Below are 57671 nucleotides of genomic sequence, written 5' to 3' on the forward strand. Positions count from 1 at the left end.
GTAGAAGATTTAAAAGATTTAGAATTATGTTATGCACCACCATTTGCAACAGCAAAGGATGTTGTTAATTATGCTGGTTATGTTGGATCAAACCTTTTAAATAGCGACTTTAAACAAGTTAATGTTGATTTAGTCAGGGGCCTTGTAGAACACAATGCATATATAGTAGACGTGAGAGAAAGAGGAGAATTTTCAAATGGTCATATTAAAAATGCTGTGAATATTCCATTAAGTGAATTAAGACAAAGAACAAACGAAATACCAAAGGATAAACCGGTATATTTACATTGTAGAACTGGTCAAAGAAGCTACAATGCGACTTTAGCACTACAAAATTTAGGATTCAATAATGTTTATAATATAACAGGAAGCTTTTTGGCATTATCATTTTATGAATACTTTAATGATAAAACAAAGAATAGAGAAAGTATTGTTACTAAATATAATTTTAGATAAATTTTAATTCTCATCTCTATTGTAAAGAAAATTTGAAATATAGATAACCTAGTCTGCGTAAACTTCATGATAATATAATAAATTATCAAATGAAGTTTACACAGACTATGCTTTTATATTGAGATGAATGGATTGGAGCTATGTTAATACTTTGGATACCTAAATTCAAACTTTTTTAGGCTGTTGCTCTTTATAAAAAGAATACTGGTTCCTTTCGATCTTTATAGAGGTTGTTTAGTCGTATTGCAGCGTCTTTGACTAGACTGGTTTTAACCATTCTGGCGTTTTGTGGACAGTTCTTGATGCATGCACAACAAGTAATGCATTTTTCATTATCAATCAAATTGCAATTTTCTGAATCGATAGCACCAACAGGACACTCTTTTGCACAAATTCCACATTGCGTACAATCATTACTAACTGCTATGAAATCAACATTCCATAACTTTGTAATTCCTCCATAGGGATAGTTCCCAGGTACATTTATATCAGAAATTTGATCGACCAATGAAATAGATAGTAGCTTATCATATATTTTACGACCAAATAATTCTGCTTTATTTAAATCACTTGCATCAGGACGGGCCTCGGCGATTGGTGTTTCGGAACTAGAAAAGGAGTGTTCTCCAATAAATGCTGCACCAGCTATTGGTTTACATCCGCATTTTATTAAAATATCTTTAAGCTCAAGTAGTGCATCGTCATAAACACGATTACCGTAAACGACGATACATACAGCAGGCGTGTTACGAGCTTTAATTGAATACAGCCATTCATTTAAGAGTTCGGGCACTCTTCCCATATAAACTGGTACTGCAACAACAAGTAATTCATTTTCAGATGTTTGTATTTGTTGCTTTCTCGCATCTGGTTTGGTAATATCAATCAACTCCGTAGTACCTTGATTAATTCCATATGCAATACCTTGGATAATCTTTTTTGTTGTTCCAGTAGGTGAAAAACAAACTAGTTTCAATGATTGTAGTTTCATAAATATCCTCCTTTGAATCTGCAGAATTTCTACAGCTAAGTAAAAAATCTTGTTTATTCTGGCAAGTTTTTCTAGAAGTATAATAATACAGGTTTTATAATATTAATAGGAGTGAAATTATACTAGTATAAATTATAATAGACAGGATTGATGATGAATTTGAATAATGAGGAATATCGATATAAAGAGCTAGCCGATTTTTTAAAAACTCGAAGAAAAAAGGTCTTGCCATCGCAAGTAGGACTTTCATTAGGAACTCGTCGGCGTACTCAAGGATTAAGAAGAGAGGAAGTATGCCAATTAGCTGGTATTGGATTAACGTGGTATACATGGCTTGAACAAGGAAGAACTATTCAAGTTTCAACTCAAGTAATAGAAAGTTTATCTAGAGTTTTATTACTTAATAAACAAGAACGCATTCATCTTTATTCTTTGGCAAACCTTCCGATTCCAGTAGATATACCGGCATATCAAGAAACAGTAAGTCCAATACTTCAACATGTTCTGGATAATTTAGTATTCTCTCCATCTCTAATAATGGATCAGAGATGGAATGTTATTGCTTGGAACAAAGCAGCATGTTCAATACTTGGTAATTTTAATGAAATGAATGATCGTGAACGAAATATAGTTTGGGCGATGTTTACCGATAACAAATATAAACAGTTATATGTTCACTGGGATCTACATGCCAAAGGTTTACTGGGTAGATTTCGTTCAACATGTGGGCAGTATATTAATGATTCTTGGCTTGCCCAGTTTATTGATGATATTAAAATGGAAAGTATAGAATTTAATTTATGGTGGCCGTTACATGAAGTCCAAAGTGATAATGAAGTTTATAAGCAATTGAACCATCCTATTGCGGGAACCTTAAATTTTGAAGTCAGTAAATATAATGTTTTTGATAATTCTGGCTTAACATTGATTATACATACCCCTATAGCAGGAACTGATACTGAAACAAAAATGAAATCATTGTTGAATGAGTAAAATTTTGAGGTTTACATAAAAGTCTAAGTCTCGATAGGCTATAGAGGAATATAGAATAATACGGGAGTATTGCCACTGATTAAAATTTAATCATTTGGCGGTACTCCCAAAATGGTAATTTACATATAAAATAAAATATATGTTCCTGCCTCACCTGCATTCCTTTCAATATTAACTAATTAATAGCTTTTTATTTTGCACGTTACACTCTTAAGTTAATATTTTTTTTGATGTTAATGAAGGAATATCTAAAGAATCATTCCAAAAGTTTTTCGTGTGATAAAGTCACAGACAATATTAACTATATTAATTAAACTTAAATTAAGATATATTGCAATTCTGGAAACGAGATTAATGAATAATCTTAGGGATATTTAAAAGAATAGCAATTTTATTATTTTAGGATACTTATTAGTAAATTTAAAAGGAGAGATTCTTATGAATAAAAAGATTATTATTGTTGGTGGAGTTGCAGGTGGCGCATCCACAGCAGCTAGACTTAGAAGATTAGATGAAAATGCTGAAATAATTATGGTGGAAAAAGGTGAATACATATCTTTTGCTAATTGTGGACTTCCATATTATATAGGAGAAACTATTGATGAAAGAGGAAAATTAATAGTTCAAACAGTAGAAGAGATGAGTAGCAAGTTTAATTTAGATATAAGAAATTTAAATGAAGTTATGAGCATAGATAAAGAAAATAAGAAAGTTAAAATAAAAAATCACAAAACAGATGAGGAATATGAAGAAACCTATGATGTTTTAGTTTTATCTCCAGGCGCAGCTCCACTTAAACCACAGATACCAGGAATAAACGAATGTGATAATTTATTTACTTTAAGAAATATACCAGATACAGATAAAATTAAATATTATGTAGATAACTATAAACCTAAACATGCAACTGTAATAGGAGGAGGATTTATAGGCCTCGAAATGGCTGAAAATCTTCATGCCAGAGGAATAAATATTACACTTGTAGAAGCAAGTGAGCAAGTAATGGCTCCTCTTGATATAGAAATGGCAAGTATAATTCATGAACATCTAATAGATAAAAATGTAGAATTAATATTAAAAGATGGAGTAGCAGCATTTGATAATAAGGGTAAAAAGATAATACTAAGTAGCGGAAAAGAAATCACAACAGATATGATAATATTATCAATTGGTGTTAAACCAGAAACAACAATTGCAAGAGAAGCTAATCTTAACCTAAATGAAAGAGGCGCTATTGTAGTTGATAAATTTATGAAAACTTCTGACCCAAGCATTTATGCATTGGGAGACGCAGTTGAAATTATGGATTTTGTAAATAAAAAGCCAACAATGATTCCGCTTGCTTGGCCTGCTAATAGACAAGGAAGAATAGTAGCAGATAATATATGTGGAAAGAATACTGAATACAAAGGAACTCTTGGATCATCTGTTGCGAAGGTATTTGATTATACAGTAGCAACAACAGGTAATAACGAAAAGACACTAAAGAGATTAGAGATAAAATACGAAGCGATTCATATTCATCCAGGTTCTCATGCAGGATATTATCCGGGTTCTTTCCCTATAGCTTTTAAGATGCTATTTGATCCAAAGTCAGGAAAAATCTTTGGGGCTCAAGGTGTGGGACTTGATGGAGTTGAAAAAAGAATAGATGTGCTTGCTACTGCTATAAAAGGGAATTTAACTGTTTTTGACTTACAAGATGTAGAACCTTGTTATGCACCTCCATATAACTCAGCAAAAGATCCTGTTAATATGCTTGGATACTATGCGTCAAATATTATTGAAGGATTTACTAAAACAATTCAATGGAACGAAATAGATAAATTAGACAAAGAAAAATCATTGATAATTGATGTTAGAGAAGAGTTTGAATTAGTTACAGGTAGTCTTGATAATTCAATTCATATTCCACTTGGACAATTAAGAGAAAGATTAAATGAAATTCCTAAGGATAAAAACATATACGTAACTTGTCAAGTTGGACTTAGAGGATATGTTGCCAGCAGAATACTAGAACAAAATGGATTACAATGCATAAATATAGATGGTGGTGTAAAGACATATTTATATGCAAAAAGAGCAGAGGAAAGCATTAGAAACCAATATAAGAATAATGAAGAAATAAAAGATGAGGTGGCTGTAATGAAGTTAGAAGATTTAGATATAACGGAAATAAATGCAAACATTACTTTAAATGCATGTGGACTCCAATGCCCAGGTCCTATAAAGCGAGTATTTGAAGAAATTAAGAAGATGGAAAATGGCAATATATTAGAAGTTAAAGCAAGTGATCCTGGATTTACAAAAGACATAAAATCATGGTGTGATTCAACAGGAAATACTTTATTAAAATCAGAATTTAATAATAAAGAAAAAGCATTTATAGCATATATTCAAAAGGGTTCAGCATCAACTTCAAGAGAAAATACTGTTTCACCAAATGTCGTAGAAAAGAATGGAGCAACATTAGTTGTATTTAGTGGAGATTTAGATAAGGCAATAGCTTCGTTTATAATAGCTACTGGAGCTGCATCTATGGGGAAAGAAGTTACTATGTTCTTTACATTCTGGGGGCTTAACATATTAAAGCGTGCAGATAAGCCTAGTGTTTCTAAGGATATTATGGAAAAAATGTTTGACGTTATGTTACCAGCTCATCCAGGGAAATTACCATTATCACAAATGAACATGATGGGAATGGGTCCTGCAATGATAAAACAAATAATGAAAAAACATAATGTTGATGATTTAGAAACTCTTATTAAAAATGCAATAGATATGGGTGTTAAAGTAGTTGCATGTTCAATGAGCATGGACTTAATGGGAATAAAAAAAGAAGAATTTATTGATGGAGTTGAAATAGGCGGAGTTGCTTCTTATTTAGGATCAACAGAAGGTTCTGGATTAAACTTATTTATTTAAAGGATATATATATGTATAGTGAATTTGTATGTTTAGCAGGTAGTTTAACTAAAGTTAAATTACCTGCTTTTTACGATATTAAATAATCGGGTATATGAATAGCCTTATATGGATTTTTTGAAAATCTAATGTTAAAATTTAATATATTGAATAAAAGGAGGGCAACAAATGATTTTTTTTGGACATTTAGGGCTAACAACTGAAGCAATAAAGGCATATGAAATAATTTCTTATAAAGATAAAAATAAAAAGTTAAGTGATGAAGTTTTAATTGATTATAGAATTGTTTTGATTGGTTCAATACTACCTGATATTATAGATAAACCAATTGGTGCGGGTTTATTTCGTAGTATATTTCATAATAGCCGCATTTTTGGGCATACGTTATTATTTTCTTTTTTATTAATAGTGATTGGGTTATATGTGCTAAATAAACGTGGCAAGAATAATATTTTATTATTAGGAATTTGTAGTTCTATTCATTTAGTATTAGATAGCATGTGGTTATATCCCAATATATTATTATGGCCATACTTGGGATGGACGTTTCCTGTAAGGCCAGAAGGTAATTGGGTGAGTAGTGATATTGTTAGACTTATAACAGACCCTACTTATTATTTACCTGAATTAATAGGTTTTGCTATTATTGCATATTATTTTAGAAGGCTTATTATAAATAAAGAGATAAAGTATTTTACAAGTAAAGGAAAATTATAGATAAACTTATTATAAAGTTTTATTTACTCATACGATATCTTTTGTTATTCTACAGCCAATATCAATAGGTTTTGCATAATATAGAGAAGTTGTTACGATAGCGCTTGCTCCTGTTTTTGCATATTCTTCAATATTGTTTTCATTAATACCTCCAGAAGCTAAAATAACAATTGAAGGATTAATGTTTCTAAGAGTATCTACATATGATTTTAAATCATTATATGAAACTTTATCAAACTGAATACCATCAATACCGTTACTGCAAAGCTTTATAGCATCATCTATATTTTCTACTTCGGCTATTACCTTTTTCTCGCAGGCTTTAGATTTTACATTATCTATTATTTTTATAAGCTCATTAATTCCTCCTAAAAAGTTTAGGTGTTGCTTAAAAATTAGTATAGTTTCAGATAACCCTAATCTGTGAGGAAAACCTCCCCCTGCAATAATTGCTTTAATTGCCAACTCCTTTGTTCCTGGAACGACTTTACGGGTTGTAATAATATGTAGATTTGGATTTATTTTAGATACTATATCAACTAGTTTTTTTGTTTTTGTAGCGATTCCAGAACTATAATCAAGAATGTTTTGTGAGACTTTCCATGCCATATGTAGATCTTCAGCATTACCTTTTCCTTCAAGGAAAATTTCACCTTTTTTCATTAAAGTCCCTGATGATTGAGTTTTGATTAACTCTATATTTAACTTGTTAAATATTTTCACAACTTCTTCAGTGCCACAAAGAACAGCATCTTCTCTAGTGAAAAATTGAATTTTACCTTTTTGGCCACTAATTCCTAAAGCTAAAGTTGTTAGATCTATATAAGGTACATCCTCTTTTATAAATCTGTCTATAAGTTCATCAGAAATATACATCTATAAACCCTCCTTTAAATTTATATTCTAATATAAAAATGAGTTTTATTTACAATTAATAATAAGTTGATTGCTGTAGTAAGTCAATATATTTTTCTGGCATTTGACAATAAAATATATTGAAATGATTAGCAGAATGATTTATAATATAACAAAACATGGTATAACACGACGTTGTGAAAATAAAAAGTTGTGTTATGCCATGTTTTATTGTTTTACGCTATAAATGAGTAGGGGGAGTATAAATGAAATTTAAAAAAATTATATGGATAGGGGCAATTAATCTAATAATGATAGCACTAATTACAGGGTGCAGCGGAATACAAAAATCAGCGCAAGTAAGTTCAAATAGCTCTAAAAATGAGATATCCCAAACTGATTCATCTGAAAAGAAAAGATTTGAAGGGAAATCATTACTTGTATATTGTGCAGCTGGGATAAATAATCCAATGGAAGCCATTGGAGAAGAATTTAAAGAAAAATATGGTGCTGATGTTCAATTTACATATGCAAATTCTACCGAACTTATTAGTCAAATGGAAATTTCTAAAAAAGGTGATCTTTGCATTTTAGCATCAGTGGAAGATTATCAATCTGCAAAGGATAAGAATTTAATAAAAGATAAAAAAGAATTAGCTAAACATATACCAGCTATTGCTGTTCCTAAGGGAAATCCAGCTAATATTAAGTCTCTAAAAGATTTTGGAAATCCAGGTGTTAAAGTTATTTTGGGTGACCCACAAGTCACACCATTAGGCAAACTAGCGAATAAATTATTCGAAAAACAAGGAATATTAGATGCTGCAAAAAATAATATAGTATCTACTTTTAGTACTGTGAATGAAGTTGTCACTTTCCTTTCTCAAGGTAAAGGAGATTGTTCAATTGTATGGGAAGATAACATTTTAAATTCATCTAAGGATTTAGACTTAATAAGCATTCCAGAGAATGAAAATATGATTAAAACTATTCCTGTATGTACACTGCAAAGTTCAAGTGAAAATGAGTTGGCGCAGGAGTTTATGAATTTTACAGAATCTGATGAGTCAAAGGAAATCTTGAAAAAATTTAATTTAAAACCAATACAATAAAGGTAGCGATATATGTTTAAAGAAAAGTATAAAGACATTCTTTTTAAAACAATTATAAGTATATTCGTAATTATACTTACAGGATTTATATTACTTACTATATGCTCAGTATTAAAAAGAAGTTTTCCTTATCTTTTAGAAAGCCTTATGGATGCTGAAATTCAATTTTCAATAAAAATGACTTTATATACATCAACAATAGCAACTTTGATTTCATTAATATTTGCAATTCCTATAGCCTATGGACTAGCAAAATTCAAATTTTATGGGAAAGGAGTAATTAGTGGAATAATTCAAATTCCAAATTCGATTCCGCCAATTGCATCAGGAATTGCACTATTATTGCTATTTAGTAATGATGGAATTAGCGCCATACTCAATAAATTAAATCTGGATCCAGTATTTTCAATCAAGGGAATTATATTAGCTCATTTTTTTATTAATGCTCCATATATGATTAGGATTATAAGAACAACTTTTGAGGATATAAATCCTAAGCTTGAATTTATATCAAGAACTCTGGGTTACGGAAGTTTTGGAACATTCTTTAAAGTTAGTATTCCTTTAGCTAAAAATGGGTTGATTACAGCTATAATTATAACTTGGACAAATACTCTTGGAGAATTTGGAACTGCTTTAATGCTTGCAGGATCCATAAGAATGAAAACTGAAACATTACCAGTAGCAATCTTTCTAAATTTATCAGGTGGAAAGTTAGATAAAGCTTTAGCAGCAGCAACAATATTAATAATTATTTCAATTATAGGATTAATTACTTTTGAATTTGTATGTAAAAAAGAGAGACTGTATTCAAAAAAGTAGAAAGAAGTGAATTTATGCTTAAAGTTAATCACATTCATAAGGATTTTGGTGAATTTAAGCTCAAAGATATAGATTTTCGAGTAAATGATGGAGAGTATTTTGTTATATTAGGACCTACAGGAACAGGGAAAACCCTTATTCTTGAATCAATAGCTGGAATGTATAAATTAGATAAAGGTGATATATATATTGATGAGCTCAATATTACAAAAGTATCACCAGAAAACAGAAATATTGGTCTTGTATATCAGAGCTATTTATTGTTTCCTCATTTGTTAGTAAGAGAGAATATTTCTTTTGGACTTAAGGCAAGGAAGGTAAAAAAGAAAGATATTACGATAGCCTTAGATGAAATAACTGAAATGTTAAATATAGGACATTTGCTAAATAGAAAAGTTAATAATTTAAGTGGAGGAGAACAGCAAAGAGTAGCTTTTGCAAGGGCTATTGTAACAAAGCCTAAAATACTTTTATTGGATGAGGTAAGTAGTGCTTTAGACCCGAATACTAAAATGGAATTTCAAGTTAATTTAAAGAAAATACATAAGAAATTGCATACGACAACAATTCATGTTACTCATGATTTTAATGAAGCATTATATTTAGCAGATAGAATAGCAATTATTAATGAAGGAAAAATATGTGAAATAGGAACTCCGGAAGATATATTTAATAATCCTAAAACAGATTTTGCAGCTAAATTTGTTTTAGGAAATAATTCGAAGTGTGGAGATGTATAAAAAGTTTATTTGTAGATGATAAACCAATTAATCTAAATTTAAAATTGTTCCTGTTCTATTTATAAATGTATTTTTACAATTTTCATTAATTGCTTTAACAGCATTTTCACCAGTGCAGTGAGATAATCCTAATAAACCGGGGGTCAAATTGTTTATACATTTAATAGATTTTGCTATTCTATTAGTATCTGCTTCTATAAGATGTGTTCCGCCTATTATTCCAGCTATTTTTTCATTAGTTCTTTCTTTAATAGTTTCTACAATATTTAAAAATCCTGGATGAGCACAACCAAGTAATATAACAATTCCATTTTTAGTTTTGACGCCTAGAGATATTTCATCATTAAAAGTATCAACTTCATATTTATCACCAATTTTAAGCTGCATATCTTTGTTTAGCTTTTCAAATTCATAGTATTTATTAAAGTTAGAAAATACAAGGATTTCATCACTTATTTTTAATACATCATCATGCACAAAATTTATGGGAACATTTTTGCTTTGAAGGTATTTCTTATTAAAATCTATACCAACATATTTATAGCCGCTCTCCTTTGAAAAATCAGATTTAAGTTTGCCATCTGAATAATGATACCTTTCACTTTTTTCAAAAAAATGTTCACTTACTATAATTGTAGGAGTTATATTGTAAGTATCTAATAATTTTTTTACACCACCACAATGATCATAATGAGCATGACTCAATATTAAAACATCGACATCTTTAAGATTGATATTTAATTTTTCAGCATTATCGATAAAATCACCTGTTTTTCCTGTATCAAAAAGAACTTTACATTTGCTTGTTTCAATAAACATAGATAATCCGTGTTCATATTTTAATAATTTACTATCATCTTGAGAGTTTTCTATTAATGTTGTTAGTCTCATTTTAACACTCCATTCTTATTAAAGTCATATATGATTTTAATTTGAAAAATTAGGCAAAAGCATATTTAGATTATATCAGTTTGTCGTAATAATTAATAGCATTTGACAGTAACAAATTATGAGAGTAATATAATAATTGTCAAATGCCACTAATTTTGTGGTGATGGTTAAATTATGATAGCATTGCTATAACTTCGGGATTAGAAAATTCAATAAAGACTAATCCGAAGAAATTACAATTGAATAGAGAAATTTATAATTAGATTGGAGGAATAGCAGGAGTTATGAAAATATCAATACTTAGTGGCAAAGGTGGAGTCGGAAAAACTACTATAGCATCTTCTTTAGTTGAACTAGATAATGGTATAACTTTAGGTACAGAAATTGGTGTAGTAAAAGATCTTCCGGGAAAATTAATAAATCATTTAAGAGAAAATGGAAGAGAATTCAATTCTGATGAACAATTAATTATAAGTGATGAATCAACAGGAAGTGAATCAGCAATAATATCATCTATTATAGGAAGCGATGTTGTTTTAGTTGTTGCAGAACCTACAAAATCTGGTTTTGAACATTTAATGAGAGTAGTAGCTTTATGTGAACAATTTGGGGTATTTACAATGGTTTGTATTAATAAATTTGACATAAATGAAGAGATGAGTAATAAAATAGAGGAATTCGTTAAAAATGAAGGCTTAGTTTTAGTAGGCAAAATTCAACATAATGATGTTATTGAAGCTATAGATGATTTAAAACCAATTAAAGATTATGAAAATAGTAAAGCATTCAGTTCTATTAAAGATATGTGGCAGAACATAAGAAATTACATTTGTTAAGTTTAAGAATAAATTCTTTTAAACCATTAGATTTGGGGTGGAAAACTTTATTTTGAGTATTTCCACCTTTTTGAGATATCAAGAATAAGTAAATATATGGCTTAAAATAAAGTGAAATTAAGCTAGAACATATATAGTTGTGAAATCATACAAAACATTAGTTTTGTTAATAATATTTAAAAATAACACTATGGGCCAAGTTAAATTAATTAAAGTAAAATAAGGAGAATATAAATGAATAATATAAGGGAACGAGCTATGGATTTATTTAAACAAGGATATAATTGTTCTCAATCTGTGTTTGGTGCTCTTTGTGAAGAATGCAATATAGATTTTGAAACAGCACTTAAATTATCGTCTTCCTTTGGAGGAGGAATGGGTAGGTTACGTGAGGTTTGTGGAGCAGTAAGCGGTATGTTTATGGTAGCTGGTATGAAATATGGTTATAGTGATCCGAAGGATAGCTTATCTAAAGCTAAACATTATAAGAAAATTCAGGAGTTGGCTGAACAATTTGAGGAAAAGAATGGTTCAATAGTTTGTAGAGAGCTCTTAGGATTATCAAATAAAAAGGATAATTATATCCCAGAAGAAAGGACAACTGAATATTATAAGAAACGTCCATGTTCAGAAATTGTTGGTGACGCGGCTGAAATTATATATGAATTTATAAAATTAAATAAATGATGTTAAGATGAAATTTTAGACTATAAGATGTAGAAAATATATAGTGTTTTTTTGCTAGCAATATGTGGTTTTGTTACTGGACATACAAATTTGAAGCATTTTATTTAATCTAGTATAATTAAATATATAAATATTTATAACAGATTTAAGTATTATGTTAATATTGAATATATAGTAATCCAAGGAGGATAAAAAAGTGGCAAGACCAACTAAGTTTAGAAGAGTGGAATTTTTCCCAGAAGATGATTTTTTTGTACCATGTGGAAAACCAAAATGTCAAATAGAAGAAATAGTTTTAAAAGTAGAAGAACTTGAAGCAATGAGGCTTAAAGATATAGAAGAGCTAAATCAAGAGGAATGTGCTGAAAAAATGCAAGTATCCAGGCAAACTTTTCAAAATATAATAGACAGTGCAAGAAAAAAAGTAGCCACAGCATTAACAGAAGGCAAGGCAATAAGAATAAGTGGTGGTCACTATACTACGAAGCTTTGCAAATTTAAATGTGCAGAATGTGGAACAATTTATGAAATAAACTATGATCAAGATAGAGTTGTTTGTCCAAACTGTGGTTCAGATAAAGTTATGTGCAGTAAAAAAGCAGGATTTTGCAGAAATTGGTGTAAAGGTAATAATACAGAACAAAATATTTAATAGATTTAGCTAGAAAAAGTATTTCTAGCTTTTTTCTTTTTTGCCATTGTGATGAAGTATTTACCAGATTCAGATAGAGAAGTTGTAATATTTGAGCTTATATTAATCATAATTTTTTATTCAAAAATATACTAGCATATTATATCTATAAGGAAAAATTATTTATTTTTATATATTAATAAGAATATGTTATAGTATATTATAGAGGTGAAAATATGTTAGATTTTAGAATAGATACCTTTTTAACTGTATGTGAATATATGAATTTCACAAAAGCATCAGAAGTACTTTGTATTACACAACCTGCCGTATCACAACATATTAAATATTTAGAAAAAACTTATGAAATTAAGCTGTTTGAATACGAAGGGAAAAAAATAAGGCTCACAAAAGCAGGGGAGATCTTGTATCAAACTGCTATAACAATGAAACATGATGAAAAATTCTTAAAAGAAAAAATTTTTGAAGAAAAATCAGGAGTAAGGAATCTTAAATTTGGTGCAACCCTTACAATTGGGGAATTTATATTGCCTTTAAAACTTCACAACTATTTGAATAAAAATAGTAATATAAATATTACGATGATTGCAGGAAATACTAAGGAACTTCTTAATAAATTAGAACATGGTGAAATTGATTTTGCATTAGTAGAAGGATATTTTATTAAAAGCGAATATGATTATGTTGTATACTCAAAGGAAAACTATATTTGTGTAGCAGGAAAAGATTATAAATTTCAAAAGCAGCCTAAAGTATTAGAAGACCTACTTGGAGAAAGCTTGATTGTAAGAGAAAAGGGATCTGGAACAAGGGATATTTTTGAAAAAAATTTAGAAGAACAAAACTTGACTATAAAAGATTTTAATAAAGTTATAGAAATAGGAAATATTAATACAATAAAGTATTTAGTTAAAAATAGCAATGGAATTACAGCCATATATGAAGCGGCAGTAAAAGAAGAATTAGAAAATGGTAGTTTACAAAAAGTTGAAATTGAGGATTTGCAGAAAAAACATTGTTTTTATTTTATATGGAGGAAGAATAGTGCTTTTGAAGCTTTGTATAAAGAAATATTTAAGGATCTTCAATAATTAATACATAAAAAAGTTGTTCATAGTAATTCAAAAAATTACTATGAACAACTTTTTAATTGAGTTTATTCGTTATGGCATTCATGTTCATGACAGACGTCAGCAGAATCTACAAGAGAACCTTCAAGCCATTTTAAAGCTACAGTTTTGATATCTCCAGAGCAGCCGCGTAAAACATCTATACCAGCATTATTTAACACTCTTACAGCACCTTCACCCATATTTCCAGCAAGCAGAACTTTAACTCCCATGCCAGAAAGAGTAGTTGCAATATTTGATTTGCAGCCACAGCCAGCTGGTGATGAAATAGTTTCGGAATCTGTTATTTCTTTAGATTGTGTATTAACTGTAAAGATTGTGTAATATTCACAATGTCCAAAGTGATCATCGATATTATTGTTACGTGATGGTAATGCTATTTTCATAATATAAACCTCCAACAAAATATTAAAGGAGCATATATAACAAAAAGGTTATTGGCATATGCCCTTTATATATTATAATAAACTTATAAGTGGCATATGTCAATAATGTTAACAATAAAGATTGTAATACGATATCTCATATAAATTTTAGTATAAGCATAAACATCAAACACCATATTGAATCATTAGATATATTTATGGTTATATTATAAATTCTTATTTTACTTACCAATAATCCAATATTATACTTTAAGATATTAAAACTAATTAATTAGAATAAATTACATATTTGAGGGAGATGCATATCGTTTATGGTTAATGCTAAGAGACAAAAGGAAATGAAAGTTTTAGGATTTCTATTGCAAAATGATAAAGAACATTATTCAGTCAGGTTCTTAAGCAAAGCAGGAAATTATACAGTGGAAGAATTAAGAATGATTAATAAGATTGCAGAAAAATATGGACGAGGCTATGTTGGCCTCACTACTAGACTTCAAATTGAAGTACCATGGGTTAAAGATGAAGATGCAGATAAAGTAATCGATGAAGCTAAAAAATTAGGGTTACGTCATGGCGGGACAGGCCAAAAAGTAAGACCATTAGTTGCATGTAAAGGAACTGTGTGTCTTCACGGAAACATTGACACGCAAGGCATCTGTAGAGAATTGGAAGACAAATATTTTGGGACAGATACTCCTCATAAATGCAAAATAGGAATAGTTGGCTGTGCCAATAATTGTGCAAAAGCTAATATAAATGATATAGGAGTTATGGGAAGAACAATACCAGAATTTAATTTAGATAATTGCGTTGGATGTGGTCTTTGTGTACAGAGCTGCAGGCAAAAAGCCTTAGAAATAGTAGATAAGAAGATAGTTTATAATAATGGACTATGTGTTAGCTGTGGTGAATGTGTGAGAGTATGCAAAACTAATGCTGCTATTGTTAAAGAAAAAGGTGCTGAAATATTTGTTGGTGGAAGATTTGGAAGAGGTATAAGAATTGGAGATTCGCTAGGAAGAATATTTGATGAAGAAAAGATAATACCTACTATTGATAAAATAATGAAGTATTACAGGGAAGTTGGCCAAAAAGGAGAAAGAATTTCTACAGTTATGGACAGAATCGGTAAGAAAAAGTTTATATCTAATATATTAAGTGAGATTGAGTAATCTTTTAACATAAATTTAAGTACTTATATCTATTCATCTAGGCGTTAGTATTTGTGCTTAGATGGATGTTTTTATATATAAAATACTAAGAGATAATTCCAATTTAATATGTGATTTAATCACATGAAAAATATGTGAATTAGTTATAATGTATGATTGAAGAAGTATAGTACAAATTGCTAAAGAGTTTTGAAGTAATAATAATTATAATATGAATGTCTTATGTGATAAGGACAGCACTGTTGCAATGAATTATGATATTGAATCTATACAGAGAACTTTGTTTATAGGTAAAAATGGATATATTGTTGGAGATCATATGGAGGAAATAACCAAAGTCGAATTGGATAAAGAAATTAAATCTTTATTAAGTGATTAAGTTACAGATATAAAACAAGAACAAAACTATAATAAAGATATAGAAAGTTTGAAGATTATAATATTTAAATTGGAGGAATTAAGTATGGCAAAAATTATAAATAGTAATGAATTTATAGAAAATGTTGAAAATGCCGAGGGGGTAGTAGTTGTTGATTTTTTTGCAACTTGGTGTGGTCCATGTAAGATGTTAGGTCCAGTATTTGAAGGTGTTAGCAATGAAATGGGAGATAAAGCTAAGTTTTTTAAGTTAGATGTTGATGAAGGTGGGCAAATAGCTCAAAAATATGGAATATCTGCAGTTCCAACAATGATCATATTTAAAGATGGAACTCCAGTAGAAAATTTAGCTGGTTTTATGCCTAAGGATAATATAATAAATAAGGTAAGTGCTCATTTATAAAATGGCATAATGCAGTGTTAAACTTCACATTGTTAAGAAAAAATAAATCTAACATGTGGAGTTTAAATTATTTATATTAAAGGAGGTAATTATTGTTTTGGAATACAAAGTTATATTTCATATAGATGAACTTAATAAATGGAATTTAGTACTAAAGAATGTGAGTAATTTATTAGATGTCATAGGTAATAGTAAATTTTATATTGAAGTGCTAGGAAATGCAGAAGCAGTGAGAGCGTATAAAACTTCTAGTGAAGAAATTAGCTTAAATATTGAAAATTCTCTGAAAGAGTTGAATGCTAAAGGAATTAAGTTCGTAGCATGTAATAATGCACTAAAAGCTTTTGAATTGAAAAAGGAAGATATAAATTCTTTTATAGATATTGTTCCTGCTGGTGTTCTGGAATTAGTAGAAAAACAAATGGAAGGTTATAGTTATATAAAGCCTTAAGCGATTGATAGCTATTAATATGCGAACAATATATAGATTATAGATTAAATTACTTAAAAGTAAGAAATACCAAATGAAAGCGGATTTTTTATATGTGTTATTGAGTAGAAGATCGGCTTGTGCAAGGATTGAATAATTGCTAATGTAATAAAGAAGAATTGTTTAATAATGGAACTACAATAGTGATTTATAAGTATGATATAATACACTTGGCTAAATTGCACAAAATACTAGCCAATAGGGGTAGACTGGATAGAAATATTTAGCCTGCCTTTATTAATTTCTAAAAAAACTGAGTATTGAATTGAAATATATCTATAGATTTGAAGTTTACGACGCATACTAATGTGGATATTCATATAAGTAATGAATATCTATGAAATAAATAGTAACTTTGCATACTAGATATAATTAGGAGGTAATGTTTAAATGACAAACTTAGTAATTAATACAGTTATAAAGACAATTTTAGCGTATGTCTTTGCATTAATTTTAGCAAGGGGTATGGGTAGAAAACTTATATCCCAAATGACTTTTTTTGATTTTGTTGTAGGTGTAAGTATGGGAACATTAGTTGCAAATGTAATGGTAGATTCATCGAATCCAACATTTTCTTCTGTTGCAGCATTAATAATAGTAACAGTTTTAAGTATAGGAATTGCTTTTCTCAATATTAAAAGCTTTAAGATAAGAAAAATGACTGATTCTGAGCCTATTACTTTAGTAAAGGATGGAAATATTGTAGAAGAAAATATGAAAAATACCAGAATGACAGTTGGAGAATTAATGATGAAGATGAGAGAAAAGAATGCCTTTAGTTTAGCTGATGTAGAATTTGCAATAATGGAAACAGATGGAGAGCTATCAGTACTTACTAAAGCTGACAAAAAGCCAGTCACTCCCTTACAAATGAATATTAAAACTGAAAGTGAAGGGCTTATGAAAGATATAATAATTGACGGTGAGTTAATGGAAGAAAATTTAAAGACTGTAGGAGTGGATAAGAAATGGATTGAAAATGAGCTGAAAAAGCAAAATGTACAAGAGATTTCTGATGTATTTTATGCAGGTATAAACAGCAATAAAAAATTAAATGTATCAAGAAAATCTGAGAAGGATCATGAGAAACGCGGGCAATATGGAATAGAATGATTTAATAAAAGTTAGTTTTGTTTCCTATGGAGATTTCCTCATCTTTGTTTTTAAGAATTTTTTCAAGCAATGCTTTATAAATAGGTTTCAAACCTAGAATATCTGTGATTATATAAACAACTATAAAAACAATAGATGAAGAAAGTAAGAGATTAAAGGCGTAGGTCATAAATCGTAGCTACATAAAATAGATAGTTTTAAATCGGTAATAAATAATTTATAAAATGTTGGGAAAAATAAATTAATATTAGAGCTACATTAATACAATAAGAAAGAGGTAATATTATTTGCGCGATGTAAATGGAATCGGGGTAAGCATACCCAGAAAAGAAGCTTTTGATAAAGTTACAGGAACAGCAAAATATACTGATGATATCATTAGTCCGGGTATATTGCATGCTAAAATGCTTACAAGTCGTTATGCACATGCAAAAATTAAGTCAATAGATATATCTGAAGCAGAGAATTCATCGGGAGTAAAAGCAGTTATAACAGGAGACTATTTTCCTAGGCTTTGTGGAACAGTAATTGAAGATAGACCTCCAATAGCAAGAGATAAAGTACGTTATTATGGGGAGCCTGTTGCGGTTGTTGTAGCGAATACCGAGCAGGAAGCTATGAAAGCTGTAAAGTTAATAAAGGTAGAATATGAGCCTTTGCCTGTTATCAATTCAATAAGTGATGCTTTAAAAGCAAATGCAACTCTAGTACATGAAGATTTAAATAATTATACTCATGCAGTACATGATGTATATCCAGAGGAAAACTCTAATATCTCAGACAGAATTAAGATCAGAAAAGGTGATGCTACAAAAGGGTGGGAAGAAAGTGAAGTCGTAGTATATGGTAATTTTTCGCTTCCCCAGTCAGATCATATTGCTATGGAAACTCGAAATGCTAAGGCACAAATACTACCCGATGGCAGAGTGATAATTTATACTTCTTCGCAAGGTCCATATTCAGTTAAGAAGCTTTTAAGTAAATATTACAATATACCAGAAGGAAATATAATTGTTAAAGTACCCTTTGTAGGTGGAGGATTTGGTGGCAAGGCACCTATGCAATTAGAAATTATTGCATATCTAGCATCTAAAGCAGTTAATGGGAAAATGGTTAGAATAGCAAATTCAAGAGAAGAGGATATTAAAACTTCACCATGTAAAATAGGAGTTGAAGCAAATTTAAAAATAGGTGCGACAAAAGATGGAATTATAAAAGTGCTTGAAGCAAATTATTTGGTAGATGGAGGAGCTTATGCAGATATAGGACCGCGTATGGCTAAAGCAATGGCTGTAGATTGTTCTGGACCATATAACATTGAAAATATATGGTGTGATTCCATATGTGTTTATACCAATCACACTTATACGACATCCTATCGCGGATTTGGCCACACAGCGTATACCTTCTGCTTGGAGAGAATGTTAGATAAATTAGCAGATAAAATCGGTATTGACCCTTTAGAATTAAGGACTAGAAACGCTATAAAGCCAGGTCAATATACACCTACACAGGTAAAAACAACATTAAGTAATATAGGAAATTTTTCTGGCTGTATAACAAAACTAAAAGAATTAGCTAATTGGGATGAAGGGGTAGTAATAAAAAGTGAAAATGGCATGATAAGAGCAAAAGGAATAGGTTGTTTCTGGAAAACGTCCGATTCACCTACTAATGCTGTTTCTGGAGTTTTTCTAACTTTTAATAGTGATGGAAGTATAAATATAAATAGTGGTGCAGTTGAAATTGGGCCAGGAATGAAGACTACTCTAGCTCAAATACTTGCTGAAAAACTGAAGATGGATGTAGGCAGAATTCATGTAATGATGGGAGTAGATACTCAAGTTTCACCGGAACATTGGAAGACTGTTGCAAGTATGACAACCTTTATGGCAGGAAGAGCAGTTCTAAGGGCCGCTGAAGATTTAATAAAGCAATTAAAAAGCTTAGCTGCTGATATCATGAAATCTCCACCAGAAGATTTAGAGGTTGAAAATGAAAAAGTTTATCTAAAGCAAGACCCTGAAATGTATGTAGCATTTAAGGATTTAGCTAGAGGTCATAAAGAAGCAAATGGTCTTGCGATTGAAGGTCAAATACTTGGGCGTGGAAGTTATATAATGAATCATATTACTAATTTGGATAAGGATAGTGGGAAAGGAAAGCCAGGTCCAGCATGGACTGTAGGTGCGCAGGCTGTTGAGATTGAATATGATCCATCTATGTTTACTTATAGACTTTTAAAGGCGATTACAGTTATAGATGCAGGTAAAGTGATTAATCCCAAAACCTCAAGGGGCTTGGTAATGGGTGGAATAAATATGGGATTTGGCTTAGCTACAAGGGAGGCATTCACATATAGTAATGATGGTATACTTCAAACAACTACTCTGCGAACATATAAACCTATGAGATTTGGTGAAAATCCAGAGTACATAATTGATTTCATTGAAACTCCTCAAGTTGATGCACCTTTTGGAGCCCGTGGATTTGCCGAACATGGCATAATAGCAATTCCAGCTGCATTTGCCAATGCAATATCACATGCGGCTGAATATGAATTTAATAATCTGCCGATTACACCTGAGGTGATTTGGAAGGCCAAGACAGGAGGAAAATATGATACCCTTTGATTTTGAATATTATAAACCTGAAACAATTGAAGAAGCGGTTCAAATACATGCCGAGTTAAATAAAAATGGAAAGAAGCCTTTGTTCTATGGTGGTGGATCTGAAATAATAAGTATGTCAAGGGCTCATAATATATATACAGAAGGTGTAATTGATATAAAAGGAATTCCTGAATGTAATTTTCAAGAAATAAAGGACAATAAGCTAATTATTGGCTCGGCTGTTACACTTACACAAATTGCCGAAGCAAATTTATTTCCCTTATTAGGATTAACGGTACAAAGAATTGCTGATCATACAATGCAAGATAAAATAACTCTTGGAGGAAATATTGCAGGAACAATTATATATAGAGAAGCCGTACTTCCTCTTTTAATAGCTAATAGTGAGATAGTTATAGCAAATTTAGGTGGAAGAAAGCAAGTTCAATTTAAAGATGTATTTGATAAGAGAATAAGACTTAATTATGGAGAATTAATAGTAAAGGTAATTATAGATGAGAAATATCTTTCTTTGCCATATCTGCATGTTAAAAGAACAAAGAGTGATAAAATTGACTATCCATTAATTACTCTTACAGCACTTAAGGATAATGATAATATAAATATAGCTTTTAGTGGATTATGTAATTTTCCTTTTAGGTCGTCTGAAATTGAAGAACATTTAAATGATTCAAAGTTATCTAATAATGAAAAAGTTAATAGGGTAGTAGCTAGTATGCCAGACTTAATATTAAATGATTTATCTGGAGGTAGTGATTTTAGAAAATTTATGTTACAAAAAATGCTCATAGAAGTGTTAGAGAAAATGGAGGGGTGAATGAATGCTGAAGATTATTAACAAAACAATAATAACCCTAAATGTTAATGGAGAAAATAAAGAAGTTGCTGCAAAACCTTCAGATATTTTACTAAATACTCTTCGGAATGAATTAGGACTTACAGGTGCTAAACCAGGTTGTGAAAATGGAGATTGTGGTGCATGTACTGTTATTGTTGATGGATGGCCTATAAAGTCCTGCTTAATGCTTACTGTCGAAGCTATAGGAAAAAAAATAATTACTGTTGAAGGCTTGGAGAATGCACCAATACAAAAAGCCTTTGTGGAAAATTGGGGATTTCAATGTGGATATTGTACTTCAGGTTTTTTAATGGTTTGTCATGCATTATCTGGTATACATCCTGATGCAAATGATCACGTAATAGAACAATGGCTGCAAGCTAATCTTTGTAGATGTACCGGTTATGAGGAAATAAAGAATGCAATAAAATCTATTATGGATGGTAGCATCTAATAGTTAAAAAAGTAATTTATAACTTTAAAATTCAAATAATACAAGAAGGAAGTTTTCTCTCGATTAAACTTCCTTTATTTTAATATAATAAAATTTATGATTATACATTAAGGAAGAGAAGTGTACTTTTCTTCAAGCTTTATTTAATATCGTTAATTATATTATCCACTTTATTCATTTCATTAAAAAATATATCTTTATGTAGATTGATAACAATATTAAGATTATTTGTATCTAATTTAGTATTATAACTAGAATTCTTATATTCATTTGAATTAATATAATTTATTATTTTAATTTGTTCGAAAATAATAGAAAGAGTAGAAACCATATTATCTAATTTAGTTTTAGTACATGAGAATTTTGGATTAATATTAACTTCTTCAGTATATATTCTAAGCTTTTCTTTAATATTACTTATTTCAAGTTCAATCTTATCTAATTCGTTGTTACTTTCTAAAAAATCTTTAGACGTTGCAATAAATAGCAATTTTTCTTGTATATTCTTAGCTTGATTTTTTATTAGTTTTGTAATATCAGGATTAAAGACATAATTGTTTACAAGGGTAGTAATGGAAATGCCAATAAAAGTATCCAAAAGCCTATGAATACTATATGTAACAGCTGACTCTTTCACACCGGCTATGATTGCCACAAATACAAGACAAGCAATGGAAGTAGTGCTATCCCATTTGAGATAATTACACACATAAATAATTATTATAACTCCTATACCAACTAGAAATACATTCTGAGGCTGAATAGTAACAAGTATACTACCAATGATTGCTCCAATAGTAGTACCAATTACTCTATTTATTCCAAATTTAATCGTTTCTCCAAAGAAAGTAGATATTGGCATTACAGCAGGCAATAAAACAAAAAAAGGAAATTTTAGATTTAGTAGATTTGATACCAGCATACATAAAGCAGCGGCAATGCCTGCTCTAACTGCTTTTTTTATTAGATCCATCAATTCACCTTCTTAAATATATTAGGTATTTTATATTAAAAAGTTATTTCTCATAAAATGATGAAGAGATCTAACTTTTGCTAATAACCATATAATCTCCACAAGTAAGCTGAACAACCTCTGCTTTTAGTGCAAAAGCGATATCCTCTGTTAATTGCTTTTGCTCTACAGGACTATTCGCAACTAAAATAAGGGGATTACCATTTTGTGCTCTATCTTTACTTAAAGATATATATGCCACTATTTCGTAACCAGTATTATAAGAGTCTGCACCCATAGTATCAATCCTTTCTTTTGTTATTAGCTTTCATCAAATTCGAACTCTTTTTTATGCTCTCTAAAAGAGTAGTCTTTTTTATAGTTTCAAGGAAGGCTCCTTCATCATGAATAATTGGTACCATTACCACAGCAATTCTACCAGTTTCATAGTCACGTTTAGTATAGTGATATCTTTTAACTCCTAATGCCCTACAAACTTCAAATATTATAGCTTGAGTTTGTCCATGATGATCAAGTATTCAAGAATTTTCATTTAGCTAAAGCATATCAATATTGATAATATTCGTAATAAGGATAAAATTTATACATTTTATCTAGACTTTTATGATATTGAAGATAAGAAAACATATAAATATATTTATAGAAATATACTATATAGATATATGAGATGGAGGAGTTAAATGGTAAATAAACTAAGAACAACTTGTAAATCATCACATAAAATTCTAAGCAACTTAAGTACTATTGTATTTTGGGGATCTTTATGGGGGATAATTGAAGTGACATTAGGGTATCTGTTACATAAGATAAATTTTAGTTTTGGTTGGTGTATATGGTTCCCACTTGCTTTTTATTTTATGGATAAAATTTACAGAAAAACGGGGAAAGTCCAATATATTTTGTATGGTGCAATTGTTACGTCGGCTATTAAATTAACTAATTTATTTATTGAAGTAAGAATAGATAAAGTAATCAATCCAGCAATTTCTATACTTTTTGAAGCAATTGCATTGCTAGTTATTTATAAAGTAATTGAGAAAAAGAATAAGAAGATAGGAATTATTGAAATATTAATAGTAAATGTTTTTTGGAGATGCTTATATTCTATCTATATTTTTATTATGCCAAGCAGCTTTTTAGCCATTTCACCTTTGGCGGGATTAGATTCATTTTTGAGGTTTATATTATTGGAGAGTAGTGTAAATGCAATTTTTATTATGACATATATATTATTTAGAGATAAAACTATAAGAAAATTTTCAATAAGTAATAGAAAAGAGTTAAATGTAAGCCCAATTCAATCATTTTTAATGTGTTTATTTGCTATTTTGGTTCAAATAATTGTATGATAAGTATTATTACCGGAAGTGTTAATTCAGGAAAGACTAGTATGCTTATTGATATATTCAGAAAACTTGGAAAAGGTGATGGATTCTTTAATAGAAAGATATATATTGATGCGCATTATGTTGGACAAGAAGTTGTCAGAATGCAAAATGGAGAAAGTAAAATGTGGTCTACAAGAATATATCAAAATGATAATTGGAATGAAGTCTTCAAATATGAAAAATATAGTTTTTCAAGAAATGGGCTTGAATTTGCAGAAAGTATAATAGAATCCATTATTAACTCAAGTATAAATCCAATTTATATTGATGAAATTGGACCATTAGAACTTCAGGGAATGGGATTTGATAAATTATTTAAGAAATGTTTAGGGACAAAAAAAGAAATTTATGTAGTGATTAGAAATACTTGTGTCAATAGTGTTATTGAAAGATATAATATTAAGATGCACAAGATAATAGAAGCAAAACCTCCGAGTAAGATACAATAAAAATAAGATCATCCTTAATTGAATGGTCTTATTTTTATGGTATTATTTAAATTTCTCAAGTAGGCGTGCATATTTATTATTAATTTAGTCAAAACTAAACTGTTTAAGAATATTTCTCTTAAAAAATAAAATTTTGTAAGGCGGAATATGTATGTCTATTGATGGAATAGTACTTGCGGCAGGATTATCTAGTAGAATGGAAAAATATAAAATGTCTCTAAAAATAGGGGACAAAACTGTAATTGAGAGATGTATTGAATCAATGTATGATTTATGTTCTAACATTATAGTTGTTGGAGGATATAATTATAGTGCAATTGCAGAACTTTTAAGACCATATGAAAAGGTGAAATTAATATTTAATGAAAATTATATGGAAGGTATGTTTAGTTCTGTAAAGGCAGCATTAACACAAGTTAAAAACGAAAAATTTTTTTTGATACCGGGAGATTATCCAGTGATAAAAAAAGATACTTATAAACAAATGCTTAAAGCTGAAGGTAACATAATAATTCCTATATGTATGAGAAAAAAAGGCCACCCAATATTATGTAATAGTAATCTTATTCATAAAATTATAAATGATTTGAATTATAAGTCTTTAAGGGATTTTATAAATGATAATAGCTTCACATCCGTTGAGGTACACGATGAGGGAATACTTATGGATTTAGATACAATTGAGGATTATGAAAAGATACTTGAATATTATAAAAGAGTAAATAATTTATAATAAAGTAATAACATATGTTCTAAAGTAATCCAGTACAAGTCATGAATACTACTTTTACTAATATTTTTATAGATTATAATTAACAATAGTGGTTAAGATATTACTGCCAAGCAAAATAAATATTATTAAGGGAGGTAGATGCATATGTCATCAAATAACAGTGGAAGAAACAGAACTTTAATACCAGAGGCAAGACAAGGATTAAACAGATTAAAAACAGAAGTTGCTTCAGAAGTAGGTTTAAGTGATTATGAAAACATTGATAAAGGAAACCTTTCTTCAAGACAAAATGGATATGTTGGTGGAACTATGGTAAAACACATGATAGAAAGCTACGAACAAGGCTTAAAATAATTAGTTCAATGCGTAGCAAATAATTTATTATAATAATTAAATGCGTAAATGAAGACTAGTAGAATAATGTATTGCAGATACAAGTGTTTTACTAGTTTTTATCATGTTCTGTTATTTGAAGAATTTATAAACATGTGAAAAGTAAATTTCTTCACTAATTGTATAGAAATTAATCATATTTAACCATGTGGAACATTATATCAATTTAAAATGAACAATAATAAATAGTTCCTTCATTTAACAATGTAATAATTTATTAAATGAAGGAAAAACAGGCCATTTAGCATTTTAATATCTATTTGAAACAAGCTTCAATTTCTGAATCAAATTTATTCTAAACCATTGGAAGAATCAGCAGCGTTTGACATGCTGGATTGCCTTGAAGCATTAACTAGTTCATTATATGCCTTAGCTTTTTCAATATCGCCATCGTGACTGTGACCAGAAAAATTAGCGTATGTAGATGAATTTAACATATCAATTTGACCAGAAGTACCAACTTGTTGATTATACTGTCTAGCTTGCTCAATATCTGGATCAAAATTTTGAGAGTTTTCATTTTTTAAACTCATAATTATAGTCTCCTTTCATTATTGAAAATCATTATTTAAGTATTTGTGAGTAGTACCACTTACCTAACAAATTTAGTTTGTGATAATTTCACGATTTTATAACAGGAAATAAGTATATTTACACTATTGATTTTTATAATTCTCTTCACTAAGATCGTAGAAAGCTGGGCTTTTACTTAGAGAATTTTATTTGCAAATATCCAAAAAAGAAAAGAAAATAGAAAGTATCTAGGATTACTAAAGATAAGTTAGTTATGTTACTTTTGTTAATATTTTTGCAGATTATAATTCATGAAAGAGGTTAATATATTACTGCCAAACAAAATTTATTGAATTAAGGGAGGTAGATTATTATGTCATCAAATAATAATAGAGCTTTAGTACCAGAGGCAAAACAGGGATTAAACAAATTAAAAACTGAAGTTGCTTCAGAAATTGGATTAAAGGATTATGAACATATTGACAAAGGAAACCTTACCTCAAGACAAAATGGATATGTTGGCGGATTCATGGTGAAACACATGATAGAAGAATACGAACAAGGCCTTGAATAAGTAAAAGGCCAAAAAAGTAGAAATTTCTCCACAAGCCTGACTTCTACCCTCGGTTAAAAAAGGCTGGCAGAGCAACGTATTATTATGTTTGCTCTGCTGGCTTTTTTATATGGTTTTGTCTATCAGTGTAAATTCTATTATATTAAAAAATATTATGCTCTAGTTATAAGCGTATAAAAAAATAAAAACTCCAAAAAATAAAATTGGAGGTGTTTTATAATGCAAGTAAATTTAACGCAAAAAGAAAGAATGTTACTAGAAGACCAAAAAAGTCATGAACAAATCTGTATACAAAAATATTCAAATTATGCTAATCAGGCACAGGATACACAATTAAAAGAAATTTGTAAGAATAATGGGCAAATTGAAAAACAACATCTTGATACGATTAATCAATTGCTAAATGGTAATGTTCCGCAGATGAAACAACAAAATCAAAGTTCTGGACAGAATATGAATAACTCTCAATCAGTTACGAGTAATTTATCTGATAAAGAAATATGTTCAGATTTATTAATGACAGAAAAATATGTATCAGGAGCTTATGATACTGCTATTTTTGAATTTAAAGATACTGAAGTACGTGATGTATTAAATCATATACAAAAAGAAGAACAAAAACATGGCGAAGCTATATTTAAATATATGGAAAGTAAGGGCATGTATAATGTTCAATAATATTTATTTAGAATTCTTAAGAACTTAAGAATATAAGAATATAAGAATATAAGAATTTGCTTCTAAAATGCTGAATAAGAGGTTAAATTTTTAAAAGGATGCAATCATTAATGGATGCATCCCTTAATTTATTTAGTATAATCATTTCAGTGAGAAATTTATGTTTCATTGGAGTTATTTGATTTATAAACTAAAGTAGTAAACATACCGCCTGTACCTTTAGTAAAATTGTTGGAAATATGATGTGAAATATGGCAATGGAAAGGCCAAACGCCGGGATTATCTGCTTTAAATATCACGTCCCATGTCTCACCACTGGCTACTAAAATGGTATTTTTTAAAATCATATTATTTTTATCAAGTGGATTTCCATCAGCTTTTTCAACTTTAAATTGATGGCCATGAATGTGCATAGGATGATGATTGATTTGAATTGCTCCAAGTCTTAAACGGACTATATCACCATAATTAATAGGCATAGGTGTAGTAGCTGGAAAGCTCTTTCCGTTGATAGTAAACATATTAAAATCGTTAGTGAATGGATCGAGTTTATAAACACCAGGCTTTACTTCTTCTTCCTTTTTTAATCCAACAAGATGCCATTCTTGCATTAAAAGTAAATAGTCCTTATTAACTTTTGTTTTATTAGGGTTTAAAATAACAAAACCTCCAAGTAGGCCCATCATATCTTCTTTAGCAACATTAACGTGTGCGTGATACATATGGGTACCAGGCGGATTAATTATTTTAAATCTATAGTCAAAATAATCACTGGGTCTAATTTCTGGAGAAGGTTCTACTGCAGGAACACCATCCATGTCATTTGGTACATCAAGTCCATGCCAATGAATACTTGTAGATTCAGGTAAGTTATTAAAAACTCTTATGTTTACAAAATCACCAGGGCATACTTGAATGGTAGGTCCAGGTATGCTACCGTTGTATCCCCATCCTTTGATAAACACACCAGGCAATATTTCTTGCTCTACTTCTTCAGCAAATAACTCAAAATATTTTATGCCCTTAGACATTTTAAACTTAAGTGTTTGAATATCGGGTGTAATAACCATAGGGAAAACCTCTTTATTTTTATATTATACAAGCAATATAACTTCGTAATATAAGCTGTAAAACCTCGTCTGGTTCTTGTAAATATTCTTTTATATGTTAAAAGTTATTGTTATTTTACTTATACATTTTAAAATATGAGTTGAAATAAGTAACTGTTACAAAATATTAGTAAAATATAAAAAACTATCGTGAGTATTATAATGCCTGAGTTTAATATTTATTTTGATATACAATAGTGAAATAAATCATATATAGTTATATAAATAATTTAATGAAGGGATTCTTGAAAAATATTATGGATGAATTTCAAAATCAAATTACAGATATTAATATGCATTTATTAGACTTTCTTGATTCAATAGGAAAAATATTTTGTAGCACAGAAGAAGGAGAAGTATATATTAGACATTTTTATGATGAACACATTAAGCACGCATGTGAAGTAGAAAGTGATACATCAAAAAGTTTATCAGTTATATTAGGATATATATATTGCAGTATTTTGTATACTAAGGAAAGCTTGTTTAATTTATTGCCGGACATATGTTTAAATTCTGAGGAGAATGAATGGGGAATAAGAGTAGCAGAATCCAGCAAATCTAACTACCCTAATCTTAGTTTAAAATACGTTGTTAAAAAAATCAGAAATTCTTTTGCGTGCAGAAGCTTTAAAATTAATATTCATGAGAATATAACTAGAGATAAAGTTTTTAAGAATATTAAGATGGTTTTTTATGATATTAATCCTAATGATAGAAGTGATATGTTTGAAATTGAATTAAGTATTGATGAACTGGTGGATTTTGTTAAAAAATTCAATTCTGAAATTTGTAAAAATTATGAAATTAGTAGGAGATAATTGTCATAGATGCTAATGAGAATTAGAATAATATGGAGACCAACAATTAAATTAAGTTATAAATTTAATTTGAAATAAACAAAGTATTAGGCCAAATAATGTAATAAATAAAATTCAATTAATTGAAAAATAGCTAGTGTGAAACAATTATAGTGATTTTACTAATTTTTTGAGGGATTATTATTTATAAGAATTGTAAATATAATATTGAAAAAATTTATATTAATAGGGGAGGTTTGAAGAATATGTTTTCTTTCCTGCATACACCATGAATTATCCCCATCATGGTTATTAAAGGCTAGTAGAACATTTACATTTCATTGAAATTTTTGTTCTACTAGCTTTTTTTGATATAATCAAATAAGAAAACTTATACTAACTTAGAAAAGCCCCAATAAGGGGCGTAAAAATGTATAATAGAATAGATTATCATGAAGACTTTTTTAGTAAAAATAAATATTCATAATAATGTACTATTTATAGAAAGTAACTAATAGTTTGTATCATATCATTAACCTTTTGGCTTAAATACCATTGCAGAAATAAAGCCAAAGACTATTGCAGCAGAAACTCCTGTGCTTACTGTCTTTAAAACACCGGTAAAGATACCTATAAATCCTGTGTCCTGAGCATCGGTTAGAGCTGCAGTAACGAGAGTATTTCCAAAGCTGCTTATTGGTACAAATGCACCTGCACCTGCAAATTTTACTAAAGGATCATATAGGCCTAATCCACCAAGTATTGCACCAATTACAACCAGTGTGCAAGTTGTGTGTGCAGGCGTAACCTTTAAAGTATCTGTTATAAGCTGGCCAATAACACAAATCAAACCACCTATGATAAATGAAAAAATTAATTTTTCCATAATTTTATTCCACCTTCTTTTTTACATTTCTATAGAAACAGCATGAGCAATGCAAGGTATGCTTTCTTTTTGTTGAAAGGATATAGGAGACATCAATGCACCTGTTGCAACAACTAATATTTTCTTTAATTCCCCTCTTCGCATACGATTGAGCAAATGTCCATATGTTACACTAGCGGAACAGCCACAGCCACTGCCGCCAGAGAATGCTGGCTGATCATCTTTATAAATTAAAAGTCCACAATCTGTAAATATATCTCTTGGCATGTTTACTCTATGTTTTTCAAATAAAGCATTAGCAAGCTCGTGACCCACTTTTCCTAAATCACCAGTAGCGATAAGATCATAATGAGTTGCATCAATGTTTAAATCTCTAAAATGAGCTTCAATGGTATCTACAGCAGCTGGTGCCATAGCGGCTCCAACATTATAAGGATCTGAAACTCCCATGTCTACTACTCTTCCTATAGTAGCAGAAGTTACTTTAGGTCCATTTCCGCTTTGTGCAAGAACAGCAGCTCCAGCTCCAGTTACAGTCCATTGTGCAGTAGGAGGTCTTTGCACTCCGTAATCAGTAGGATATCTAAAGGTTTTTTCAGCAGCCGCATTATGACTGCAGGCAGCTGCTAGAACATATTTCGCAGCTTTACTGTCGATTAATTGAGCTGCTAAGGATAAGCCTTCCATAGAACTAGAGCAAGCACCAAATATTCCTAAATACGGCATTCCTAAAGTTCTTGCTGCAAAGCTACTTGAAATGATTTGATTCATTAAGTCCCCACTAAAGAAAAAATTAATATCCTCTTTTTGAATATTTGATTTTTGCATAGCCCTTTCACAAGCATGCTCAAGTAAGGTTTTTTCTGCTTTTTCATAACTATCTTGCCCTAGCCATAAATCTTCATGAATTATATCAAAGTCATTTACTAAAGCGCCATTGCCTTCAAAAGGACCGCCAACGGCAGCTGAAGCTATTATTGTAGGCTTAGAATTAAAAATCCAGGATTGATGTCCTTTAAGCATTTACATCGCCCCCAACCATGTTATCGTCATTTTTATGGTAGCAACTACAACAGCAGCAAAAACTCCATAAACAATAATTGCACCAGCAAGTTGAAACATGTTTCCAGCTACTCCAAGCACAAAACCTTCACTTTTGTGTTCAATTGAAGCAGAAGCTATAGAATTAGCAAATCCTGTAATAGGAACAGCAGTGCCAGATCCAGCCCACTGACTTAAGTGATCATAAACTCCAAGTCCAGTAAATAAAACTGCAAAAAAGATTAAAACTAAGGAAGTAGGACCTACTGAGGTTTTTTCATCAAAATTATAATAGTTAATAAAAAACCATTGTAATAGCTGACCAATCGAACATATTGCTCCGCCTACGAGAAAAGCTCTAATACAATTTTTAAATATTGGTCTCTTAGGTTCAATATTACTTACTAAAGCATCATATTGCTGCTGAGCTGTGGTCATTTTTTTCTTTTTCATATTTGACATTTTTTCACCCTCTAACGTAATAAATATGGTTCTAATTTTTTCATGATTTTTTCTAACTTTTCAGCATTTTGTGAATACATAGTTTTTGCAGCTTCATTGTCACTATCTAAAGAAAATGACACAAGATCAGCTTGGGTTTTTTTTATACTTACATATAACATTTCTTTGACTTCTGTTTTGGGAACTTGTATTAAATCATCAAAAAGATCAATATATAGGTCTCCAGAAGAATCTACTTGACCAAGAAAAACATTTTCAAGTGAGACGCCTTTGATTTCTAATTGGGTTGTAAGCCATCCTTGATTTAATCCAGCATTAGTAAGTCCTTCATTTAATATATTTCCATCTAAAATAACTGTTTGTGGTTCGGTCTTTGATCCAACCTGCTTTCCTAAATCAGAAGCGGTAACAGGTTTCTTATCAGCCTTTAAGCTTACATTTATATCACCTGTAGTCTCCATTACAGCAAATTCGACATCAGCTAAATTAAATGCTTTTTTAGAACGTAGTTCCTGCAAAAATTCTTGTCCTGTAATTCTTTCTTTAGATAAGTTATCTTCCATTACCTTGCCGTTTTTAATCAGGACTCTTTCTTTACCATGTAACACATTATATACCCACTTACTTCTCATGGAAGCATAATCTAATATAATAGGCATCAAAGCCCAGACTGCCAGTGTAGTTAATCCAAAATAAATATTATTAATAAGATTTAAAGAAATTAAAGTAATAATAATAGCAATGACAGCATAAGAAATTAAGTCGAAAGGAGTTGCTCTAGTGAGGGTCTTTTTCTTCATATATTTTGATACAACTAATGCTAAAAAAAACAAAATTACTGAATTAAATAATATTATTAACCAAGTATTCATATTCCACCTCACTTAATTGCCTTTATATTGTGGTTCCTCAAACTCCATAGTTCCTACTCTCTTCTCCAAATCTACTTTAATTTTACTTATTTCTTCAAATGCTGTATTAAACGCATCCCTAGCTTCTTTATCACATTCTTGTAAGGAATACATTCTTAAAGTAGCCTCAGCTCCTTTTAAAGTAGCTAATGTTTGTTTTACTTTTGATATCGCTGTCATATAAAAGTCTCCTTTAATATTTATTAAAATTTTACTAAATTACTTTATCCAATAAGTTCGATTTTAATTCGTTTTTTGCCCAATGATTATGAAATTTTTAAAGTATGAAAGAACTACACAGTTTAGAAATTAACAAATGTATGGTAGAGAAATTAATGAAAAATCTTTAAAAAGAGTTTAACAAATCAAGTTAAATAAAGTATTTAGAAGTAAATTCGTATATTATAAAAAAATGAGAGTGTTGGGAATAATTTTGATATAAATAAATTGAATATTTAGATTCATTATGAACAAAATATAGTGGTCAATTAAAAAAATATAAAGGAGGAATTTTGTATGCCAACAGGAACAAAACTAGAAACGGCGCTAGCTAGTGCTAAAGGATTAGCAGCAGATATGAAGACATTTTCTTTAGATACAGATAATGAAGAGGCAAAACAAATGTTTAATCAACTTTCTTGTACAATGGAGAATGTAGCACAAACACTACAATCAAGATTTGATTTTGTAAAACAAGAAGAACCACAATATAATAAATAATTTATTAATACACTTTGATATTTATTTAAGTTTATATTAAATAGATATTAGAGTGTATTATTGTATACATATACATAATTTAAGAAATAGATATTTGATTGAGAATTTATAACTTGTTATCCTAAATGTAAACATATATAAGAAACAAAAAAGTTAAAAGAGTTCTTTAACTTTTTGATCAATACTCCTTTAACTTTAGAATGCTTTAATATTTATTTTCCTAGGTCATTCCAATGCTCATAAGCTTCATTTAAAGCAATAAGTGAACTAGATTTATCTCTTGCCATTATAGCTCCACGAAGATGTGAGATGCATATATCAAATTGATTTATTTCATCTCTTTCAGAACTAAATTGGACTCGTTTGACTATTTTTTTCCAAGAGTTAGATAAGTTATCTGTTTTAATATCAGCACTTTCCCAGTTTTCTGATTGTATATCATGTATAAGTAGTTGTATTGATTCTGAAATATTATCATCAATGCCGATAGGTTTCTTTAAAATATCGCCGCTAAGCATAATTAATATAAAGAAGACCAGTGATGCTATAGGTATAGATACGACTAAAAATTTTCTCATAATAGTTTCCTCCTCAATAAGGACCTTTATAATCACCGATATCTGTTATTTTCATCATATGGTCGTTATATTTGTCAATATATAATGACCCTGAAGGTGTTAATGTTGCAAGAAATACTTCTGAAATATCTTTAATTTCATGCATTTTTAGCTGTTCCGTAATCCATTTCTCAGTTTTATTAAGTTGTCTTAAATTTTCATGTATGAGAATTCCATCGTAAATAAGTTCTGTGCTTAGACCACTTGGTGCTTTGAGTATACTCATATCTTTTGGTGTTAAATTCTCGTACTCCGGTTTCTTTAATACCGATAACTGACCATTTGGTTCGATTATTGCAAAATCTACCTGAGATAAATCAAAAACATCTTTAATTCTAAGTAGTCCCATTATATCAGCAGCTGTGTATTTCAGTTTCCTTAATGCACTTTCCATTATCTTACCATTCATAATAACAATCGTAGGTTCACCCTCTATATATTTTGCAGCATATCTCCATTTCTCGGTGATAATTTGCATTAAATATCCCAGTAAAAACCAAGTAAAAAGTCCAACAAAATGTGGCCACGCTCTACTAGATAAGTCTGTAGTAAGAGTTGCAGCAATAGACCCAATTGTTATTCCAAGAGCATAATCAAAAAATGTCAATTGACTGATTTGCTGTTTTCCAAGTATCTTCGCAAAAATAAGTAAAGAAAAGAATGCAATGATAGCACGCACAAAAACTACTAGTCCTTCATTCAATTATATGTACCTCCAATCTTAACAAGATAAATTTATTATTCTACCTGAATCGTATTTTATACTGTTAAATTAGAACATTTTAGGCATAAATCTAAATAGGCCTAGTAAAATATAAGTTAATTAATTAATTTTTAAGGAAAAATCTATTTATGGAACAAAATAATAATTATTAATTAGTTAATAATCAACAACAGTAGTTAGAGGGGATAAGGCAAGCCATCCAAGGCGAAATAAATGATGGGCTATTTTATAATTACCTTATAAGCCAAGCATCTACTGACGAAGAAAAAGTAATATTGAGTGCCATCAATGAAGAAGAGCTTAGACATAGTAAACAATTTGAAGGAATTTACAGAGATTTCACAGGGATGGGAATTCAAACAGAGGGAGAAGAGAATTTTGAAATTCCAAATTCATATTCAGGTGGAATAAAAACTGCTTTATTTTATGAAGTGGAGATGTTGTAAAGTATAGATCTATAAGAAGACTTCCAGAAGGCGTATATAAAGACGTATTATTTGATATAATTATAGACGAATTAATGAACACATCAATACTCAATTATTTATTAACATTAAATGTAAATGTGAAAAAACTATCCATGGATGAAAGTTTTATGGGGCGCTATACAACTGGATATAATACAAGTAATTTTATTTTAGATGATTGGGCGAATTATATTATATCGTTGGTTAATCGTGTACAGTTAGAGTCTAAAGGAAATAGTAATTGGGAAAATTTATTTCGCAAATATATTATATTGGGTATACTTTTAGGACAAGGATTAAATCCTAAAGAAGCTGTTGAGCAAATTGAAGAGTGGAATAAAATAGAAGCTGATAATGCACGTAAGAACTTTGGATATTTATTTTAAATACTCACATAATAATAAAGACTTCATGACTAAACTTATTATTTTATTTTGCCTTCTTACTTATAGGTAGGTAGGCTTTTTTATTTTTGTTAATATAGGCGCTCATAAATTTGTATGTAAATAATAAAATAGAAGTAGAGTAATTATATTGAGGAGAAATAGTATTCGTGGAATACAATGATAACACAGAGGCAACTAATAGAAAATTTTTAGAAGCAATTGGTGATTTAAATGAAGCTTTTCAAGATGAAAGAAGTGATTTAGTCTATTATGAATATCTCGCTAGTATAGCACCTACAGCCAAAGATAGAGAAATAATATACTCTATCATACAGGAAGACCGTGTAAACGCAACACTATTTAGAAGAATGTATAAAGAGCTTTCAGGTATTGACGTTTCGCGTAATCCCAAAGAAAAGTTTGTAATGCCAGAATCATATATAGCAGGTATTAGCGAGGCTATAAATAGAGAAACAAGAGAGATGGACCGTTATAAAGCAATTAGAGAAGGTTTTCCTACTGGTTCATCATATATATATACGTTATCCAATATAATTGCAAATGAGTTAAAGCACATTCAACTATTTAACTCTATACTTTCTTTAAATAATACTGTAAATAGTAATACTATTAATTCATCTAGTGCTATGAATTATACTATGACTAATACATCAAGTAATACTCCTATAAATAATTCATCAAAAATTGAAAATTTAGTGGAACAACATACAGCTAATTTCTCTCTAGATGATTGGGCCAGATTTATTAGACCATTAGTTAGTCGTGTTTTATCAGAAGATGAAGATAGAAATACCGTACAATTTTTTAGAAAATTAATTTTGTCAGGAATACTTATTGGTTTAGGAAACAGACCTTTAGCGGCTATTGAATTAGTTGAAAGATGGCAGCAAAATAGGGCTTCTAATTTGCCAAGAATGAATAAAATGAGTACATGTAATATAAACGATATTTTATTTTGAATAGATAATTTAAATATTCATATAATAATAAAGAATTCACCCGAATTCAATCATAATATTCTCGCTCCCTTATTTACAGGGGGCGTTTTTATGTTCCTAATACAATTATAATGTAATTAATTATGAAAATTGAAAAGTAGGTGATATATAATTATCAATCCAACAATGGTGAATTGCCTAGCGGCATGATAGCTAGGCTTATCTATGAAAAATAAATTTTAAATTACTTGGTCTTCTATAATTACTGTCAAGTTAAAATAGATGTAGACCTAAAAGATGTAATTGTTGAATTATAAACTATATTTTTATACTGGTATCATTGAAGTATATAAAACATAAACTAAAAGAAAGTCATAAATACAAGTACCGCTCATTCTCTCAAAAAATAAACAGGTGGATTTACATTAAGAAATCTCACTTGTTTATTTTTCTTAGCAAGATAAAATAGATATCGGATACTACTTTAGCATTTCAGAACTTTCAGTCATTAACGTTAATGTGTCGGCTATTTTACAAACTCTATCTTCATTGGTAAGTACAATTAAATAATCACCAGGATAAATAACAGTATCTCCCTTTGGAATTATTTCTTCTTCACCTCGTTTAACAGCGACTAGCAAACAACGAGATGGCCATTTGATTTCTTTAATTTGTTTTCCGTCTAATTTTGAACCCATGCATACTGGAAATTCTAAAATGGATTTATTCTTTTTGTTTCCTATAGAAACTTCTTCACCTTTATTTTTAAGAATTTTCTCAAGTAGTGATTCATAAATAGGCTTTGAACCTAAAACATCTGCAATTATATAAGCAACTATAGAAACAATAGCTAAAGATAGCAAGTGATTAAAGGAACCTGTCATTTCTGTAATTAATATAGTTCCTGTTATAGGTGATTTAACTACGGAAGCAAAATATCCAGCCATACCGAGTATAACAAAATTACTGATATACATACTATCAAAGTGAACAAAGTGTATAAGTATTACGCCGTATGTATTTCCAATTAAAGCACCAATAGTTAGTAGTGGAAGAAATATTCCTCCAGGAGCTCCTGAACCAAAACTTGCCATAGTAAATAAAAATTTCATAACAAGAATAATTACTAAAAGTTTCAAAGAGAAATCTCCATATGTTAAGGATGTAATAAGTTCATGACCTCCGCCTAAAACTTGTGGCAGTAAGATTCCAAAAGCAATTGAGATTAATAAAGGAATTATAATTCGGAACTCTTTTTTTAGCCATATTTGTTTTGCATATAAATCTTGAGTTTTTAAAAGAGTTTTATTAAATAATACTCCTAGAACGCCTATAATAATACCTAATATAATTATATAAAAATAAAATTTAAGTGGTAGCAGGGCAAGATCGCCAAAATTAAAAACTGGCTTTAGTCCTAAAAAACTACTAGCTACAAAGTCTGCTGATAGAGCAGAAGATAAAGCCGATAATAAAATTAATGGTGAGAAATTTTTATGAACTTCTTCCAATGCAAACATTGTTCCAGCTAAGGGCGCATTAAAAGCAGCTGCAAGACCTGCGCTAGCACCACTTGTGATAAGGTATTTTTCTTCGATTTTTATCCTATTGAAAACTTTACTAAAGCCTTGTCCAATTGCAGCACCTAATTGAACGGATGGGCCTTCTCTTCCTAAGGAAAGACCAGCGCCTATTGAAAGAACTCCTCCTAAAAATTTACCCAGTATTACTCTCCACCAGGTCATATCAAGCTTTCTAAGTAAAACTCCTTCAACTTGAGGAATTCCACTTCCGCTAATCATTGGTTCACTTTTAACCATTAGTCCAACAATATATCCAATAATTATTAGAACTAGGATCCATGGAAGAATAAGTATAGGTTTAGTGCATATAGCTTTATAAATATCATCTAAGATAATTCCAGCTTTTTCAAGTGCTAAGCGATATAACACAATCAATAAACCAGAAGTAATGCCTATACCTATTCCTTCAAAGACAAGTTTCAATCTGAAATTATGCCAATGAAATAAGGTATTATACGTATTTTGTTTATTTTTTGTTTCCAATTTTATGCCTCCATTATTGCTGTATATAAAAATTAATCGATTTACATCTTCAATATGTGAAGATGCAACATATATATATTATAATATATATGTCAATATGTTAATATAAAAAACTAAATTATAATGAACAATTTATAAAATAGTTATTTTTCCTTCTTCATCTACACGTTGAATTGCCCCAGTTGTTCTTAATAAGGAGCCTATAACAGAATATATAAATCCAGTAGTTATATTTATATTAGGAGTAAGTGAAAAATTAGTGGTACCTGCCTGAATTTTATTATATATTTCATTTAATCTAATAATTGAAACCCTAGTATAAATAAGAGTTGTATATAAGCTAAGACAACTTGAAAAGGCTGCTATTTCACTTGGAGTTGGATGTTGAGTGTTTTGTTGTTGCTGTTGTTTAGTCTGATTGCTTTCTTGTTTTGGGTGCTGCTCTGAATCTTGTTGCTGGCTCGGGTTATTCTGCTGACTTTGCATAGCTCTTTGTAATATTAGACCTATAGCTTCTTTAGCTGAAGTAAGACCTAAAATCATTGAAAGTAAATCTATATATGCTGATGATATTTCTATTTGTATTAATTTCAAATCTAATTCGTCATTACCAGTAAATTGTGCAATAGGATTATGGATTTCATGCATAATCGAACCTCTGAAAATTTAATATACTATAATATATAAGAAAATGTATTATAGTTTGTGCAGTTTAAATTAAGATTTATAATATTAATAAATGAATTTGTATATTTAAGAATATTTTTAAGGTTCATGTGATTCTTTCAGATATTGACATTTTGTTTACTTCCGAACAAAGAATTCGTAATGCTTGATTCATTTACAAAAGGTGTTAATACTTCTTTATATAGAGAATAAAGAAAAATATAATAGCATAAAAATAAGACTCAATCAAACTAATGAGTCTTATTTTTATAGAATAAATATTATTTAGAGTGTATATTTTTCACCCAAATATTCATATCCTCAAAGGTACCACAAATATTACAATTATTTACCACTCTGCCGGTATAGTGGTAATTGTGTTTACTTAATATAAAATTTATACTTGGGTTAATAGCTCTTGATAAGCTATACAAAGTAAGAAATCCTTTTGCCTTAAGATTGCGTTCTAAAGAGAATATAATATTTGATAGAATCCCTTTTCCTCTGTATGCAGGATAGGTAGCACAATCTGTTATTTCAGCATTTAAGTTTTCTTTATCCATATCAGCTGAAGCCACACTAACAATACTGCCAGCATAGACAGCAACTTTATATAAAACTTTCTCTTTCATAGTTTGTTTTATATATTCCTTATTATAAATAGGAGATGGATATGTCAAAAAAACTGTGGAAAATAGTTTGGTTAATTCCTCAATATCATCTTCAGTAGCAGTTCTTATTGTATATATTGGATTATTTGGCTTATGCACATAAGTATTTTTTATTGCTTGACAGTCTTTTACTAATAAATCTTTTTGGGAAAGGTTGGTACATATTTTTCTATCGCTGCTAATAAAATATGACATGCAAAATGCATCCATGCTTTTGAAATATCCATCAATTTTCCCTTCTGGGATAAAACCTGCATTAATGAAAGTGTCAAATAAATCAATATTACAGTTACATATAATTTTGCCTAAATGCAATTTTGAGGCAAAATGAATTATTCTTTTAAGATTTTGTAGGGTAATATTATTTAAATCAACTATTTTTAGACGTTTATTTGTTAAATCTACAAATACTTTAGTGCGGTCTATTTTAGTATAGTAGTTATCATTTAATTCACATTTATCTGCTCGCATTAATCTCTGATCTCCTTTTCATCCTTACGTTACTTTTGGGGGCTAGACAAATTCGTTCATTTCTATAAAGTTTTTCTAATCCTTTTGTGATATTTCTGTTTCAAAAACTGTCGGAATAGCTTGTCTTCTGATTGGACAATTATAATAATTGGGATCAATTAGTGTTACATAGTAAGGCGTTATTGCCATTTCCAGCTATTCCATTCTTCTTTAGAAACATTTTTCCATAAGGAAATGTCTTTATAATTTTTCTTCAAATTAATCACTCCTTTAATCGTTGACATAAGTATATTAAGGTACTTATAAATTATTAAGCTTAGAATTAGCTTGAATGTCAGCTGCAATCATATCTTGGAAATTACTATTAGTTGCTGCATTGTTTGAAGTGCATAAATCATTAATAATCTTTGATAAACTTAGTACATCACTCATTTCATAAAATCCAATTTTATCTTTTATGAAATTTATAGCATGAATTGCACCAGCAGCAAAAACTTTTCTAGAAAAGGATTCATGAGAAATTGTTATTTTATCATTTTCACCAACAATTAACACTTCATGTTTTCCGATTACACCACCGGCTCGTACTGAATTAATAGGAATCTTTTCTTCAGAAATATTTTTCCCTAAGTATACTAAGCCGTCTTCTATCTCACTAACAATCTTTAATGCTGTTGCAGATGGAATATCCTTTTTGTACTTATGGTGCATTTCTGTAATTTGAAAATCATAATTATTTAGTAAAATAGATGCTAATTTTGTTAAAATCATTAACACATTCACTCCAAGGGTTATATTAGGTGCATAGACCATACCAGTTTTATTATAAGTAACAATATCTTTTATTTTCTTTAATTCAGATTCTGAAAAACCTGTAGTACCAACAACTAGATTTATCCCCATTTGACATATGATTTTTGAATTTTTTATAGTAGCTTCAGGTGTTGAAAAATCCACTACAACATCAGGTCTGTAGTTTAATAAGCATTCCTCCAATTTATTAGTACCTTCAATCTTAATTCCAATTTCTTGAATTCCGATTGCTTCACCTAAGTCCATATGTTTTTTAGTACTGCCAGGACTACACATAGCCGATACGATTTTAATACCACTTTGTTTAAAGATCATTTTAGCAATTTCCTTCCCTGTCTTTCCAAGACCAATCAAACATACTTTTACCATAGAAATCCTCCTTTAATTATTAATTTGAAAAACAATAAGCTGCAGAGAAGTCTCTGCAGCTTATTAGCCAATAATATTATGAGTATACTTAAGAAAGTATATTTAGCAGTATACAAAAAAACTTCTCTCCAACGCTTACGAGATTAGCTGACGGATTCGGGTCGAAGAAAATTAACCCTACTTATTAAATAATAAGATTCACCCCAAAAAATGGTTCTCCCGCTCAATATGATTCAGCGCTATAGTATTATTTTATTTTTATAATTTTTAGTATCTGTATATAACCATATCATTTTTACATATATATGTCAATGTATATATAATAAAATTATATATATTTGCATATATATATGTAAAGTGATGAATAAATTCCCTGCACAAAATAAAATTTAGTTCATACATATGAAGATTCATCGAAGTATTTATATTAATTACATGCGGAGGATTTAAATGAGAAAAAATATTGAATCAGAAAAAATATTTAATGATATAAATTATGATAATTATATTGTTCAATATCAAGGTGATATTGTATCAGAGATATCAAAGGCGCCAAACTATTATTTAACAATAATAAATGATAGGTTTGCAATCGTATCAGTACCTAAAAATGTGGAAATTAATATGGAGGGGGAACCATACATTCAGTCTATAGTATACGTTGTTCCAGCAGAATTTTATACACTGCAACAAATTTCACCAGTTGAGGCTTCACAAGCTGATTATATACAAGGAGGATCTTCTCTAGACTTAACTGGCAAAGGCGTTAATGTTGCAATAATTGATTCGGGAATTGATTATTTAAGTGAAGAGTTTATGGATAGGAATGGGCTGACAAGAATAGAAAGCATATGGGATCAGACAATTAAAACAACAGTACAAATACCAAATGATCCTGTACCATTTGGTATGGTATATGGTAGAAATCAAATAAATGATGCTATAAAAGCATTTAGAGAGGGGAAATCGCCATATGATATAGTTCCTAGCAGGGATGAAATAGGGCATGGAACTAATATGGCAGGAATAATAGGAGCAACTGGTAAAAATCCAAATTTGAGGGGAGTAGCTCCTGATTGTGATTTTGTAGTAGTAAAGCTCATAAGAGATTTTTCATATGAACGTCAGTTCCCAGAAACTACTGTACCAGTATACAATTTAACAGCTGTGCTTACAGCATTGCAATATTTATATGAATATAAAGAGGCTAGCAGAAAACCAATGGTTATATATTTCCCTCTTGGAACTACTTTAGGCAATCATAAAGGAGTAGGTACAATTGATGAATTTATGAATACTATTTTAATTAATCCAGGTATAGTTATAGTAGCTGGATCCGGTAATCAACGAGATGTAGGAGGCCATGCATCTGGTACATTAGTACCAATTAGTGGTGTTCAGGCTATGGGTACAGGCGTTATGGAACTAGACGTTTCTCCAGAACAGAAAAATTTATGGGGAGTTCAAATTTGGGTGGATTTGCCTAATATAGCATCTTTAGAGGTAGTATCGCCTTCTGGGGAAAGCACAGGACGAATACCAGTAATAATTAATTATACTACTAATCATACCTTTATATTTGAAAAAACAAATATGAAGGTTAATTACTATTTTCCAGAAGAAATAACTGGAGATGAGTTAATACGTGTTAGATTTTATAATTTACAGCCAGGAATATGGCGACTTAGACTATATTCAGATTATATTTTAAACGGAAGGTATAATGCGTGGCTTCCACAGCGAGGGCTTACGGTTGGAGCTACTAGGTTTAGTAATCCAGATCCATTTGGAACAATAACAAAGCCTGGTAATGCAATTTATGTTGTAACTGTAGCTGCATATAATCAAAACAATAATAATATTGTGGAATATTCTGGAATGGCATTTTTAGAATCCTATGTAGATATAATTGATGTTGCAGCAGGAGGAGTAAATGCATTAACAGTTGCACCTAATAATAGAACAGCTATTGTTAATGGAACTAGTGTATCAGCAGCTGTTGTATCTGGAGTTTGTGCCATGTTATTTCAATGGGGGGTAATTGATGGTCATGACCCTAACATGTTTGCTCAAACTATTAAAGCCTATCTTGCTAAAGGAGCAATCTCAAGAAGTGGTGATATTATACCTAATCCGTATTGGGGATATGGAATATTAAATGTGCCTAAGATATTTAAAAATATGACATAAGAATATAAAAATTTTATTTAAAGTATGGAAATACTTATTTTTACATCAATATTCAATATTCTATATATTGACGCATATATATGTAGATGTTAGTATAATTAAGTTATAGTATATTTTGTTAAGAAATTATTTGCATGATTAATTGTTTATATATATGGAGGTTATTTATGGATAGCACGCTTAGATTAAAAGAAGAACTAATAAAAAAAATGGAAGAATTGATTTCAAATAACGAGGGGCCTTTTAGTATAGTATCTGCTGATATTGATGATTTCAAAAATTTAAATAATATATATGGTAACTCTACTGGAGATGAAGTTATAAAAAAAATGATGTCAATTTTTAATAATAATTTATCTTCCACAGATATGGTTTGCAGATGTGGTGATGAATTTAATATATTGCTCGTAAAAAAGGGTGCTGAAAGAAGTTTTATGGAATTGGAAGAAATAAGACGATACTTATCAGATAATACATTTAAATTAAAGGAAAATTCTGAAGAGAGTATCTACTTTACCTTGAGTTTTGGAGTAGCAAGTTATCCAAGAGATGCTAAGAATGTTATAGAACTTTTCAGAGTAGCTGATAGTGCTCTATTTAGAGCAAAAGAGTTAGGAAAGAATAGAATATGCCTTTCAGAGGCTGAAAGTATGGTTTTAAAATCTAATTATTTTACTAAAACTCAACTTGACAGACTTTCTAGGCTTTCAAAAGCAACTGACAGAACTGAAGCCTTTCTGCTTAGAGAAGCTCTAGATGATTTGTTTAAGAAATATAGTAAGTAGTTAATAAATATCAAATGAATATTAAACATTACTTTTAATGCCAGTTAAACTTTTAAAGTATTATTATAAGTTTAACTGGCATTAAAATTTATACATTTATTTAGATTTCAACTCATCAATATGAATAGTCGTGTACTGATCAGATTTAAGTGTTTTAACTATTTTTTGCAGAGGTGAATTTTCGTCATAAATTATATTAAGCTTGTTGTTGGAAGTATTAAAATTTATATATTGTAATTCAACATATGGATGATAATAAAAACTATGAAGTTTATCAGGGTCTTCATCATTAAGTCCATCAATTATAGATGTTGGATCTGAATTGTGTACATATCCTAATGGGGTAGGGACAAATAAGTGATAATCATCTAAGTTATATATGTTGTTTGTTGTACTGTTGAAAGGTTCGTATATAAATTGAAAATATTGTTCAATAACGCTCTTTTGAAGTTCGGTTTCCCCATAATGAGGACTTTCAAAATAGGAAATAGGAATATTTAAAGCACTTGCTGTATCAATTCCATTTTCCACTATGGCTCTTACATCAGATTCGGTATTATTTACATCTTTCGTCAATTCATTACCAGGCCCGCTTTTTTCATCACCATGCTGATGAGTATAGCCATGAAGACCTATTTCGGCGCCTTTATTAATTAAATAATCTAAAAGATTAACAAAGCCTACATTTGCTATACTATTGTTTGTTAATAAATCATTATCGATATTATCTGTAGGAGACTTAAATCTCGGAATCCAGCTAACATGAAATTTCATGTCTTGAGAATAAAGAAGATTAGCCATAAGTTTTACTTTTGTTTGATTTTGATCCACAGCATAATTGCCGCCACTACCGAAATCCTCTAATCTAATTAGGGCAACCTTATCATTATAAAGCACTGGAGAATCTTTAGGAGCTTTAATATTATCATTAAGTAAACTAATATTCTTGATTTTAAAGTTAAAAACAGCAATTAAATCGAAAATTTCTTCTATGTCCGAAATTGAAATATAATTACTATTTTCGATATTTACTAAATTACCACGAAGAGAGCCTGTCTTAGAATTTTTTGTATAGGAATTTTTAGTTAAAGATATCGTATTATCGCTGTTAGATATTGAAATTTTATTGTCTAAAATATCAAGTTTATAATTAAGTTTTGAACAGATGAAATCAAGTGGTAAGTAATATCTTTGGGATTTAAGTAACATAGGAACATTAGTAATGTTAGATTCATCTAGAATATTTAAACTTACACCGCTAACCTTTGTTATTGGCCTATCTTCAAAACTAATTTTTGGAGTATATGAACTTTTAAAATTATCATCTGGAAGTGAACTGGCATAAACAACATTATTTATAACAGTAATGTCTTTATCAAAAAATTTATAATAAAAAAGTGGATGAGAGAATATGAATATAGATAATAATATTGGCAATATAAAGATAATTAATAAATTTTTTTTCTTTCGCATAATTTTTCCCCCTAATTGTGTAGAAAATATTTTCCTAAAATATTTTAGTACAAGTTTGTGACAAATAGTTGTCATAACATAAGGGGGGTGTATTTTATTACCATATTATAAAAAGAATACATTATAATAATATATTAGTTTTTATGCCTTATTGAATTAGAATTTAGATAATATATTTTTTATTTTTGTAAAAGCACCTTGACTTGAAGGGCCTATATATCTTTTCTTTGGATATTTATCTTCGACAGCTTTAATATATTTATCAATTATGGAATTGATATTCGTGGATTCAGTTAATTTAAAGAATGCATATTGTTTCTTCTCTAATAATTTTAAATTTTTTTTAAAATAAGAATCAATTCTCATCCAGTTAAATTGTTTGGATATATTTTTTTGATTAAAACCAGTAGCATAACTGCCAGGTTCAATGAGAATTACAGGGATATTAACATCCTTAAGTTCTTTTAATTCTTCATTTAAAGATGGTCCTATAGCTTCCAGTGAGAATTTAGTTGCACAGTATGGAGATAGAAATGGTATAGGAGAACGCCCAGCCAGGGATGATAAGAAAATTATTCTCCCTTCTTTTCTTTTAATCATTTGTTTTAAAACTAACTGAGTTAATTCAATCGGAGCAAACACATTGGTTTCGAATGTATTTCTATAACTATTAACGTCTATCTCAGCTACTGAGCCAGAATCACCAATGGCAGCATTATTTATTAAAACATCAATGTGAATAGACATTACTTTTAACCGGTCATTGTCACATAAAATGTCTAATTTAAAGCTTTCAAGAGGAAGATTATATTTCTTATTTAGTGCATTTAACTTATCTGCTTGTTCTTTTGTATGCGTTGTTGCATACACATAGTGGCCTCTATTTGCTAATGTAATTGCTGCTTCACGTCCAAGGCCTGAACCACAGCCAGTAATTAGAATTTTTTTCATTATTATCACCTTAATTCATTTCAGATTTAATTAAAAATGTTACATATAAATTAATTTTAGAAAAAAATTAATAAATATGCATTTGTAAAAGTAAATAAAATTATATAGTTCAATTTAAATATACAGGCGTAAATTTACTGTTTTTTATATTTAATAAAAGTGTTTAAAATTAACAGAAATAAAAGCATTTAATAAAGTAAACAATAAGAAATAAAGAAATTATATCATTAAGATAAATGTTACTAAGGAGGAAAAAATGAAAAATAAGTTTAAATATGTTTTAGTAAGTTTTATAAGTTTATTTTTTATTATCTCTATATTTGATGAAAATATAAGCAGTGCTATGACATCCTCTATTCTATTGAATAATGAGCAATGTCTGGAAAGCAAGGCAATTGCTGAAGAGGATAAAAAAATAATTTATTTAACTTTTGATGATGGACCTAGTTATAAAGTAACTAGCAAGGTTCTAGATATATTAAAAGAAAATGAAGTAAAAGCGACTTTTTTTCTGATAGGCAGTCAAATAAAAGATAAAGAAGATGTGGTAAAGAGAATATACAACGAAGGGCACAGTATTGGTCTTCATACATATACTCATAATTTTAGAAAGATTTATTGTAACGAAGATAGGTTCATACAGGAAATGATGTTTTGTCGAAGCGAAATTCAAGAAGTTATTGGAGTTGCACCAAATATAATACGATTCCCGGGTGGTAGTTACAAGCATTTAAGTAAAAATTATTTAAAAAAATTACATGATAATAATTTCAGAGTATATGATTGGAATGTGGATAACTGCGATGGCTTAAATCCAAAGATTCAACCGTATAATTTATATGTAAAAGCTATAAAAGGAAGCGATAAACTTGATAATATTATATTGCTTTTGCATTGTACTGATATGAATAAAAATACATGCAAAGCACTTCCTAAAATAATAGATTACTATAAGTCCCAAGGATATGAGTTTAGGATTATTACAGATGAAACAGCAGAATTATATTTTCCAATAAAAAAATAAGTATTAGTAAGCATTTACTAGAAATTGAGTACCGCAACATTTACATAATTTTATTGTATATTAGTTTTGCTATGTTTTTAGCGGTTGATTTGCAAGCTCCTTTTATTTCAAATAAGTTAAAATAATGAATACAATTTTTAATGAATGTCATACTACTTATATAAGGCGCACTGCTCTATATGAAACTCGACTTTTTTAGTTAATTTATTAGGCCTATTATTTGGTTAAAGAAAGAAGGTTAAATACTTTGAATGTCTCATCTAATTATCAAGAAAATATTCAGTTAATTCATTCACATTTAGCAATAGATAAAAGTTTTGATATTGTTGAAAGACCATTTGTAGTAGGGGGGAGAAATTCTGTTCTGTATTTTTTAAATGGATTTATTAAAGATAATATTATGGAGGAGATATTAAAATCATTTTTTAAGATAACTCCTGAGACTATGAATTCATATGCAACAATAAATGATTTCATAAATAATGAAGTTAGCCATGTGTCTGTTAAAGGTGAAACTGATTTAGATAAAATTGTTTTAGCATTATTAACAGGTCAAACAATAATGTTTATTGAAGGTTATCCTGCATTTGTAATTTTGGATTTACGTACTTACCCAGGGGCAGATTCATCAAAACCCGAAAAAGAAAAAACCTTAAGAGGTGGAAGAGACGGCTTTATTGAAAAATTAGTATTTAACTGTGATTTTATCAGGAGGAGAATACGAGATCCTAGATTAGTTATGGAAATACATCAAATAGGAGATGTATCAAAGACAGATGTTTGCCTTGCATTTATAGATGGAGTTGCAGATAAGAAAGTACACGATTTAATAGTTGAAAGTTTATCAAAAGTAGATATAAAGGCTTTGACTCTTGGCGATCGAAGTTTACTTGATACTATGTGTACAAATAATAGGTTTAATCCGTTACCAAAAGTAAGGTATACTGAAAGACCTGATATAGCGGCTGCACACATAGTTGAAGGAAAAATAATCGTCATTGTTGATAATTCACCAAATGTTATGATTCTTCCAACTGGAGTTTTTGATTTTTTACAAAACGTAAATGATTATTATTTTCCGGTTTTTACTGGAAATTATTTAAGAATTATTAGAAATTTAGTAATGATCTCAACAATTTTATTTACCCCAATATACTTACTGTTTATAAATGGAAATATTTTTTTTTCAAGTTTTTTCAATTTTTTAAAACCTCAGGATTATTTTCCTATTCCAATGCTATACCAATTCATACTTTTAGAATTTGCTATGGATTTATTAAAGCTAGCAGGCTTAAATACCCCAAGCCCACTTGGAAGTACTATGTCTTTAATTGGAGGTTTAATTCTTGGTGAATATACAATAAAAACAGGTTGGTTTACCAATCAAGCTGTTTTATACATGGCTGTAGTAACCATGGGGGATTTCATTCAGCCTAGTATAGAAATGAATTTTGCTGTAAAATTTGCAAGAATGATTTTATTGGTACTTTCTGGATTCTTTGGTTTCTGGGGATTTATAGGCGGTATTATATTTATATTTATAATAATGGCAAGTACTAAAACAATAGCTGGAGATAAATATTTTTATCCATTAGTACCATTTAATTGGCAAAAACTTAAAGGGGTACTGTTTAGAACAAGAATATCAAATGACGTTCAATAAGTGCATTGAGTGCAAAGCCATTTAGAAGCTATAATACGGTGAGATTTTATGAATACTTGATTATTATCATAATATATACTATAATTAATGCGATAATAAAAAGTAAATATAACTAGATACGGTTGGACAAATTTATATTTGTTTTCAAGCAATTAGTTTCTGGGGTGGGAAACTCTTTTTTGAGTATTCCCACTTTTTTTGTTTAATTTTTTTCAGTGAGGATTTAAATAATAATTAATTAAAAGAAAGGATATGAGATATGAAGGATAAGATTAAAAACAAAGTTTTAAGTCCATTTTTATATTTTTTTAGAAGTGAATCTTCAAGTGGAATAATACTTTTAATATGTGCTATTGCTGCAGTTATAATTGCGAACTCAAGTTTTGCAGAAATATACGAACATATACTTCATACATATGTAACTGTTGGATATGAAAAATTCTCTTTATCAATGTCAATTCTTCATTGGATTAATGATGGATTAATGGCTATATTTTTCTTAGTAGTTGGTATGGAAATAAAGAGAGAAGTAGTATTTGGAGAGCTTAAATCATTTAAGAAAACAATACTTCCGATCTCAGCAGCTATAGGAGGAATGGTAGTACCTGCAATTATTTATGCATTATTTAATTATAACGACCCAACTATCACAGGATGGGGAATACCAATGGCAACTGATATAGCATTTGCTATTGGAATGCTTTCCTTAGTTGCAAAAAATGCACCTAAAGGTATAATTGTTTTTCTTACAGCCTTAGCTATAGTTGATGATTTGGGAGCTATTATAGTAATAGCAGTATTTTATAATAGTCAGATTTCATTGTTAGCTCTTGGTATAGGATTAATAGTTTTTATTGCACTGTTATTAGCTAATAAATTCAAAGTTAAATATACATCTGTTTATATTATTTTGGGTTTAATTTTATGGGTTTGCCTTCTAAAATCGGGCATACATTCAACAATTGCCGGAGTTTTACTTGGAATGACATTGCCAATTGGAGAAAATATTCACAAATTTAAAAATTCCATATTATATAAGCTTGAACACACTTTAACACCTTGGTCTAGCTTTGTAATTATGCCAATATTTGCTTTCGCAAATGCAGGTATAACAATCAACGCTGATAGTTTTTCAAGTAATATATTTTCGCCAGCATGTTTGGGAATTATATTTGGTCTCTTTATAGGCAAACAAATAGGTATATTTGGAACTTCATATATTTTAGTAAAATTAAAAATTGCTAAGTTTCCATCGAGTGTAACAAAAAGACATTTATATGGTGCAAGTGTCCTTGGCGGTATTGGATTCACTATGTCAATATTTGTTTCATCGTTATCATTTACAGATACAACTATATTATCTATGGCAAAAATGAGCATTATGATTGCTTCAATTTTAGCAGCAATATATGGAACCATAGTTTTTAAAGTTATAAAGACAAAAAGTAGAAAAATAAGTACATTTTAAATAACTGCAATCAGGAACTTTTAAAAAGAGTTTCGAAATAATTTTATAAAATTAAATTTATCTTTTAAAGAACTGCTAACAAGTTGATAAGTTTATGTTATTATTTCAAATATTTATAGAGAGGAATGTTGATGAATTCTAAATTAAGACAATAATATCTATAATAAAGCTTTTCTATTAAGTTAATTTATAGCTCGCTTTCGCTCAAACAAAGGAAGAAAAACACAAGCTAGGTGAAGAAAGTGGTATTTCTATTTATAAATGCTAGTCATAAAGTACATGCTAATATCAGGATAGGTGTATAGCTTACATTTTTCATTGATTTTATTGCCTGCGGCAGCAAGGAAATTGTCCTAGCCCTAAAGGGCTGTGACAATTAAAAATATATTTGTTAGAGCTACAGCTCTAACCTATTAGTATTTTCATTTAATTATTAGAATGTTATTAATGTAATCCATATTATATTTTGTTTATAAGTATGTAGTTAATTTGTTTACTCTATAAATAGATAGATTTGTTATAGTTACATACGTACTTACTGTAATATGAGACTCTAATAAGAGAAATTATTTGGGCGCTTAATCCATCACCCAAAAAAGGACAAGTCATACAGCAAGAACTTCTAGACTTAGATGAATTTTCCGGCAAGCTTCAACTTCATCTAAGTCAAGAATTTCTAGGCATTAGACTAGTCCTTTATTTGGGTACCCGATGGGCGCAGAAGGCATGCACACTTCGCTAGAATAAGTCGTTGTCCCGTAAATGTCCAAGCTAAAATATTAAAGGCCATGAACTTTTTATGGTCTTTTTGTGTTTATAAAGATTTTGAAAATTGAAGGTTTTTCCTTAATTTCAGCTGGGACACTTCGGGAAACGTTATTTAGCTAAATGTACATGCCTTCTTTGCTGTATTAGAGTTTCTTGATGAAGATGATGGAGAAGGTGTTACTATAGTTTTTGGTGTATTGTAATACTGGAGATAATGCTGCATGCGCAGATAAGAGTTTTTATTAAAATGTAAGAATGTGAAGAGAAAGTTAATGTTTTTATTTTCCTATGACGATTCTTTAAATTTACTTCTAAATTTTAACTTCAGAAAGAGTCAATACGTAATTCCAAGGAGCTTTGCTCCAGTGGAATTACATTGACACTTTCTTCATAGATTAATTTAGATGCAGTGATAGGATTAAAGGCTGCGCCTTAAATCCTATGAACCATAGAAAGCATATGGAATATAGATTGCTCTAAAGATTATGGAGAGGTACTATTGGTTTATTACACGATTTATGGAGAAGTGATGCATATGCATAAGAAAAGGGCGCCTTGGACTTGCCCTCACAAGATAGAGATAAGATTTATTGGAAAGTGAAGGCAGGTCCACAATGTACATACTTACCTGCTACTCCTTACTAGTAATGGCGTTCTTTCCGCTTAAGAAATCCAATCACTAAAAATAATATAAATAGATATAAGAGGTAATTATTTTTAATGATTCGGTTTCTTTCGCTTCAATAACACTCATTACTAATAAGGACAGGCAGAAAAGCAAGTACATTGACGGCGCCCTGTGAAATAAAAGTATTGGAAATAGAAATTATGATGATGCGCAGTCTGTATATATTGTGTAGATATATTATTGTAAGGTTATATAAAAAGATATTTAAATTTTTTAATAATAATATCAAAAGAAGTTTATAAAAGAGGTTACAAATAAGAATAGAAAGGATAAAGAATAAAATAAAAAGATACTATCTATCTTAGTATCTTTTTAGAAAAAATCACCTCTCCATTACCGAGTATAAGAATAGTGTATCCATCTTTAAGAGTGGCTAAATCATATTTTCTTGATTGGGCTGTTAAGCGAAAGAATTGAATTAAACTAGGCTTAGAATCAAAAATTGCTACGAAAGCACGTTCGTTAAAAGAATTATTTTGAACAGTATAATCAATATCAGGGGATAAATTTAAATCATATATTGTATACATACCTTGTTTAATAATGTTGTTTATACCGATACAATATGTTGCGTTATTAGTAAACGAAAAACATAAAAAAAGTGAAAGTACAAAAATAAACTTTTTCATAATATTAACACCTACTTTATAGAATTAAAAAGGTAAACTATATTATAAGTAATATAGTTTAGGATATAATAACTTTACCTTTACCAACAATGCTCAATATATAGTCATCACGCAGAGGTTCTAAATTATATTTTTTTGATAATGGCTCTAACTCAATAGATTGATGTACAATTTCATTAGAGTCGGAAATTAGTAAATAAATATATTCATTAGGCGAAATATTCTGTACAGTATAAGCAGTATTTGGATATAAGTTTATATCTTTTAATGTATAAATACCTTTACTTAAAGTTTGAGGTTGAGTTAAGGAATGGGCAATAACTATATTAAGTGACAGAAATAAAAAAATAAAGAATGCAATAAAAAATCTTTTCATTTGGGATAAACACCTCATCATAGTTTTGTTATAAATAATTATAACTTGTTTAATTATTATGCGTAGTTTTGAATAATATATTCAAAACGTAAATTAATTAGAATGAATTTACAACTCATTCTAATTTATCATTGATTATTTTTTATATTCATGATAAGGCATTTGAATTGTAACTCCTGTTTCATCAAATTTATAATTTGTATTTTCAAGAGGAGCTTGATTATGAACTAAATTCATTCCTACAGCATAAAGAGCTTCAGCTGTTTCAGTGGGATCTTGAAAAACTGTACCAGTCATGAATCCTTTATTAATAAAATCTATAGCCTCAGGGATTCCATCAATTCCGAAAACACGAATATATTTTGATTTATCACCTTTATTATATCCATATTTTTGTAGTGCTTTTATAGCACCTATTGCCATAGCATCATTGTTGGATATTATTGCTCCAATTTTGCCATTATATCTTAAAAACAATAATTCCATAGAACTTTCAGCACATTTTTCATCCCAATAGCAAGATTTTGATAACATTTCTAGTGTTTTTATTCCAGCGGTATTAATTGTTGAAATAGAATATAAGCTTCTATCAACTGTTACAGTTATATTTTCAGGACCTTTTAGAAGGATATATTCCAATGTACCATTATCATTAATATCCATAGCTTGTTTGTTTGAATTCCATTCTTTAACAACAAGGTCTCCTTGTAGAATACCAGATTGTTTAGCGTCTGTTGATATAACCAGAGCTTTACTATACGATTTAATGGGTTGGGTATCAAATGGTACTGTATTAAATAGAATTATTGGAACATTTTTCTCTTTCGCTTTATTTACGACTGAAGCTACTGTATCTCGATCTAAATTAACTAAGTTTACCAATAAAAGATCATAATTATTGCTTTGTAGAACTGAATCTATAATTGTATTTTGTATGTTTTGATTTCTTTTGCCATCATAAAAAGTAAAGTTGACATTGTCTTTACTTTTAATTTTTTCCAGATCTTTACGAACCAATGAAATATATGGATCATCAAAGCTAAATAATATTACAGCTGTTCTAGTTGGATTTTCTGCAATTGTTTGTGATTTAGCATATATGTTATTTTGAACATTATTCATTGATACTACAGTTAATATAATTATAATTAATATTCTTCTTAATATTTTCATTTTAATCCTCCAGATATCTTTACTGAATCATAAATGTTTAATATTAGATTTATCGTTTTATTTCAAATTTATTCTTATTATAAAATATTTTATTCTAACGAATTTATCTCCCCTCCGTATTTGGAGTTTATTTAAAATTGATAGGCTGACACCACACAGCCCCTAATAAGATACGTTTTTTTCCCTAAATGAAATTTTAAGAAAACATTGTTTATAGAATATGACATACTTGATACATAATGGTAAATCAGGGTGTAGATCGAGAAAATTATATTATGTCATATTATTGATATAATTAGTTAGAACATTATTTATCTCTATTAAATATAAATATCCAGTATTTAGAATGGTCTATTCACCCTAGTAGATCATTCTTTTTCATATATAGAGCTGGATGATTATGGCATACGGAAGTACCAAAAAGGAAATTTTAAACAAGCTCCATTCATAAAATTAATTTAAATACTAGACTTGTGCAGCGATTTGCACATATATGCCAAAAAACTAATATTTTATTATTTTCAAGCATAAATTTTAGAATTATATAGGTTTAAACTTGTTATATTTTAGAAAACAAATCAAATGTATACAAAAACATTGAGTACAGTATATCTAAAATTTATTCTTTGATATTTGATAAACCTTGATTTTAAGCCATTTGGTAAAATTACTCGATTTAGTGCACAAGTCAAGTTAAATATATAGATATAGTGTTGAATAAATAAAAGTTTGATTTTAAGGTCATAGTAACAAAGCTTTTTTAAAATAAAGTTTTTTGGAAGAGCAATTATACCAATAGAAAATAAATATTGTAAAGGGGATTGCGAGCACTCACCCCTGTACAATATTTATTTTCTATGGAGCTTAAGTATTTGCCCAAAAAACAACAGTGGCTTGTCCTATAATTTTAGTAGTTGATTCTGCAGTTTGTGGAGATATCAAAGGAAATGAAACAATCCTGGAGAGGACCTCTCCAGGATTATTTTATTTCAAGTTTAAGCTGCATTGGCCTTGTATCAAGGTAGTATTCATATTCCATTTTATAGTATAGAATTAATTTTCTTCGTCACCCATAAGGTAATGTATTTACAAGTGATTCAAATTGAGCTTTTGATGCAAAGCCTTTTTCTTTTATAAGCCATGTTGTAAATGTCATTTGATCAAATCCTTTCATGTATGTATTTTCATATAGGAGATAGGAAAAGCATATGCTGCTAATCCCACTCAGTCTGTAGGTAATTTAAAAAATACTGGTATTTCTCGTGATAGTATAAATCAGTTTTTTTAGATTCTTCTTTTGATAAAAATGACAGCCATTCTTTATAATGACCAAATGAATTAAATGCTTCTTTAGTAGTAAGCCATTTTGTAAATGAAAAGTATCTCATATATATAATCCTTTCTTAAGTTGATATTATAATTATTGCCTAAATTACGAACAAATATTCGTAATTACTTGTACTTATTTGTATATTTTTTAAAGAAATTTAAGTATAAGAATTATGATTATTGGCTAGACTATTTGAAAGGAAGGGAGTGGAAACATAATGGAAAATAAAAAGATAATTAGAAAAGCAAAACCACCAACTAAGCAGCTTCATGTGGAATGTGAAATCAAGTTATATGAAGACTTTGAAGCATATTGCCATAGGAACGGAAAAGACGTTAGTAAGGCAATAAGAGGATATATGAAATTATGTATTGGAGAATAAATTATAAATAGTAAAAGTGCCTAAAAAGGTGCTTTTTTTGTACATAAATATTGTCTAAGATTTTTAAAAGTGGGAATAATAAAAATAGGGGAAAAGGAAGAGAAAAAAATGAGAAAAGGTGGTCATAAACGTGGAAAAGAGAAAATATGAATCAAAAATATTAATAGCAGAGTACATATATTTAAGAGAAGATGAAAGGTTTAGGTTTTCTGAAACAGCTTATAGGCTAAAGGATGGCTCAATAATTATTGAGTATGATGGTGCCCCTTTAAGTCTTTACGGCTTGAAATTAAGCTATAACAAGAATATAGGAAGAAAAGGAATCTTTAGTGTTACAAATGATGATTATGAATTTTGGAAGTCATTTAGAGCTAGAATTGATGGAGGAAGTTTTATAGATTATGAAGCTGAAAGAAATGAGGATATAGAAAAAATCAGGGAAGAATATTATAAGCAAGTAAATGTAGAACATGAAAATATATTAGAAAGCCTGTCATGTGATGATTTGCCATACTAAATACATAGGGGGAGAAATCCCCTATAAATAAAGGAATAATTAGGACAAGCATTTGGCACCAGAAACCAATTAATGAAAGAAAATAGTTAAATCCATATTCCGAAAGGTCCAACCAATGCTTTAAAAACAGCATGTCCAGCTGAGTAGCATAATATCACATAGATTTTCATATCAACTTTACCCATTTATTTAAAATTAAAGTCAAGATCAAAAGCGCAGCGTATCTTTACTTTAATTTTAAATAAATGTACCCTAAGGAATGAAAAAACTACATAAGAGGAAAATCCATAATTTATCAAGTGGGGGCGATCTTGGACAGGCTTTTTAATACCTCTACATAATTAAAAGTAGATAACAGCTCTGAAAATCGTATCACTAAAAATAATTTCATTGTAATATAATTTATTATTTTTAGTGATTGGATTTTTAGAGCGTAAAAACTACAGAATCAAGCATTATAGTAATAAAACTAAGCCTGTACAAGATAGGCATGCCGTCACATTACTAAAACTTTCTTATATAATTGTGAGGGCATGTCTAAGCCCCCAAAAAATCATTGCCAGCTTGTCTGACCAATTAAACCTTATCTTTATATTTCTCTGCACCAAGTACAATAATTTTATAATAAACTAAAAAGAACCATAAACAAAAGTTCCAGCCAGAGGGATGGAATACTAATATTATGCTAATTAAAAAAAGAATATAACTGCATATTTATACATTTTAATTTAATCATAAAAA

At 29.4% G+C, this 57671-nt stretch carries 63 protein-coding genes, 1 riboswitch and 1 other annotated feature; of the genes, 37 read left to right on the forward strand and 26 right to left on the reverse strand.

Going from position 1 to position 57671, the window contains the following annotated elements; translation table 11 throughout:
* Nucleotides 1–456: rhodanese-like domain-containing protein (locus tag COL3_RS19815; RefSeq protein ID WP_278286694.1), on the forward strand; the 456-nt coding region annotated here is incomplete at its 5' end.
* A 190-nt stretch (nucleotides 457–646) separates the two neighbouring features.
* Here COL3_RS19815 and COL3_RS19820 read toward each other — a convergent pair.
* The gene (locus tag COL3_RS19820) at nucleotides 647–1447 is read right to left on the reverse strand and encodes an EFR1 family ferrodoxin (RefSeq protein WP_008425913.1); all 801 of its coding nucleotides are present in this window, start codon (nucleotides 1445–1447) and stop codon (nucleotides 647–649) included.
* A gap of 150 nt (nucleotides 1448–1597) precedes the next feature.
* Here COL3_RS19820 and COL3_RS19825 point away from each other — a divergent pair, with 150 nt between their 5' ends.
* The 3 genes from COL3_RS19825 to COL3_RS19835 all read left to right on the forward strand — a co-directional run bounded on the left by COL3_RS19825 (nucleotide 1598) and on the right by COL3_RS19835 (nucleotide 6082).
* Nucleotides 1598–2440: a helix-turn-helix transcriptional regulator gene (locus COL3_RS19825; RefSeq protein WP_242982158.1), complete on the forward strand. Its 843-nt coding sequence runs from the start codon at nucleotides 1598–1600 to the stop codon at nucleotides 2438–2440.
* A 438-nt stretch (nucleotides 2441–2878) separates the two neighbouring features.
* The gene (locus COL3_RS19830; protein ID WP_008425916.1) at nucleotides 2879–5365 is read left to right on the forward strand and encodes a CoA-disulfide reductase; all 2487 of its coding nucleotides are present in this window, start codon (nucleotides 2879–2881) and stop codon (nucleotides 5363–5365) included.
* A 168-nt stretch (nucleotides 5366–5533) separates the two neighbouring features.
* Nucleotides 5534–6082 carry a metal-dependent hydrolase gene (locus COL3_RS19835; protein WP_008425917.1) on the forward strand — a complete coding sequence of 183 codons (549 nt, stop codon included), beginning with the start codon at nucleotides 5534–5536 and terminating at the stop codon, nucleotides 6080–6082.
* 27 nt (nucleotides 6083–6109) lie between these two features.
* Here the strand turns inward: COL3_RS19835 and modD are convergent, their stop codons facing one another.
* The gene (gene modD / locus COL3_RS19840; protein ID WP_008425918.1) at nucleotides 6110–6958 is read right to left on the reverse strand and encodes a ModD protein; all 849 of its coding nucleotides are present in this window, start codon (nucleotides 6956–6958) and stop codon (nucleotides 6110–6112) included.
* A gap of 245 nt (nucleotides 6959–7203) precedes the next feature.
* Between modD and modA the strand changes: the two genes are divergently transcribed.
* The 3 genes from modA to COL3_RS19855 are packed head-to-tail and all read left to right on the forward strand — an operon-like array spanning nucleotide 7204 to nucleotide 9611.
* Complete coding sequence (modA, locus tag COL3_RS19845; protein ID WP_008425919.1) at nucleotides 7204–8049, forward strand: molybdate ABC transporter substrate-binding protein; 846 nt, start codon at nucleotides 7204–7206, stop codon at nucleotides 8047–8049.
* Nucleotides 8050–8061: 12 nt separating this feature from the next.
* Nucleotides 8062–8871: an ABC transporter permease subunit gene (locus tag COL3_RS19850; protein ID WP_008425920.1), complete on the forward strand. Its 810-nt coding sequence runs from the start codon at nucleotides 8062–8064 to the stop codon at nucleotides 8869–8871.
* 14 nt (nucleotides 8872–8885) lie between these two features.
* The gene (locus COL3_RS19855; RefSeq protein ID WP_008425921.1) at nucleotides 8886–9611 is read left to right on the forward strand and encodes an ATP-binding cassette domain-containing protein; all 726 of its coding nucleotides are present in this window, start codon (nucleotides 8886–8888) and stop codon (nucleotides 9609–9611) included.
* Nucleotides 9612–9638: 27 nt separating this feature from the next.
* Here COL3_RS19855 and COL3_RS19860 read toward each other — a convergent pair whose 3' ends face one another.
* Entirely contained in the window at nucleotides 9639–10502 is an 864-nt protein-coding gene (locus COL3_RS19860; RefSeq protein WP_008425922.1) for an MBL fold metallo-hydrolase, read from the reverse strand.
* A 284-nt stretch (nucleotides 10503–10786) separates the two neighbouring features.
* Between COL3_RS19860 and COL3_RS19865 the strand changes: the two genes are divergently transcribed.
* The 4 genes from COL3_RS19865 (at nucleotide 10787) to COL3_RS19880 (ending at nucleotide 13768) form a co-directional block, all read left to right on the forward strand.
* A complete protein-coding gene (locus COL3_RS19865) occupies nucleotides 10787–11338 on the forward strand; it encodes a CobQ/CobB/MinD/ParA nucleotide binding domain-containing protein (protein ID WP_008425923.1) in 552 nt (183 codons plus the stop codon).
* A gap of 234 nt (nucleotides 11339–11572) precedes the next feature.
* On the forward strand, nucleotides 11573–12025 hold the full coding sequence (locus COL3_RS19870) for a C-GCAxxG-C-C family protein (protein ID WP_008425925.1): 453 nt from the start codon (nucleotides 11573–11575) through the stop codon (nucleotides 12023–12025).
* A gap of 196 nt (nucleotides 12026–12221) precedes the next feature.
* Nucleotides 12222–12677 carry a DUF134 domain-containing protein gene (locus COL3_RS19875; RefSeq protein WP_008425926.1) on the forward strand — a complete coding sequence of 152 codons (456 nt, stop codon included), beginning with the start codon at nucleotides 12222–12224 and terminating at the stop codon, nucleotides 12675–12677.
* A 215-nt stretch (nucleotides 12678–12892) separates the two neighbouring features.
* Nucleotides 12893–13768 (forward strand): LysR family transcriptional regulator, encoded by an 876-nt coding sequence (locus COL3_RS19880; protein WP_008425927.1) that lies wholly within the window; start codon nucleotides 12893–12895, stop codon nucleotides 13766–13768.
* 65 nt (nucleotides 13769–13833) lie between these two features.
* On the opposite strand, the gene COL3_RS19885 is transcribed toward COL3_RS19880, so the two are convergent.
* Nucleotides 13834–14193, reverse strand: a complete 360-nt coding sequence (locus tag COL3_RS19885; protein ID WP_008425928.1) for a NifB/NifX family molybdenum-iron cluster-binding protein — start codon at nucleotides 14191–14193, stop codon at nucleotides 13834–13836.
* A 311-nt stretch (nucleotides 14194–14504) separates the two neighbouring features.
* On the opposite strand from COL3_RS19885, the gene COL3_RS19890 reads away from it, so the two are divergent.
* From COL3_RS19890 to COL3_RS19925, 8 genes are all read left to right on the forward strand, one after another.
* Nucleotides 14505–15365, forward strand: coding sequence for a 4Fe-4S binding protein (locus COL3_RS19890; RefSeq protein ID WP_008425929.1), 861 nt, complete (start codon nucleotides 14505–14507; stop codon nucleotides 15363–15365).
* A gap of 211 nt (nucleotides 15366–15576) precedes the next feature.
* The gene (locus tag COL3_RS28915; protein WP_008425930.1) at nucleotides 15577–15744 is read left to right on the forward strand and encodes a hypothetical protein; all 168 of its coding nucleotides are present in this window, start codon (nucleotides 15577–15579) and stop codon (nucleotides 15742–15744) included.
* Between the two features lie 84 nt (nucleotides 15745–15828).
* Nucleotides 15829–16146 (forward strand): thioredoxin, encoded by a 318-nt coding sequence (gene trxA, locus COL3_RS19895; RefSeq protein ID WP_008425931.1) that lies wholly within the window; start codon nucleotides 15829–15831, stop codon nucleotides 16144–16146.
* Between the two features lie 97 nt (nucleotides 16147–16243).
* Entirely contained in the window at nucleotides 16244–16597 is a 354-nt protein-coding gene (locus COL3_RS19900; RefSeq protein WP_008425932.1) for a DsrE family protein, read from the forward strand.
* Between the two features lie 429 nt (nucleotides 16598–17026).
* Complete coding sequence (locus COL3_RS19905) at nucleotides 17027–17749, forward strand: DUF421 domain-containing protein (RefSeq protein ID WP_008425935.1); 723 nt, start codon at nucleotides 17027–17029, stop codon at nucleotides 17747–17749.
* 287 nt (nucleotides 17750–18036) lie between these two features.
* Nucleotides 18037–20382, forward strand: a complete 2346-nt coding sequence (locus tag COL3_RS19915) for a xanthine dehydrogenase family protein molybdopterin-binding subunit (RefSeq protein WP_008425937.1) — start codon at nucleotides 18037–18039, stop codon at nucleotides 20380–20382.
* Nucleotides 20369–21199: an FAD binding domain-containing protein gene (locus tag COL3_RS19920; RefSeq protein WP_008425939.1), complete on the forward strand. Its 831-nt coding sequence runs from the start codon at nucleotides 20369–20371 to the stop codon at nucleotides 21197–21199. The genes COL3_RS19915 and COL3_RS19920 overlap by 14 nt, the downstream gene beginning before the upstream one ends.
* A gap of 4 nt (nucleotides 21200–21203) precedes the next feature.
* On the forward strand, nucleotides 21204–21674 hold the full coding sequence (locus COL3_RS19925) for a (2Fe-2S)-binding protein (protein ID WP_008425940.1): 471 nt from the start codon (nucleotides 21204–21206) through the stop codon (nucleotides 21672–21674).
* A 139-nt stretch (nucleotides 21675–21813) separates the two neighbouring features.
* Here COL3_RS19925 and COL3_RS19930 read toward each other — a convergent pair whose 3' ends face one another.
* The 3 genes from COL3_RS19930 to COL3_RS19940 all read right to left on the reverse strand — a co-directional run bounded on the left by COL3_RS19930 (nucleotide 21814) and on the right by COL3_RS19940 (nucleotide 23165).
* Nucleotides 21814–22647 (reverse strand): aromatic acid exporter family protein, encoded by an 834-nt coding sequence (locus COL3_RS19930; RefSeq protein ID WP_008425942.1) that lies wholly within the window; start codon nucleotides 22645–22647, stop codon nucleotides 21814–21816.
* Nucleotides 22648–22717: 70 nt separating this feature from the next.
* Complete coding sequence (locus tag COL3_RS19935) at nucleotides 22718–22924, reverse strand: hypothetical protein (RefSeq protein ID WP_008425943.1); 207 nt, start codon at nucleotides 22922–22924, stop codon at nucleotides 22718–22720.
* Between the two features lie 4 nt (nucleotides 22925–22928).
* Nucleotides 22929–23165, reverse strand: coding sequence for a YIEGIA domain-containing protein (locus COL3_RS19940; protein WP_180277967.1), 237 nt, complete (start codon nucleotides 23163–23165; stop codon nucleotides 22929–22931).
* A gap of 162 nt (nucleotides 23166–23327) precedes the next feature.
* Here COL3_RS19940 and COL3_RS19945 point away from each other — a divergent pair, with 162 nt between their 5' ends.
* The 4 genes from COL3_RS19945 to COL3_RS19960 all read left to right on the forward strand — a co-directional run bounded on the left by COL3_RS19945 (nucleotide 23328) and on the right by COL3_RS19960 (nucleotide 25571).
* Nucleotides 23328–23996 (forward strand): hypothetical protein, encoded by a 669-nt coding sequence (locus tag COL3_RS19945; protein ID WP_008425945.1) that lies wholly within the window; start codon nucleotides 23328–23330, stop codon nucleotides 23994–23996.
* Entirely contained in the window at nucleotides 23993–24484 is a 492-nt protein-coding gene (locus COL3_RS19950) for a nucleoside-triphosphatase (RefSeq protein WP_008425947.1), read from the forward strand. Before COL3_RS19945 ends, COL3_RS19950 begins: the two co-directional genes overlap by 4 nt.
* A gap of 151 nt (nucleotides 24485–24635) precedes the next feature.
* A complete protein-coding gene (locus tag COL3_RS19955) occupies nucleotides 24636–25217 on the forward strand; it encodes a nucleotidyltransferase family protein (protein WP_008425950.1) in 582 nt (193 codons plus the stop codon).
* A gap of 144 nt (nucleotides 25218–25361) precedes the next feature.
* Complete coding sequence (locus COL3_RS19960; RefSeq protein WP_008425951.1) at nucleotides 25362–25571, forward strand: alpha/beta-type small acid-soluble spore protein; 210 nt, start codon at nucleotides 25362–25364, stop codon at nucleotides 25569–25571.
* Nucleotides 25572–25900: 329 nt separating this feature from the next.
* On the opposite strand, the gene COL3_RS19965 is transcribed toward COL3_RS19960, so the two are convergent.
* Complete coding sequence (locus tag COL3_RS19965) at nucleotides 25901–26143, reverse strand: hypothetical protein (protein WP_008425953.1); 243 nt, start codon at nucleotides 26141–26143, stop codon at nucleotides 25901–25903.
* Nucleotides 26144–26496: 353 nt separating this feature from the next.
* Here COL3_RS19965 and COL3_RS19970 point away from each other — a divergent pair, with 353 nt between their 5' ends.
* Together COL3_RS19970 and COL3_RS19975 are read left to right on the forward strand one after the other, a co-directional pair.
* The gene (locus tag COL3_RS19970) at nucleotides 26497–26697 is read left to right on the forward strand and encodes an alpha/beta-type small acid-soluble spore protein (protein ID WP_008425956.1); all 201 of its coding nucleotides are present in this window, start codon (nucleotides 26497–26499) and stop codon (nucleotides 26695–26697) included.
* 219 nt (nucleotides 26698–26916) lie between these two features.
* Nucleotides 26917–27375 carry a spore coat protein gene (locus COL3_RS19975; RefSeq protein WP_008425958.1) on the forward strand — a complete coding sequence of 153 codons (459 nt, stop codon included), beginning with the start codon at nucleotides 26917–26919 and terminating at the stop codon, nucleotides 27373–27375.
* Between the two features lie 158 nt (nucleotides 27376–27533).
* Here the strand turns inward: COL3_RS19975 and COL3_RS19980 are convergent, their stop codons facing one another.
* Nucleotides 27534–28445, reverse strand: a complete 912-nt coding sequence (locus tag COL3_RS19980) for a copper oxidase (RefSeq protein WP_008425961.1) — start codon at nucleotides 28443–28445, stop codon at nucleotides 27534–27536.
* Between the two features lie 284 nt (nucleotides 28446–28729).
* Here COL3_RS19980 and COL3_RS19985 point away from each other — a divergent pair, with 284 nt between their 5' ends.
* Nucleotides 28730–29305: a HEPN family nuclease gene (locus COL3_RS19985; protein WP_035283796.1), complete on the forward strand. Its 576-nt coding sequence runs from the start codon at nucleotides 28730–28732 to the stop codon at nucleotides 29303–29305.
* 511 nt (nucleotides 29306–29816) lie between these two features.
* Here COL3_RS19985 and spoVAE read toward each other — a convergent pair.
* Genes spoVAE through COL3_RS20010 form a run of 5 tightly spaced genes read right to left on the reverse strand, consistent with a single transcriptional unit; the run spans nucleotide 29817 to nucleotide 32764 of the window.
* The gene (gene spoVAE, locus COL3_RS19990; protein ID WP_008425966.1) at nucleotides 29817–30170 is read right to left on the reverse strand and encodes a stage V sporulation protein AE; all 354 of its coding nucleotides are present in this window, start codon (nucleotides 30168–30170) and stop codon (nucleotides 29817–29819) included.
* Nucleotides 30171–30191: 21 nt separating this feature from the next.
* Entirely contained in the window at nucleotides 30192–31193 is a 1002-nt protein-coding gene (gene spoVAD, locus COL3_RS19995) for a stage V sporulation protein AD (protein WP_008425967.1), read from the reverse strand.
* Nucleotides 31194–31673, reverse strand: a complete 480-nt coding sequence (gene spoVAC / locus COL3_RS20000; RefSeq protein WP_008425970.1) for a stage V sporulation protein AC — start codon at nucleotides 31671–31673, stop codon at nucleotides 31194–31196.
* A gap of 11 nt (nucleotides 31674–31684) precedes the next feature.
* Nucleotides 31685–32545, reverse strand: coding sequence for a DUF421 domain-containing protein (locus COL3_RS20005; protein WP_008425972.1), 861 nt, complete (start codon nucleotides 32543–32545; stop codon nucleotides 31685–31687).
* 12 nt (nucleotides 32546–32557) lie between these two features.
* Nucleotides 32558–32764, reverse strand: a complete 207-nt coding sequence (locus tag COL3_RS20010; RefSeq protein ID WP_008425974.1) for a DUF1657 domain-containing protein — start codon at nucleotides 32762–32764, stop codon at nucleotides 32558–32560.
* 336 nt (nucleotides 32765–33100) lie between these two features.
* Here COL3_RS20010 and COL3_RS20015 point away from each other — a divergent pair, with 336 nt between their 5' ends.
* Nucleotides 33101–33304 carry a DUF1657 domain-containing protein gene (locus COL3_RS20015; protein ID WP_008425977.1) on the forward strand — a complete coding sequence of 68 codons (204 nt, stop codon included), beginning with the start codon at nucleotides 33101–33103 and terminating at the stop codon, nucleotides 33302–33304.
* A 212-nt stretch (nucleotides 33305–33516) separates the two neighbouring features.
* On the opposite strand, the gene COL3_RS20020 is transcribed toward COL3_RS20015, so the two are convergent.
* Complete coding sequence (locus tag COL3_RS20020; protein WP_008425978.1) at nucleotides 33517–33882, reverse strand: DUF4363 family protein; 366 nt, start codon at nucleotides 33880–33882, stop codon at nucleotides 33517–33519.
* Nucleotides 33883–33895: 13 nt separating this feature from the next.
* A complete protein-coding gene (locus COL3_RS20025) occupies nucleotides 33896–34624 on the reverse strand; it encodes a DUF421 domain-containing protein (RefSeq protein ID WP_008425980.1) in 729 nt (242 codons plus the stop codon).
* A gap of 296 nt (nucleotides 34625–34920) precedes the next feature.
* Between COL3_RS20025 and COL3_RS28455 the strand changes: the two genes are divergently transcribed.
* The 3 genes from COL3_RS28455 to COL3_RS20035 all read left to right on the forward strand — a co-directional run bounded on the left by COL3_RS28455 (nucleotide 34921) and on the right by COL3_RS20035 (nucleotide 36478).
* Nucleotides 34921–35091, forward strand: a complete 171-nt coding sequence (locus tag COL3_RS28455; protein WP_180277966.1) for a hypothetical protein — start codon at nucleotides 34921–34923, stop codon at nucleotides 35089–35091.
* Between the two features lie 149 nt (nucleotides 35092–35240).
* The gene (locus COL3_RS20030) at nucleotides 35241–35498 is read left to right on the forward strand and encodes a hypothetical protein (RefSeq protein ID WP_099716694.1); all 258 of its coding nucleotides are present in this window, start codon (nucleotides 35241–35243) and stop codon (nucleotides 35496–35498) included.
* A 167-nt stretch (nucleotides 35499–35665) separates the two neighbouring features.
* Nucleotides 35666–36478, forward strand: a complete 813-nt coding sequence (locus COL3_RS20035; RefSeq protein WP_008425984.1) for a ferritin-like domain-containing protein — start codon at nucleotides 35666–35668, stop codon at nucleotides 36476–36478.
* Between the two features lie 458 nt (nucleotides 36479–36936).
* On the opposite strand, the gene COL3_RS20040 is transcribed toward COL3_RS20035, so the two are convergent.
* The 4 genes from COL3_RS20040 to dapB form a co-directional block, all read right to left on the reverse strand.
* A complete protein-coding gene (locus COL3_RS20040; protein ID WP_008425986.1) occupies nucleotides 36937–38523 on the reverse strand; it encodes a ClC family H(+)/Cl(-) exchange transporter in 1587 nt (528 codons plus the stop codon).
* A gap of 132 nt (nucleotides 38524–38655) precedes the next feature.
* Nucleotides 38656–39171 carry a hypothetical protein gene (locus COL3_RS20045; protein WP_008425989.1) on the reverse strand — a complete coding sequence of 172 codons (516 nt, stop codon included), beginning with the start codon at nucleotides 39169–39171 and terminating at the stop codon, nucleotides 38656–38658.
* A 299-nt stretch (nucleotides 39172–39470) separates the two neighbouring features.
* A complete protein-coding gene (ablB, locus tag COL3_RS20050; protein WP_008425992.1) occupies nucleotides 39471–40331 on the reverse strand; it encodes a putative beta-lysine N-acetyltransferase in 861 nt (286 codons plus the stop codon).
* A gap of 300 nt (nucleotides 40332–40631) precedes the next feature.
* Complete coding sequence (gene dapB / locus COL3_RS20060) at nucleotides 40632–41513, reverse strand: 4-hydroxy-tetrahydrodipicolinate reductase (RefSeq protein WP_008425997.1); 882 nt, start codon at nucleotides 41511–41513, stop codon at nucleotides 40632–40634.
* A gap of 117 nt (nucleotides 41514–41630) precedes the next feature.
* Nucleotides 41631–41762, reverse strand: a riboswitch (cyclic di-AMP (ydaO/yuaA leader).
* A gap of 201 nt (nucleotides 41763–41963) precedes the next feature.
* Between dapB and COL3_RS20065 the strand changes: the two genes are divergently transcribed.
* Both COL3_RS20065 and COL3_RS20070 read left to right on the forward strand, forming a co-directional pair.
* Nucleotides 41964–43703 carry a S8 family peptidase gene (locus COL3_RS20065; protein WP_008425998.1) on the forward strand — a complete coding sequence of 580 codons (1740 nt, stop codon included), beginning with the start codon at nucleotides 41964–41966 and terminating at the stop codon, nucleotides 43701–43703.
* A 167-nt stretch (nucleotides 43704–43870) separates the two neighbouring features.
* The gene (locus COL3_RS20070; RefSeq protein ID WP_008426001.1) at nucleotides 43871–44488 is read left to right on the forward strand and encodes a GGDEF domain-containing protein; all 618 of its coding nucleotides are present in this window, start codon (nucleotides 43871–43873) and stop codon (nucleotides 44486–44488) included.
* Nucleotides 44489–44584: 96 nt separating this feature from the next.
* Here the strand turns inward: COL3_RS20070 and COL3_RS20075 are convergent, their stop codons facing one another.
* Entirely contained in the window at nucleotides 44585–45961 is a 1377-nt protein-coding gene (locus tag COL3_RS20075) for a DUF2334 domain-containing protein (protein WP_008426003.1), read from the reverse strand.
* 156 nt (nucleotides 45962–46117) lie between these two features.
* The gene (locus tag COL3_RS20080) at nucleotides 46118–46912 is read right to left on the reverse strand and encodes an SDR family NAD(P)-dependent oxidoreductase (RefSeq protein ID WP_008426005.1); all 795 of its coding nucleotides are present in this window, start codon (nucleotides 46910–46912) and stop codon (nucleotides 46118–46120) included.
* A 256-nt stretch (nucleotides 46913–47168) separates the two neighbouring features.
* On the opposite strand from COL3_RS20080, the gene COL3_RS20085 reads away from it, so the two are divergent.
* The 3 genes from COL3_RS20085 (at nucleotide 47169) to nhaA (ending at nucleotide 51067) form a co-directional block, all read left to right on the forward strand.
* A complete protein-coding gene (locus COL3_RS20085) occupies nucleotides 47169–47936 on the forward strand; it encodes a polysaccharide deacetylase family protein (RefSeq protein WP_008426007.1) in 768 nt (255 codons plus the stop codon).
* 247 nt (nucleotides 47937–48183) lie between these two features.
* Nucleotides 48184–49599, forward strand: a complete 1416-nt coding sequence (locus COL3_RS20090; protein ID WP_008426008.1) for a spore germination protein — start codon at nucleotides 48184–48186, stop codon at nucleotides 49597–49599.
* A 120-nt stretch (nucleotides 49600–49719) separates the two neighbouring features.
* Nucleotides 49720–49773, forward strand: a sequence feature (sodium ion sensor (DUF1646 type); this cis-regulatory element may regulate processes involved in with the transportation of sodium ions).
* Nucleotides 49774–49858: 85 nt separating this feature from the next.
* Nucleotides 49859–51067 carry a Na+/H+ antiporter NhaA gene (gene nhaA / locus COL3_RS20095; protein WP_008426009.1) on the forward strand — a complete coding sequence of 403 codons (1209 nt, stop codon included), beginning with the start codon at nucleotides 49859–49861 and terminating at the stop codon, nucleotides 51065–51067.
* Between the two features lie 1752 nt (nucleotides 51068–52819).
* On the opposite strand, the gene COL3_RS20100 is transcribed toward nhaA, so the two are convergent.
* The 4 genes from COL3_RS20100 to COL3_RS28920 form a co-directional block, all read right to left on the reverse strand.
* Nucleotides 52820–53152, reverse strand: a complete 333-nt coding sequence (locus tag COL3_RS20100; protein ID WP_008426013.1) for a hypothetical protein — start codon at nucleotides 53150–53152, stop codon at nucleotides 52820–52822.
* A 58-nt stretch (nucleotides 53153–53210) separates the two neighbouring features.
* The gene (locus COL3_RS20105) at nucleotides 53211–53528 is read right to left on the reverse strand and encodes a hypothetical protein (RefSeq protein WP_008426014.1); all 318 of its coding nucleotides are present in this window, start codon (nucleotides 53526–53528) and stop codon (nucleotides 53211–53213) included.
* Between the two features lie 135 nt (nucleotides 53529–53663).
* Nucleotides 53664–54701: a galactose ABC transporter substrate-binding protein gene (locus COL3_RS20110; RefSeq protein ID WP_008426016.1), complete on the reverse strand. Its 1038-nt coding sequence runs from the start codon at nucleotides 54699–54701 to the stop codon at nucleotides 53664–53666.
* Nucleotides 54702–55915: 1214 nt separating this feature from the next.
* A complete protein-coding gene (locus tag COL3_RS28920; protein ID WP_008426019.1) occupies nucleotides 55916–56089 on the reverse strand; it encodes a hypothetical protein in 174 nt (57 codons plus the stop codon).
* A gap of 159 nt (nucleotides 56090–56248) precedes the next feature.
* Between COL3_RS28920 and COL3_RS28925 the strand changes: the two genes are divergently transcribed.
* Both COL3_RS28925 and COL3_RS20120 read left to right on the forward strand, forming a co-directional pair.
* The gene (locus COL3_RS28925; protein ID WP_008426021.1) at nucleotides 56249–56413 is read left to right on the forward strand and encodes a hypothetical protein; all 165 of its coding nucleotides are present in this window, start codon (nucleotides 56249–56251) and stop codon (nucleotides 56411–56413) included.
* Nucleotides 56414–56543: 130 nt separating this feature from the next.
* Nucleotides 56544–56930, forward strand: coding sequence for a hypothetical protein (locus COL3_RS20120; RefSeq protein WP_008426023.1), 387 nt, complete (start codon nucleotides 56544–56546; stop codon nucleotides 56928–56930).
* The last annotated feature ends 741 nt before the right edge of the window (nucleotides 56931–57671 follow it).

Origin of the sequence: Clostridium sp. LS, assembly GCF_002760435.1 — a bacterium.
Lineage (GTDB): Bacteria > Bacillota > Clostridia > Clostridiales > Clostridiaceae > Clostridium.

Excerpts from the sequence above, each read along its gene's own strand:
- COL3_RS19820 (WP_008425913.1), bottom strand. The coding sequence starts at position 1,447 with ATGAAACTACAATCATTGAAACTAGTTTGTTTTTCACCTACTGGAACA.
- COL3_RS19825 (WP_242982158.1), top strand. The coding sequence starts at position 1,598 with ATGATGAATTTGAATAATGAGGAATATCGATATAAAGAGCTAGCCGAT.
- COL3_RS19830 (WP_008425916.1), top strand. The coding sequence starts at position 2,879 with ATGAATAAAAAGATTATTATTGTTGGTGGAGTTGCAGGTGGCGCATCC.
- COL3_RS19835 (WP_008425917.1), top strand. The coding sequence starts at position 5,534 with ATGATTTTTTTTGGACATTTAGGGCTAACAACTGAAGCAATAAAGGCA.
- modD (WP_008425918.1), bottom strand. The coding sequence starts at position 6,958 with ATGTATATTTCTGATGAACTTATAGACAGATTTATAAAAGAGGATGTA.
- modA (WP_008425919.1), top strand. The coding sequence starts at position 7,204 with ATGAAATTTAAAAAAATTATATGGATAGGGGCAATTAATCTAATAATG.
- COL3_RS19850 (WP_008425920.1), top strand. The coding sequence starts at position 8,062 with ATGTTTAAAGAAAAGTATAAAGACATTCTTTTTAAAACAATTATAAGT.
- COL3_RS19855 (WP_008425921.1), top strand. The coding sequence starts at position 8,886 with ATGCTTAAAGTTAATCACATTCATAAGGATTTTGGTGAATTTAAGCTC.
- COL3_RS19860 (WP_008425922.1), bottom strand. The coding sequence starts at position 10,502 with ATGAGACTAACAACATTAATAGAAAACTCTCAAGATGATAGTAAATTA.
- COL3_RS19865 (WP_008425923.1), top strand. The coding sequence starts at position 10,787 with ATGAAAATATCAATACTTAGTGGCAAAGGTGGAGTCGGAAAAACTACT.
- COL3_RS19870 (WP_008425925.1), top strand. The coding sequence starts at position 11,573 with ATGAATAATATAAGGGAACGAGCTATGGATTTATTTAAACAAGGATAT.
- COL3_RS19880 (WP_008425927.1), top strand. The coding sequence starts at position 12,893 with ATGTTAGATTTTAGAATAGATACCTTTTTAACTGTATGTGAATATATG.
- COL3_RS19885 (WP_008425928.1), bottom strand. The coding sequence starts at position 14,193 with ATGAAAATAGCATTACCATCACGTAACAATAATATCGATGATCACTTT.
- COL3_RS19890 (WP_008425929.1), top strand. The coding sequence starts at position 14,505 with ATGGTTAATGCTAAGAGACAAAAGGAAATGAAAGTTTTAGGATTTCTA.
- COL3_RS28915 (WP_008425930.1), top strand. The coding sequence starts at position 15,577 with ATGAATGTCTTATGTGATAAGGACAGCACTGTTGCAATGAATTATGAT.
- trxA (WP_008425931.1), top strand. The coding sequence starts at position 15,829 with ATGGCAAAAATTATAAATAGTAATGAATTTATAGAAAATGTTGAAAAT.
- COL3_RS19905 (WP_008425935.1), top strand. The coding sequence starts at position 17,027 with ATGACAAACTTAGTAATTAATACAGTTATAAAGACAATTTTAGCGTAT.
- COL3_RS19920 (WP_008425939.1), top strand. The coding sequence starts at position 20,369 with ATGATACCCTTTGATTTTGAATATTATAAACCTGAAACAATTGAAGAA.
- COL3_RS19925 (WP_008425940.1), top strand. The coding sequence starts at position 21,204 with ATGCTGAAGATTATTAACAAAACAATAATAACCCTAAATGTTAATGGA.
- COL3_RS19930 (WP_008425942.1), bottom strand. The coding sequence starts at position 22,647 with ATGGATCTAATAAAAAAAGCAGTTAGAGCAGGCATTGCCGCTGCTTTA.
- COL3_RS19935 (WP_008425943.1), bottom strand. The coding sequence starts at position 22,924 with ATGGGTGCAGACTCTTATAATACTGGTTACGAAATAGTGGCATATATA.
- COL3_RS19945 (WP_008425945.1), top strand. The coding sequence starts at position 23,328 with ATGGTAAATAAACTAAGAACAACTTGTAAATCATCACATAAAATTCTA.
- COL3_RS19950 (WP_008425947.1), top strand. The coding sequence starts at position 23,993 with ATGATAAGTATTATTACCGGAAGTGTTAATTCAGGAAAGACTAGTATG.
- COL3_RS19955 (WP_008425950.1), top strand. The coding sequence starts at position 24,636 with ATGTCTATTGATGGAATAGTACTTGCGGCAGGATTATCTAGTAGAATG.
- COL3_RS19960 (WP_008425951.1), top strand. The coding sequence starts at position 25,362 with ATGTCATCAAATAACAGTGGAAGAAACAGAACTTTAATACCAGAGGCA.
- COL3_RS19965 (WP_008425953.1), bottom strand. The coding sequence starts at position 26,143 with ATGAGTTTAAAAAATGAAAACTCTCAAAATTTTGATCCAGATATTGAG.
- COL3_RS19970 (WP_008425956.1), top strand. The coding sequence starts at position 26,497 with ATGTCATCAAATAATAATAGAGCTTTAGTACCAGAGGCAAAACAGGGA.
- COL3_RS19975 (WP_008425958.1), top strand. The coding sequence starts at position 26,917 with ATGCAAGTAAATTTAACGCAAAAAGAAAGAATGTTACTAGAAGACCAA.
- COL3_RS19980 (WP_008425961.1), bottom strand. The coding sequence starts at position 28,445 with ATGGTTATTACACCCGATATTCAAACACTTAAGTTTAAAATGTCTAAG.
- spoVAE (WP_008425966.1), bottom strand. The coding sequence starts at position 30,170 with ATGGAAAAATTAATTTTTTCATTTATCATAGGTGGTTTGATTTGTGTT.
- spoVAD (WP_008425967.1), bottom strand. The coding sequence starts at position 31,193 with ATGCTTAAAGGACATCAATCCTGGATTTTTAATTCTAAGCCTACAATA.
- spoVAC (WP_008425970.1), bottom strand. The coding sequence starts at position 31,673 with ATGTCAAATATGAAAAAGAAAAAAATGACCACAGCTCAGCAGCAATAT.
- COL3_RS20005 (WP_008425972.1), bottom strand. The coding sequence starts at position 32,545 with ATGAATACTTGGTTAATAATATTATTTAATTCAGTAATTTTGTTTTTT.
- COL3_RS20010 (WP_008425974.1), bottom strand. The coding sequence starts at position 32,764 with ATGACAGCGATATCAAAAGTAAAACAAACATTAGCTACTTTAAAAGGA.
- COL3_RS20015 (WP_008425977.1), top strand. The coding sequence starts at position 33,101 with ATGCCAACAGGAACAAAACTAGAAACGGCGCTAGCTAGTGCTAAAGGA.
- COL3_RS20020 (WP_008425978.1), bottom strand. The coding sequence starts at position 33,882 with ATGAGAAAATTTTTAGTCGTATCTATACCTATAGCATCACTGGTCTTC.
- COL3_RS20030 (WP_099716694.1), top strand. The coding sequence starts at position 35,241 with ATGGGGCGCTATACAACTGGATATAATACAAGTAATTTTATTTTAGAT.
- COL3_RS20045 (WP_008425989.1), bottom strand. The coding sequence starts at position 39,171 with ATGCATGAAATCCATAATCCTATTGCACAATTTACTGGTAATGACGAA.
- ablB (WP_008425992.1), bottom strand. The coding sequence starts at position 40,331 with ATGCGAGCAGATAAATGTGAATTAAATGATAACTACTATACTAAAATA.
- dapB (WP_008425997.1), bottom strand. The coding sequence starts at position 41,513 with ATGGTAAAAGTATGTTTGATTGGTCTTGGAAAGACAGGGAAGGAAATT.
- COL3_RS20065 (WP_008425998.1), top strand. The coding sequence starts at position 41,964 with ATGAGAAAAAATATTGAATCAGAAAAAATATTTAATGATATAAATTAT.
- COL3_RS20070 (WP_008426001.1), top strand. The coding sequence starts at position 43,871 with ATGGATAGCACGCTTAGATTAAAAGAAGAACTAATAAAAAAAATGGAA.
- COL3_RS20075 (WP_008426003.1), bottom strand. The coding sequence starts at position 45,961 with ATGCGAAAGAAAAAAAATTTATTAATTATCTTTATATTGCCAATATTA.
- COL3_RS20080 (WP_008426005.1), bottom strand. The coding sequence starts at position 46,912 with ATGAAAAAAATTCTAATTACTGGCTGTGGTTCAGGCCTTGGACGTGAA.
- COL3_RS20085 (WP_008426007.1), top strand. The coding sequence starts at position 47,169 with ATGAAAAATAAGTTTAAATATGTTTTAGTAAGTTTTATAAGTTTATTT.
- nhaA (WP_008426009.1), top strand. The coding sequence starts at position 49,859 with ATGAAGGATAAGATTAAAAACAAAGTTTTAAGTCCATTTTTATATTTT.
- COL3_RS20100 (WP_008426013.1), bottom strand. The coding sequence starts at position 53,152 with ATGAAAAAGTTTATTTTTGTACTTTCACTTTTTTTATGTTTTTCGTTT.
- COL3_RS20105 (WP_008426014.1), bottom strand. The coding sequence starts at position 53,528 with ATGAAAAGATTTTTTATTGCATTCTTTATTTTTTTATTTCTGTCACTT.
- COL3_RS20110 (WP_008426016.1), bottom strand. The coding sequence starts at position 54,701 with ATGAAAATATTAAGAAGAATATTAATTATAATTATATTAACTGTAGTA.
- COL3_RS28920 (WP_008426019.1), bottom strand. The coding sequence starts at position 56,089 with ATGAGATACTTTTCATTTACAAAATGGCTTACTACTAAAGAAGCATTT.
- COL3_RS28925 (WP_008426021.1), top strand. The coding sequence starts at position 56,249 with ATGGAAAATAAAAAGATAATTAGAAAAGCAAAACCACCAACTAAGCAG.